Origin of the sequence: Pseudonocardia sp. UM4_GMWB1, assembly GCF_017312155.1 — a bacterium.
GTDB lineage: Bacteria > Actinomycetota > Actinomycetes > Mycobacteriales > Pseudonocardiaceae > Pseudonocardia > Pseudonocardia alni.
Genome location: NZ_QJPN01000003.1, coordinates 112,994 through 163,683, shown reverse-complemented (window position 1 = coordinate 163,683; position 50,690 = coordinate 112,994). Strand labels below are relative to the sequence as shown.

Annotated in this window: 49 protein-coding genes and 1 pseudogene; 26 read left to right on the top strand and 24 right to left on the bottom strand. The window is 71.0% G+C overall.

Features of this window, described 5'->3' with window-relative positions; genetic code table 11:
- On the bottom strand, nt 1-553 hold a 553-nt coding region (locus tag DMP15_RS30000; RefSeq protein ID WP_337826996.1), incomplete at its 3' end, for a hypothetical protein.
- Between the two features lie 193 nt (nt 554-746).
- Nucleotides 747-1,229 (bottom strand): N-6 DNA methylase, encoded by a 483-nt coding sequence (locus DMP15_RS29995; RefSeq protein WP_337826995.1) that lies wholly within the window; start codon nt 1,227-1,229, stop codon nt 747-749.
- A 133-nt stretch (nt 1,230-1,362) separates the two neighbouring features.
- On the opposite strand from DMP15_RS29995, the gene DMP15_RS29990 reads away from it, so the two are divergent.
- The 17 genes from DMP15_RS29990 to DMP15_RS29910 all read left to right on the top strand — a co-directional run bounded on the left by DMP15_RS29990 (nt 1,363) and on the right by DMP15_RS29910 (nt 13,958).
- On the top strand, nt 1,363-2,184 hold the full coding sequence (locus DMP15_RS29990; protein WP_337826994.1) for a hypothetical protein: 822 nt from the start codon (nt 1,363-1,365) through the stop codon (nt 2,182-2,184).
- 100 nt (nt 2,185-2,284) lie between these two features.
- Nucleotides 2,285-3,466, top strand: coding sequence for a DNA sulfur modification protein DndB (locus DMP15_RS29985; protein ID WP_179763204.1), 1,182 nt, complete (start codon nt 2,285-2,287; stop codon nt 3,464-3,466).
- Nucleotides 3,467-3,530: 64 nt separating this feature from the next.
- Nucleotides 3,531-3,926 carry a hypothetical protein gene (locus tag DMP15_RS29980; RefSeq protein WP_337826867.1) on the top strand — a complete coding sequence of 132 codons (396 nt, stop codon included), beginning with the start codon at nt 3,531-3,533 and terminating at the stop codon, nt 3,924-3,926.
- A 210-nt stretch (nt 3,927-4,136) separates the two neighbouring features.
- Nucleotides 4,137-4,814, top strand: a complete 678-nt coding sequence (locus DMP15_RS29975) for a hypothetical protein (RefSeq protein WP_337826993.1) — start codon at nt 4,137-4,139, stop codon at nt 4,812-4,814.
- Between the two features lie 247 nt (nt 4,815-5,061).
- Nucleotides 5,062-5,568: a hypothetical protein gene (locus DMP15_RS29970; protein ID WP_337826992.1), complete on the top strand. Its 507-nt coding sequence runs from the start codon at nt 5,062-5,064 to the stop codon at nt 5,566-5,568.
- A gap of 138 nt (nt 5,569-5,706) precedes the next feature.
- Entirely contained in the window at nt 5,707-6,177 is a 471-nt protein-coding gene (locus tag DMP15_RS29965; RefSeq protein ID WP_337826991.1) for a DNA cytosine methyltransferase, read from the top strand.
- Nucleotides 6,153-7,526 carry a DNA cytosine methyltransferase gene (locus DMP15_RS29960; RefSeq protein ID WP_337826990.1) on the top strand — a complete coding sequence of 458 codons (1,374 nt, stop codon included), beginning with the start codon at nt 6,153-6,155 and terminating at the stop codon, nt 7,524-7,526. The genes DMP15_RS29965 and DMP15_RS29960 overlap by 25 nt, the downstream gene beginning before the upstream one ends.
- A gap of 267 nt (nt 7,527-7,793) precedes the next feature.
- Nucleotides 7,794-8,021 (top strand): hypothetical protein, encoded by a 228-nt coding sequence (locus tag DMP15_RS29955; RefSeq protein ID WP_337826861.1) that lies wholly within the window; start codon nt 7,794-7,796, stop codon nt 8,019-8,021.
- Between the two features lie 143 nt (nt 8,022-8,164).
- Nucleotides 8,165-8,656 carry a hypothetical protein gene (locus tag DMP15_RS29950; protein ID WP_337826989.1) on the top strand — a complete coding sequence of 164 codons (492 nt, stop codon included), beginning with the start codon at nt 8,165-8,167 and terminating at the stop codon, nt 8,654-8,656.
- A 752-nt stretch (nt 8,657-9,408) separates the two neighbouring features.
- The gene (locus DMP15_RS29945; RefSeq protein ID WP_337826988.1) at nt 9,409-9,723 is read left to right on the top strand and encodes a hypothetical protein; all 315 of its coding nucleotides are present in this window, start codon (nt 9,409-9,411) and stop codon (nt 9,721-9,723) included.
- Nucleotides 9,720-10,088, top strand: coding sequence for a hypothetical protein (locus tag DMP15_RS29940; protein WP_337826987.1), 369 nt, complete (start codon nt 9,720-9,722; stop codon nt 10,086-10,088). The genes DMP15_RS29945 and DMP15_RS29940 overlap by 4 nt, the downstream gene beginning before the upstream one ends.
- A gap of 23 nt (nt 10,089-10,111) precedes the next feature.
- Nucleotides 10,112-10,594 carry a hypothetical protein gene (locus DMP15_RS29935; protein ID WP_337826986.1) on the top strand — a complete coding sequence of 161 codons (483 nt, stop codon included), beginning with the start codon at nt 10,112-10,114 and terminating at the stop codon, nt 10,592-10,594.
- The gene (locus DMP15_RS29930; protein WP_337826985.1) at nt 10,591-10,911 is read left to right on the top strand and encodes a hypothetical protein; all 321 of its coding nucleotides are present in this window, start codon (nt 10,591-10,593) and stop codon (nt 10,909-10,911) included. Before DMP15_RS29935 ends, DMP15_RS29930 begins: the two co-directional genes overlap by 4 nt.
- Before the next feature lie 76 nt (nt 10,912-10,987).
- Nucleotides 10,988-11,554: a hypothetical protein gene (locus DMP15_RS29925; protein ID WP_337826984.1), complete on the top strand. Its 567-nt coding sequence runs from the start codon at nt 10,988-10,990 to the stop codon at nt 11,552-11,554.
- A 97-nt stretch (nt 11,555-11,651) separates the two neighbouring features.
- On the top strand, nt 11,652-11,975 hold the full coding sequence (locus DMP15_RS29920; protein WP_337826983.1) for a hypothetical protein: 324 nt from the start codon (nt 11,652-11,654) through the stop codon (nt 11,973-11,975).
- A 68-nt stretch (nt 11,976-12,043) separates the two neighbouring features.
- On the top strand, nt 12,044-13,054 hold the full coding sequence (locus DMP15_RS29915; protein ID WP_337826982.1) for a bifunctional DNA primase/polymerase: 1,011 nt from the start codon (nt 12,044-12,046) through the stop codon (nt 13,052-13,054).
- Between the two features lie 184 nt (nt 13,055-13,238).
- Nucleotides 13,239-13,958, top strand: coding sequence for a hypothetical protein (locus DMP15_RS29910; protein ID WP_337826981.1), 720 nt, complete (start codon nt 13,239-13,241; stop codon nt 13,956-13,958).
- 306 nt (nt 13,959-14,264) lie between these two features.
- Here DMP15_RS29910 and DMP15_RS29905 read toward each other — a convergent pair whose 3' ends face one another.
- Nucleotides 14,265-14,684 carry a hypothetical protein gene (locus tag DMP15_RS29905; RefSeq protein ID WP_337826980.1) on the bottom strand — a complete coding sequence of 140 codons (420 nt, stop codon included), beginning with the start codon at nt 14,682-14,684 and terminating at the stop codon, nt 14,265-14,267.
- A gap of 324 nt (nt 14,685-15,008) precedes the next feature.
- Between DMP15_RS29905 and DMP15_RS29900 the strand changes: the two genes are divergently transcribed.
- The 4 genes from DMP15_RS29900 to DMP15_RS29885 all read left to right on the top strand — a co-directional run bounded on the left by DMP15_RS29900 (nt 15,009) and on the right by DMP15_RS29885 (nt 20,139).
- On the top strand, nt 15,009-15,470 hold the full coding sequence (locus tag DMP15_RS29900) for a hypothetical protein (protein ID WP_337826979.1): 462 nt from the start codon (nt 15,009-15,011) through the stop codon (nt 15,468-15,470).
- Nucleotides 15,467-17,035: a relaxase/mobilization nuclease domain-containing protein gene (locus tag DMP15_RS29895; RefSeq protein WP_337826978.1), complete on the top strand. Its 1,569-nt coding sequence runs from the start codon at nt 15,467-15,469 to the stop codon at nt 17,033-17,035. The genes DMP15_RS29900 and DMP15_RS29895 overlap by 4 nt, the downstream gene beginning before the upstream one ends.
- Nucleotides 17,032-19,092, top strand: a complete 2,061-nt coding sequence (locus DMP15_RS29890; protein WP_337826977.1) for a hypothetical protein — start codon at nt 17,032-17,034, stop codon at nt 19,090-19,092. Before DMP15_RS29895 ends, DMP15_RS29890 begins: the two co-directional genes overlap by 4 nt.
- A 69-nt stretch (nt 19,093-19,161) precedes the next feature.
- Nucleotides 19,162-20,139, top strand: coding sequence for a hypothetical protein (locus DMP15_RS29885; protein WP_337826976.1), 978 nt, complete (start codon nt 19,162-19,164; stop codon nt 20,137-20,139).
- A 27-nt stretch (nt 20,140-20,166) separates the two neighbouring features.
- On the opposite strand, the gene DMP15_RS29880 is transcribed toward DMP15_RS29885, so the two are convergent.
- From DMP15_RS29880 to DMP15_RS29820, 13 genes are all read right to left on the bottom strand, one after another.
- Nucleotides 20,167-20,688, bottom strand: coding sequence for a hypothetical protein (locus tag DMP15_RS29880; RefSeq protein ID WP_337826975.1), 522 nt, complete (start codon nt 20,686-20,688; stop codon nt 20,167-20,169).
- Between the two features lie 81 nt (nt 20,689-20,769).
- The gene (locus DMP15_RS29875; RefSeq protein ID WP_337826974.1) at nt 20,770-21,810 is read right to left on the bottom strand and encodes a C40 family peptidase; all 1,041 of its coding nucleotides are present in this window, start codon (nt 21,808-21,810) and stop codon (nt 20,770-20,772) included.
- A 96-nt stretch (nt 21,811-21,906) separates the two neighbouring features.
- The gene (locus DMP15_RS29870) at nt 21,907-22,152 is read right to left on the bottom strand and encodes a hypothetical protein (protein ID WP_337826973.1); all 246 of its coding nucleotides are present in this window, start codon (nt 22,150-22,152) and stop codon (nt 21,907-21,909) included.
- 76 nt (nt 22,153-22,228) lie between these two features.
- On the bottom strand, nt 22,229-22,579 hold the full coding sequence (locus tag DMP15_RS29865; protein WP_337826972.1) for a histone-like nucleoid-structuring protein Lsr2: 351 nt from the start codon (nt 22,577-22,579) through the stop codon (nt 22,229-22,231).
- A 156-nt stretch (nt 22,580-22,735) separates the two neighbouring features.
- Nucleotides 22,736-30,082: an SNF2-related protein gene (locus DMP15_RS29860; protein ID WP_337826971.1), complete on the bottom strand. Its 7,347-nt coding sequence runs from the start codon at nt 30,080-30,082 to the stop codon at nt 22,736-22,738.
- Between the two features lie 56 nt (nt 30,083-30,138).
- A complete protein-coding gene (locus DMP15_RS29855; protein WP_337826970.1) occupies nt 30,139-30,432 on the bottom strand; it encodes a hypothetical protein in 294 nt (97 codons plus the stop codon).
- A gap of 202 nt (nt 30,433-30,634) precedes the next feature.
- Nucleotides 30,635-31,270 carry a DUF4913 domain-containing protein gene (locus tag DMP15_RS29850; RefSeq protein WP_337826969.1) on the bottom strand — a complete coding sequence of 212 codons (636 nt, stop codon included), beginning with the start codon at nt 31,268-31,270 and terminating at the stop codon, nt 30,635-30,637.
- Complete coding sequence (locus DMP15_RS29845; protein WP_337826968.1) at nt 31,267-33,147, bottom strand: type IV secretory system conjugative DNA transfer family protein; 1,881 nt, start codon at nt 33,145-33,147, stop codon at nt 31,267-31,269. Before DMP15_RS29845 ends, DMP15_RS29850 begins: the two co-directional genes overlap by 4 nt.
- Entirely contained in the window at nt 33,147-34,628 is a 1,482-nt protein-coding gene (locus DMP15_RS29840) for a hypothetical protein (RefSeq protein ID WP_337826967.1), read from the bottom strand. Before DMP15_RS29840 ends, DMP15_RS29845 begins: the two co-directional genes overlap by 1 nt.
- Nucleotides 34,629-34,670: 42 nt before the next feature.
- The gene (locus DMP15_RS29835) at nt 34,671-36,137 is read right to left on the bottom strand and encodes an SCO6880 family protein (RefSeq protein WP_337826966.1); all 1,467 of its coding nucleotides are present in this window, start codon (nt 36,135-36,137) and stop codon (nt 34,671-34,673) included.
- Nucleotides 36,134-37,471, bottom strand: a complete 1,338-nt coding sequence (locus tag DMP15_RS29830; RefSeq protein WP_337826965.1) for a hypothetical protein — start codon at nt 37,469-37,471, stop codon at nt 36,134-36,136. Before DMP15_RS29830 ends, DMP15_RS29835 begins: the two co-directional genes overlap by 4 nt.
- A 36-nt stretch (nt 37,472-37,507) precedes the next feature.
- Entirely contained in the window at nt 37,508-37,816 is a 309-nt protein-coding gene (locus tag DMP15_RS29825; protein WP_337826964.1) for a hypothetical protein, read from the bottom strand.
- A gap of 34 nt (nt 37,817-37,850) precedes the next feature.
- Complete coding sequence (locus DMP15_RS29820; protein WP_337826963.1) at nt 37,851-38,333, bottom strand: hypothetical protein; 483 nt, start codon at nt 38,331-38,333, stop codon at nt 37,851-37,853.
- 93 nt (nt 38,334-38,426) lie between these two features.
- On the opposite strand from DMP15_RS29820, the gene DMP15_RS29815 reads away from it, so the two are divergent.
- Entirely contained in the window at nt 38,427-39,032 is a 606-nt protein-coding gene (locus DMP15_RS29815) for a hypothetical protein (RefSeq protein ID WP_337826962.1), read from the top strand.
- Between the two features lie 31 nt (nt 39,033-39,063).
- On the opposite strand, the gene DMP15_RS29810 is transcribed toward DMP15_RS29815, so the two are convergent.
- The 5 genes and pseudogenes from DMP15_RS29810 to DMP15_RS29790 all read right to left on the bottom strand — a co-directional run bounded on the left by DMP15_RS29810 (nt 39,064) and on the right by DMP15_RS29790 (nt 45,897).
- Nucleotides 39,064-39,942, bottom strand: a complete 879-nt coding sequence (locus tag DMP15_RS29810) for a trypsin-like serine peptidase (RefSeq protein WP_337826961.1) — start codon at nt 39,940-39,942, stop codon at nt 39,064-39,066.
- A gap of 38 nt (nt 39,943-39,980) precedes the next feature.
- Nucleotides 39,981-40,250 (bottom strand): annotated as a pseudogene (locus DMP15_RS29805) (transglycosylase family protein); the annotation flags it as partial.
- A 2,110-nt stretch (nt 40,251-42,360) separates the two neighbouring features.
- Nucleotides 42,361-43,470 carry a glycoside hydrolase family 16 protein gene (locus DMP15_RS29800; protein WP_337826960.1) on the bottom strand — a complete coding sequence of 370 codons (1,110 nt, stop codon included), beginning with the start codon at nt 43,468-43,470 and terminating at the stop codon, nt 42,361-42,363.
- Nucleotides 43,467-44,864 carry a MinD/ParA family ATP-binding protein gene (locus tag DMP15_RS29795; protein ID WP_337826959.1) on the bottom strand — a complete coding sequence of 466 codons (1,398 nt, stop codon included), beginning with the start codon at nt 44,862-44,864 and terminating at the stop codon, nt 43,467-43,469. Before DMP15_RS29795 ends, DMP15_RS29800 begins: the two co-directional genes overlap by 4 nt.
- A 58-nt stretch (nt 44,865-44,922) precedes the next feature.
- The gene (locus DMP15_RS29790) at nt 44,923-45,897 is read right to left on the bottom strand and encodes a hypothetical protein (RefSeq protein ID WP_337826958.1); all 975 of its coding nucleotides are present in this window, start codon (nt 45,895-45,897) and stop codon (nt 44,923-44,925) included.
- 413 nt (nt 45,898-46,310) lie between these two features.
- Here DMP15_RS29790 and DMP15_RS29785 point away from each other — a divergent pair, with 413 nt between their 5' ends.
- The gene (locus DMP15_RS29785) at nt 46,311-47,174 is read left to right on the top strand and encodes a hypothetical protein (protein WP_337826957.1); all 864 of its coding nucleotides are present in this window, start codon (nt 46,311-46,313) and stop codon (nt 47,172-47,174) included.
- Nucleotides 47,175-47,258: 84 nt separating this feature from the next.
- On the opposite strand, the gene DMP15_RS29780 is transcribed toward DMP15_RS29785, so the two are convergent.
- Nucleotides 47,259-47,459 carry a hypothetical protein gene (locus DMP15_RS29780; RefSeq protein WP_337826956.1) on the bottom strand — a complete coding sequence of 67 codons (201 nt, stop codon included), beginning with the start codon at nt 47,457-47,459 and terminating at the stop codon, nt 47,259-47,261.
- Entirely contained in the window at nt 47,449-47,868 is a 420-nt protein-coding gene (locus DMP15_RS29775; RefSeq protein WP_337826955.1) for a hypothetical protein, read from the bottom strand. The genes DMP15_RS29780 and DMP15_RS29775 overlap by 11 nt, the downstream gene beginning before the upstream one ends.
- Nucleotides 47,869-48,066: 198 nt before the next feature.
- Here DMP15_RS29775 and DMP15_RS29770 point away from each other — a divergent pair, with 198 nt between their 5' ends.
- The 3 genes from DMP15_RS29770 to DMP15_RS29760 all read left to right on the top strand — a co-directional run bounded on the left by DMP15_RS29770 (nt 48,067) and on the right by DMP15_RS29760 (nt 50,295).
- Nucleotides 48,067-48,813: a GntR family transcriptional regulator gene (locus tag DMP15_RS29770; RefSeq protein ID WP_337826954.1), complete on the top strand. Its 747-nt coding sequence runs from the start codon at nt 48,067-48,069 to the stop codon at nt 48,811-48,813.
- Between the two features lie 121 nt (nt 48,814-48,934).
- Nucleotides 48,935-49,216 (top strand): hypothetical protein, encoded by a 282-nt coding sequence (locus tag DMP15_RS29765; protein ID WP_337826953.1) that lies wholly within the window; start codon nt 48,935-48,937, stop codon nt 49,214-49,216.
- Complete coding sequence (locus DMP15_RS29760; protein WP_337826952.1) at nt 49,213-50,295, top strand: zeta toxin family protein; 1,083 nt, start codon at nt 49,213-49,215, stop codon at nt 50,293-50,295. Before DMP15_RS29765 ends, DMP15_RS29760 begins: the two co-directional genes overlap by 4 nt.
- A gap of 69 nt (nt 50,296-50,364) precedes the next feature.
- On the opposite strand, the gene DMP15_RS29755 is transcribed toward DMP15_RS29760, so the two are convergent.
- Nucleotides 50,365-50,658, bottom strand: a complete 294-nt coding sequence (locus DMP15_RS29755; protein ID WP_337826951.1) for a hypothetical protein — start codon at nt 50,656-50,658, stop codon at nt 50,365-50,367.
- Nucleotides 50,659-50,690: the final 32 nt, after the last annotated feature.

Here is a 50,690-nt window from a genome sequence, read left to right as displayed (position 1 = left end):
CGGGGGCGGTGCTGCCGTGTTCGGTGGTGCGGTGTCCGCGGATGACCGAGGCGGGGACGGGGAAGAAGGCGGGCTTGACCGCGTGTAGGTCCCAGGCGGTGTCGAGGGCGGCGTTGACGTTCGCTGCGCCCCCACCGGTCCCGCCGGGGCTCCAGCGGCCGCTGCGGAATCCCGCGTACTGGTTGCGGGTCAGCACCGCGAGGGGCATGACGAAGGCGAACCGGCCCTGCGTTGCGCAGGTAGAGCTCGGTGGCGCGGGCGACGAACAGCGCCGACAGGTCCTGGTTGGTGGCGACCCGCTGCCCCGGCCCAGAAGCCCGCGTGCGGTGCTCATCTCGCGGAACTCGGACTTCATCTGTGGGGGCATGTAGCGGTAGGCCAGCCAGGGCGGGTTACCGACCATGACGTCGACGCGGTTTGCGCTGTCGGCCAGTGAAAGCGGGCGGGCGAGGTTGCGGATGTAGTAGCCCCAGATGTGGTCGCGCCCGGTGTCGTGGAGCTCGCACATCTTGGCGAAGGTCGCGGTGAGCATGGGCTGGTCGTCGTCGTGCACGGCGAACAGCCGGGAACGTCGCCTTCAACGACGGGACGGGGCTCCCAGGAGCGCGGGCGGCGGCCCGATCAGCGAGCTCGGCGACGAGGCGGTCGAAAACGACCGGCGTCGTGCAGGACCGATGGGGGGAACAGCAGGTCGTCGTCGAACAGCTGCCCGCCGTCGGTGGGCACCGATAGAGCGTCGGTGTTCATCAGGGTGTTCTGCTGCCCCCACTGCATCGAGTTCGCCCAGGTAGACCGGCACGGAGAACGCCGGCCGGGTCGTCGTGGGCGAGGCGCTCGGGCCCGATCGCGAGCAGGTAGGTGATCCGGGCCAGGGTGACCGCGACCGGGTGCACGTCCATGCCGAGCACCTTGCTCGTCACCCCGGTCAGCATCTCCCCGATGCCCATTCCTGCGGCTTCGCCCGCGGCGATGTAGCGGCGTACGGCATGGAACAGGAAGGTGCCGGATCCACAGCTGGGGTCCAGGACGCGCTCGGTGAGCGCGTCGGTGACGGTCTCCTCGACGACGATCTCGGCCAACCAGTCCGGGGTGTAGTACTCGCCGAGGCTGTGGCGCTGCTCGGCATCGATCACCGACTCGTAGAGCACCTTCATCACGTCGGTCTCGACGTGTGCCCAGGCAAACCGGGCCAGGCGCCGGGCCAGGCCCCGCACGAAACGGCTCCCCACCGGCCACCTCGGCCGGCCAGTCGAAGAAGTCCGACTCGATGACCCCGCCGATCTCGTGCGAGGCGAACAAGCGCCCCGACAGCAGGGTGACCGGGGTGATGGACTGGTCGGTGGGATCCAGGCCGACCACGGCGTGCCCGATGATCTCGGCCATCGCGACGAGGAGGGTGTGTTCGACGAACAGGTCGTCCTCGCCGCGGAAGTTGGTGCCCAGCGCGGTGGTGAGCAGCTTGGTCCACAGCTTGCGCTTGAGGACGAGGCCGGGATCGTCGCGGTGGCGCTCGTACAGAGCGCGCAGCTCGGCGAACTCGAGGGCGTGCGCGGCGGAGCCGGCGCCGAGGCGCTGTTCGATCTCCCGTGCGGTCGGAGTGATCTTCTCCCCGGTCGCAAGCACTCCTTCCAGCCAGACGAACAGGGTGTCGGGCTCGAAGTTGCGCACGTCGGTGTGCAGGCTCGACACCAGCTCCAAGGACTCGCCGACGAGGTGGTAGAGGTGCCACTCCGCGCCGTCAGCGAGGACTCCGACGTAGCGCTGCCCGGTCTGCTCGCGCCGAGAGGACACGTAACCGGCCAGCTGGACGACCGCGTCTTCGCGGACGTTGCCGGTGCGCAGGTCCCGCTTGACCTCGAAGACGCAGAACCCGACCTCGACATCGATCCGGCGCCGCTGACCCGCCGGGGACTCGAGCACGATCTCCTGCAGGTCCTGATCATCGAGCTGCAGAGGTGCCTGCGTGAGAAGCATGTGCAGGTCGGACTGCACGTTCGCCTCGGTCCTGCCCGGCCTCCGATCAGCCAGACGCCGAACCAGAGACGGGAGATCGATAGCCAGCGGAGACGACACCCGCCACACCCTAGAAGACGACCCCGCCCGGCCACGGCACCGGAACCTGGCTCACCCACCCGCGACGCCTGGAGGAACTGCACGTCCACCTACTCAACTACACGTTACTGATGATAAGCGCACGAATCTTGTGGCAACTGCACGTATACCGACGTAGTCTCCTGGTTCAGGCGCACCCTGCGCCTCGATCCCAACCACCGAGAGGTGCGTCATGACCGTGCAGCAGTCCACCGCCGCCGACCAGACCATCCAGGCTTCGACCGGGCAGAGCGCTGAGCTGGAACACGACACCGAGATGACTCACCCGCTGACCATCATCAACGTCGCGGAAGTCGACGACGCCGGCAGCGCGCAGATCGAGACGCAGATGACCGCAGGATTCCTGGTCGACCTGTACCGGAGCGGGCTGCTCACACTGACCGGGAACATTCGCCCCGCCCACCAGCAGGACCGGCTCACCGGCAAGACCCGCAGCAAGGTCAACAAGTGGACCAGCGAGTTGCTGGACAACAACGCGATCATCGGCAACATCTCGATCCGGCTCAACCCCGACAGCTCCCACTTCGAGCTGTGGCACGACGACGAGACCGGCCACATCAACATGACGATCGAGGAGGGGGTGCTCGACTGCGCGGTCGACTCCCTCTCACGGATCAAGGCGATCCTCGCCGCCGCCAGCAACCAACTGGGCAGCTTCGATCTCGACACCCGCTTCCAGGTCCGGATCTGGCTGCTCAACGATGAGCAGGCCGCGAAGGTCGCGACGATCTACAACACCCGCGGGGACAAGGTCAACGACTCCACTGCCAAGTACGCATACAGCGAGACCCGCGAGCAGGAACTCGCACGCAAGTTGGTCAACGGCAGCCGACACCTCGGACAAGACAACATCGAGGTCCTGTCGAACTCGGTATCGGCGAGCTCGAACAAGCTCACCGCCTTCAACACCGTCAGCAAGGCCCTGGAAGCATCGTGGAAGGGCGGCCCTGTCAGCGAGGCCGACGTTGAGGGGCAGGCCAGCTGGCTGATCGCCGCCTGGGAGTCACTGGTCGCCGCGCGGCCGGAGTACGGACGGCTGTCCACCCCGAAGCGACGCGAACAGCGCGCCACCAACATCGCCTCGACCGCGGTCGTGATCTATGGGCTGATCGGTGCCATGTCGACGATGTACATCAACCGCGTCGACCCCGAGACCGCCTTCGCCCACCTCGCCGACACCGACGACGAGCTGGACCTGTTCAGCTGGGACAACCCCCGCTGGACCGACGCCGGCGTCGTGACCCCAACCGGTACCGGCGACCGGCGCACCACCCGCAACAGCTTCCCCACTCGCCAGGCCGCCAGCCGCATCCTGCACGAGGTCATGAATCTCGACCGCAGCGCCACGACCTGACCCGCGCCCACACCCAAGGTCCGTCCGCCGGGTTGCCCGCCACCACCGCCACACGGCGACGCACTTGTCTTCGAGCGACACTCCCACCCGCACGCCAGCTGAGGGCGACGACCGTGGCAAGAACAACGACGGCGGCAACGAGGACACCGCCGCAGCCAGGGTGCGCTACGCCTTGAGCGAGGGCCGGACGCCGCGCCGGGCGGATGTTCGCGGGCTGCTCGCCGAGCACGACCAGCTCCATGACGACATGGCCCTCGTCGAGGCGACCTCCACACAGCGGGCCGGCCAGCTCACCGAACGCACCGCCGACCGGGACCGCCTCGCCGAACGGCTGGCGCAGCTGACCAGGAACCTCCCGCCCTGCCCAGCTACGACACCGGTCTACGGCTCCGACTGCACCGTCGGGCTCGCCGGGCACACCGGACTCCACCGCACTATCGGCGGTTGGGCCTGGGCCTGACGGCTGACGGTCTCGCCGTCCCGACCACCGGTAACGTCCCATGACGCGATACGACGAAGGCTCGTCCCCGGATATCGGGGACGAGCCTCGTCAATACAAAGCCCCGGTCGCGTGACCGCCGAGGGGTCAGAGGCTTCCGGGGCTCTTCACAGACCATGCTACACGACTCGGCACAACCCGACACCAGGATTGCAGCAGCGAGAGGCGATGATGAGCGACCCTGACCGCTGGATCGAGGACTGGCTGTCAAGGCCCCGGTTCGCCGTCTACCTCGCCGACGCCGACGGCGACCCCACGCTCGCCCTCGCCCGCTACGGATGGAACGCCCGGGCAGCTGCTGCGTTCCACCACGACCTCGGCCACCTGGAGGTCGCGCTCCGCAATGCCTACGACCGCGCGCTCAGCTCCCGCGATCGAGCGGGTGACCCGCATTGGGTGCACGCCCCAGAACGACACTTCCCGAGGCAGATGAGGAAGGGGCGCCGCGGCCCCTACGATGCGAACCACACGACCCGCAAGAAGATCACCGAGGCCGTCTCCGCGGCCGCCGAGCACTCCGGCACCGATCAGCCGGCCCCGGGCAAGGTCATCGCCGAGCTGAACCTCGGCTTCTGGCGGTACCTCACCGTCAACCGCCACGACCAGCTGTGGCGCACGCACCTACACCGTACGTTCCCCCAGGGAACGAAACGGATCGACGTCCGCGACCGCGTCGACCAACTCCACTCGCTCCGCAACCGGGTCGCCCACCACGAGCCGCTGCTGCAGTTGCCCCTTGCGGTTCGACACCGCGACCTCCTCGCGGTCGCCGGCCTCCTGTCGCCGAGACTGCGCGACCACATCGCCGACCACTCCCCGGTCCCCGCCGTGCTCGCCGACCGGCCCTAGCTCGCTCCTCGTGGAGCAGGAGGAACGGTGCGTGAGCCCGCACCTCGAGCTCCGCTACCGTGAGACCGAGCCGACACGGCCGAACACGGGCGCTCCAGGTGACCCGGGCTGCCGGCCGGTCGGCGGGGTCGGTGGCTGTTTGCCGACGTCCTCGGCACGTCCGGGGGTGGACCCTGCGGGGTTCGGCCACCGACCCCACCCTCGCCGCGCCGCAGCCCACATCCGACCGTCGCTTCCGGAGACGCCCGTGCCGACCACCAACCGCATCGACGTCGACGGCCGCCCGCACATCAACCGTGCCGAGATCGCCGACCGCACCGGCATCAGCGCCAAGACCCAGCGCAACCTCTACGTCGAGCGCGCTACGAACGGCCACCCCGAGGCACACCTGCAGGGCCGCGAGGCCTTCTTCGACGAGCACCGCGTCATCGAGTGGTACACCGCCTGGGCCGAGCACAAGCAGGCCAACCGACGGCTGGCCCAGGACGACGCGGGCGACGCGGACGAGCTGCTCGACGTCCCCGCCGCCACCCGGTTCCTCGGCTACGCCAGCCAGTCCACGATCCGGGGCTACCTCGCCCGCAACGACGGCTACTTCCCCGAAGCCGACGACTGCGAGGATCTGCCTTCCGGGCGCGTCCGGCGCCGCTGGAAGCGCAGCACGCTGCGCGCGTTCGCAGCACGTGCGGCCCGCCCTGGGGACGCGGTAACCGGTCGGTCCCGGCGCTCACGCCACCGCGCACACCCGTCGTAGCGCACCCCTTCTCACCAGGGAAAATGCGCAAATCTGTATTGCCAACCATCCATAAACGCTGTAAAGTAGGACATGTTGGGAGGGACGGCAAAACCCGCCCGACACCGCAGCCGAAACACCTGGAAATGGGGGACACCCATGCGCTTGATCAACCGTGTCCGCGCGTCGGACATGTTCAGCTGGACCGACCTGTTCTGCGGCGCCGGAGGGTCGTCGTCAGGCATCGAGAGCGTGCCGGGCAACACCGTGATTACAGCTTGTAATCACTGGGCCTTAGCGATCGAGACGCACAACCACAACATGCCGCACGTCGACCACGACGTCGCCGACATCGCCGAGATCGACCCCGCCCGGTACCCGTCCACCGACGGGCTGTGGGCCTCGCCGTCATGCACGTTCTGGTCACAGGCGCGCGGCGAGCGCCAGGACTTCGCCGAGACGACCGAGCCGACCCTGTTCGACCTCGCGACCACCGAGGACATCGAGGACGAGCCCCCGCTGGCCGACGAGGCACGCGAGCGGTCCCGCGCACTGATGCACGACGTGCCCCGCTTCGCCGAGCACCACCGCTACAAGCGAGCGTCGTGGAGAACGTGCTGCCGCTGCTGAAGTGGGCGCACTTCCCGAAGTGGATCGCCCGGATGAGGGCGCAGGGCTACCGCCACGAGGTCCTCACCCTCAACAGCGCGTTCGCCCACCAGCTCGGCGCACCCGCCCCGCAGCTGCGCGACCGGGTCTATGTGGTCTTCTGGCAGGAGCGCTACCGGCGCCCGGACTTCGAGCGCTGGACCCGGCCCCGCGCCTGGTGCCCGACCTGCGGCGAGGTCGTGACCGCGATGCGGGCCCCGAAGAACCCGAGCAAGCCGCACGGCGCCTACGGCCAGCAGTACGTGTTCCGCTGCCCGCACGTGTCCTGCCGTAACGACATCGTCCAGCCCTACGTGCTCCCGGCCGCCGCCGCGATCGACCTGGCCAACCCCGGCCAGCGCATCGGCGACCGCGCACGCCCGCTCAAGCCGAAGACCTACGCGCGCATCGAGGCAGGCCTGCGCCGCCACGCCGGAGCCATCGTGCTGGAGGCCGCCGGAAACACCTTCGAGCGCCGCCCCGGCGTGCGGACCTGGCCGGTCGAGGACCCGCTGCGCACCATGCACACCACCCCGTCCAAGGCGATCGCACACGCCCCCCTGATGCGCGCCCACGGCACCGCTGGACTGCAGCGAATCGCCGAGCGTCAGGCCGCGACCGCGCTCGACGGTCTGGTCATCCCGGTCGAAGGACGCGAGGGCAAGGTCGCGCAGCCGACCAGCCGGCCGATGCGCGTGCAGACCGCGCGCAACGAGAACGGGCTGCTCGTGCCCTGCGGCGGCACCTGGAACACCGAGGCCCGCCCGACCGACGAGCCGATGCGGACCCGCACCACCCGCGACACCGAGGCCGTGGTGGTCGTCCCGCTGCGCAACAACAACCGCGCCAAGACCGTGCACGACCCGCTCGACACCTTCGCCGCGAACGGCAACCACCACGGCCTGGCCATGCTGATGCGCAACAACACCGGCGGCGCCGAGATGTGCACCCCGATCGACGAGCCCGCGCGCACGCTGACCACCGCCGGACACCAGTCGCTGGTCTCCTGGGACCCCGACGTCCTCTACGCCTACGACACCGGATCCCTGCGCGGCGTGAACCGGCCGATGCCCACCCAGACCGCCGTCGAAGGCGACGCGGTGATGCAGACCGACATCCGAGTCGAGGACTGCCGATTCCGGATGCTGATGGCCGACGAGGTCAAGCTCGGCATGGCCTTCGCGCCCGGATACGTCCTGCTGGGGACCAGCTCGCGCGACAACGTGAAGATGTGCGGCAACGCGGTCACCCCGCCGGTCTCCCGCGACATCATCGCCTGCGTCGTCGAGGCCGTGACCGGCACGAGCATCAACGAACCAGCGCCCCGATAGGCAGGGGCTACGCGCCTGAGCCTCGACGTCGCCCGTCGGACCGACGGGCGACGCCGAGGAGGTCAGCCAACGGCCACGAGTTCAGGTGATGGCCGGTGGCTCGCCCCGAAGGGCGACGCCCGAAGGCGCCCGGCATGAGGCCACCGGCCATCCGCGTCACGGCCCGCGAACCGAGGGCCCGAAGGCGCCCGAAGCGCCGCGACGCCCACCGAGCCTAGACCGAACCCCGACCGGGCCACGTTCCATCACCAACACACGGAGGACACGATGACCGGCACCCGACAGACCTACGTTGACCGCCTCGCCACTGGCGACTTCCTCTTTGAACTCTCGATTCGTCGCATGACGGGCGAGTGGGATGCGCCTGTCGCGACGCAGCCGATCGTCGCCGTGGAGCTGTGCGACGACGTTGACCCGTACTACCGGCTCACCCTCGCCGACGGGACCGTCGCCGATGACGTGCGCGGCGACATGCGGGTCGACGTCCTCGCCTGAGCCGGCCCGTCATCCGTCCGGCTGGTCACGCACCAGCCGTGGCGGTAAGCGGCTCGGCCCATCGGGGTCGACAACGCTCTTCGGTCGCCGCCGACCAGACCAGGCCCTCGCGCATCGACACCGTCTCCCCAGGAGGACCCGTCATGACCGCCACCACCCGTGAGCTGATCTCCGCCACCGCAGGCGAGTGGACACTGACCGGGATCGTCAAGGCCGACACCGCATGTCAGTGCTGCACCCGCCGGGTTCGGGCCCGCGCGTTCCAGGTCATCCACCCCGAGTACGGCGAGCTGGAGTTGGGGCGTCGCTGCGCGGTCCGGGCGACCGGGTGGAAACAGCCCGAGCGCGGAGCCCGGATTGCGGCGCGGGTCGCCGAGGTGAAGCGCCGTCAGGAGGTCGTCGGGGCGGCGTTCCCGGCCCTGGCCGAGGCGTACCAGGCCGAGGAGGAGCGGGGGCGCCAGGAACAGGCGGCCGGGTTCGAGCCGCGCTACCCGGGCCACGACGTCCGGGGCCGCCGGTTCTACCTGTTCCAGCTCGCGACGACCGAGGACTTCCTCTGGCACGACGAGGCCGCCGAACAATGGCGAGCGTTCGTGGTCGAGCGGCAGCCCGCGTTCGAGAGCACGGCCCACTGAGCCGCCCTCGCCCCGCCATTGTCGGAACGAGTGCACAGGCCGCAACGTCGTTCGTGAACTGCACGGTCCGCTGCGCTCCCCGGCTGCCGCGCGATCACTGCGCTAGCGCTCCGTGATCACTTGCCACTGACCCCTGCTGGGCGCGCTGAGAGCCGTACCCGGCCCCTCGCGGGGATGGTGCTGGCCGCGTCCCGACGGCATCGGCGACGGCTTCCCACGGGCGGGGCGAGCGGGAGGCTTTGGCCGGCGCCGGACAGAGCCGATATGCGCGACGACGTGGGAATGCACCCGAGTCCGCAGCGCCTCGCGGCTTGGCATCGTGGTGGGCGTCGTGCCGGTCGGCCCCGGGTGAGGATCTCTCCTTGCGTCGGCAGCAGGACGGTGCACGAGAACCTGCTCCGCTCAACAGCCCCTCCGCTGGCGCTCCGGCCGCTCCGCAAGCTCCGCGATCGCTATCGCGAGGCTGACCGCTCCACAGAACCTCGTGCAGGACGCCGTCCTGCCGACGCAAGGAGAGACCCCCACCCTCAGCGGGACCGCCCTGCCCGACGCCCGAGCTGATCTTCGGCCCTGCCGGGCCGCCCCCTCCCGGGGGGCCAGGGCGCTGCCCTGGACCCGGCCTCGCTGCGGAGAGTCCCCAACCTAAACCCGCAGGTCAAACCCCAAATCAACCCCGAAAACCCTTGCCACCACTCCATGAGCGATGTAAACTCTAAAATAACAGAGAGCGGAAGAGGGTAGAGGAGATCACCATGACGGACGCGATGACCAAGGCCCAGATCAGGCAGGCCGAGCGGGACTTCAGCGCAGCGTGGATGCGCGCCGAGGAGAACGCGGACGAGCGGGCCGCCACCTACCTGCGGTCCGAGATGCGCCGCGCCGCGCGGCGACTGGTCACGCTGGCCGGAGAGGGAGATGTCGACGGGCTCGACCCGGAGCAGGTGCGCGACGAGTTCCGCGCCTACGACGACGGGCTCGGCCGCCAGACCCCGTCAGGGGTCGATGTGGCAGTCCTGGCCGCCGAGGGGCACCGCATCACCCTGCAGCTTGCCCGGCTGGAGGCGTGACCCCGCACAACCTCACCATCAAGGAGTTCGCCATGGACACCCTCGCCCGCATCGAGTCGACCCCCACCACCTCTGTCCTGCTCGCCGTACTGCTGCGCCTCATGCGCGGCATCGGCGGACGTGACGGACACGGGGTCGTCGCCGGGATGCCCATGAGTGCCGACGAGCTGCGCGGAGCGTTCCGCGCGATCCGCCCGCACCTGGCGGCCGGTGACCGCCACCGCGCCGAGCTCGCCGCCACGGAAGCCCTGACCCCCGGCTACCGCACCTTCCACAACGCCGGAGCGCGGGACACCGCACGAGACGAGGGCAACCGACTCGTCGCGGCCGTCCTGGACGCGGTCACCGACCTCAGTAACCGCTGAACATCGACACGAGAGGAACCGCCATGAACCAGCAGACCGCCCCCAACGATGCCCTCGCGCATCTGGCGTGGGTCTTCGGCAACGGCTGGACAGCCAGCGACGTCGGTCCGGCGATGTCCTGCATGGAAGCCGACGCGATCACGGCCGCGCTCGCCCGGGCCCGCTACATCGACGAAGCCGAGGTCTGGCTGCGCGGGCACGCCGCAGCCGACAACGAGGAGCAGGACACCCACTGGGGCATGCCCCAGGAGGCACTGCGCGACTACGTGCTGATGCTGGCCGGGGAAGCCACGATCGTGGACGTCCTGCGCCAGGCACTGGTGAGCATGCCGTCAGCCCAGGAGCGCGAACTGCGCGAGACCTTCCCCAAGATCACCAGCAAGCTCGACGGGGTCACGGCCGGGCAGATCGAACCGGGCGCCCTGGTAGGCGCACTGCACCGGGTGTACCCACCGGCCCGATCCTGGAGCGCGGCCGAGGACGTAATGGAGCAGGTGCTGACGTGAGTACCGACCTGGACCACCTGAAGCAGCTGGTCGCGCAGTACGCGCAGGCCCGCGCCGAGCTGATCGAGCACCCCAGCTACGAAGCCGGATGTGCACCGGACCGCCTTCTGCACCGCCGTGACGATGTCGCGATCGAGGTGGCCGATGCCGTCGTGGCGCAGCAGCTCCCACAGATTGCCGGGGAACTCGACGTCGACACGGCAGTGGCTGCGGCCGTGGCGTGGTTCCGGGAGTCCCAGAGCGAATGCGGGATCTGGACGATGTCGACAACCGCAGCGCCGCGATCACGATCCTGCGCCAAGTGCTGTAAAAACTAAACCAGTAGGGGCGGCGCGGCGTAGAGCCGCACCGCACCTCCCCGGCCAGCGGCCGGACAGAGAGCAGGAGCGATAGATGAACAACGTGCACTGGGTCTTGGCCACCGGTCGGGTCCGCACCTTGGGGTGCGACGAAGCGACCGAGGCGCTGCGCCCGGCCGAGGAACTCGGACTCGACGAGGCAGTCCTGGTCATTGGGGACGACGACGATATCGCCGTGCACGGCACGAAGGACGAGCTGCAGGCAATGCTCACGCGACTGCAGGACCAGGTCGAGCAAATCACCCTCGCGGCCGCCCCGCGCGGAGAGCAGGTCGAGTACGTCGAAGAGGCGTGGGACGAGGTGCACGGTTCGCGCTTCGACCCGGTCTGCCCCTGCGGCAACGAACCAGCCGGGAGCGGGTTCTACTTCGCTGACCGCGACGGCACCGCTCATAGCTTCGACGACCCGCCCGAGGGCTGGCGGGACCATCAGACGATGGGCTGCCCGGAGTGCGGCAGGTTCTTCCGGCAGGTCGAGCACGACGAGCGCGGCTACCCGGTCGCCGGCTTCCGTCCGGTGGACCGAAGCGTCGACATCGCCTACGCGGCCAGCTACGCGCCCGGCCAGGAAAAATCGCAGGTCAATGGTGGTAGAGGGTAGCGAACCATCAGGAAGCGCTGTAAAATCTAAAGTGTTGGAATCGTACGGCATGCGAGTCCAACAACCACCGCGAACCGAACGACCGAAGGAGTCCGAGATGACCACGACGCCCCGCCACCCCCAGTCGGGCGGCATGTCCGCCATCAGCGCCGCGATCCGCGGAGCTCTGCATGGGCCCGTGCGCGAGCGGGTCGGGACCGACCCGGTCACCGCGGTGCTGAACGAGCACCGGGACCAGCCGTGCCGGGGAGTCGACCAGCCGTGCGGCGCCCCCGCCGGGCAGTCGTGCGAGCCGTCGTGCTCGTCCTGGGAGATCGTGCGCCGCGCCGTGCCGTGCGAGGGCGCCGACGACCTGTGTGGCGCTCCCGCCGGGCAGCTCTGCCAGCCGTGGTGCCCGTCCTGGGCCACCGACCCCGCGTGACCGACCGCATCCCGGGGCCCGCCGCGCGGCGGGTCCCGGGGTCGGGTCCGACAGCAGAAGGAGCGGAGATGACGAACGAGACGCAGCCCGCACCGACGACCGGCCACGGGAGCACGCTCGGGGAGCGGGGACAGCGGGCGTTGGAGGCCGCAGCGGCAGGGCTGTACGTGTTCCCGCTGTACCCGGGCACGAAGAACATGCCCGCGGTGAAGGACTGGGAGAACGAGGCCACCCGTGACCCGGAGAAGATCATGCAGTGGTGGGCGAAGCGGCCCTATAACTTGGCCATAGCGACGCTCCCCTCCCGGCTTGTGGTCGTCGACCTCGACCCGGCGAAGCCCGGGGCGCCGGAGCTGGCCGAGCCGTATGAGGGGTGCAAGCACGGCCTGCAGGTGTTTCAGCGGATGGCCGACGCAGCCGGGGAGAAGTTCCCGCTGGACACCTACCGGGTTCAGAGCCCGCGGAAGGGCGTTCATCTCTATTTCCGCGCGCCGGATGACGTCGAGCTGCGCAACTCGGAGAGCCGCCTCGCGCCGCTGCTGGACGTCCGAGCGGGGGGCGGTTACATCGTTGCCGCGACCTCCCGGCGTAGTGACGGGGTCTACCGGGCGCAGAACAGCCGACCGATCGCGCCGCTGCCGCGCTGGCTGCTCGACGCCATGTGCGCCGCGCGCCCTGCACCGCAGCCGGAGCCGATCCCGGTGCCGCGCGCAGCCCATGCGGGCACGTCGGCAACGCGAGGCAAGCGCGTTCAGGCCTACGTCGACCGGATCGTCGAGGCCGAGTTGGACAAGCTGAAGACGGTGCCGAAGGGCGTGGGCAGGCGGCACAAGGCGCGACGCGACGCCGCGTTGAAGGTGGGCAACCTCGTGGGTGGGGAGCACCTCACGCGGGCCGACGCTCTCGCCCGACTGCTCGAGGTGGCGCTCACCCACGTCGGCACGACCACGGACTCCGCCGGTCGGGTCCGCAGCATCACGACCGCCCAGGAAGTCACGACCACCATCGAGAACGGGCTCGACTACGGCATGAAGCGCCCTCGCGTCATCACCGAGGCCGAGCTGCAGGACCGACGATGAACGCCCCCGCCGACCCGGTGCCCGCCCGGTCACACACCGGCGGGCACCGGACGGCCGGCTGGAGCATCCGGCCCCGGACGCAGTGGGAGCCGGTCCCGTCCGGGCCGCGCGGGTCGGGCCCGGTGTCGTGCGGGGCGGTCTGTACCGGCGAGGAGGAGTGATGACGCGGCCTAGGATCGTGCTGGTGTCACCCGCACGACAGGCCAGTCCCCGCACGCCCGACCGCTTCGAGCGCGACGGGCGCGTGCTCGTCACGCGCGCCGCGCTCTGCGCGGAGTTCGGGATCGGCGAGTCGACCGCGCGGACCTGGTGGCGGGACCGGGACACGAACGACCATCCCGAGCTGGTGTATCGGGAAGGCCGCCGCCAGTGGTGGGACCTGGAGGCGATGCGCGCGTTCGTCGACACGGTCCGGAACGCAGCCGCGCGGCGCGAGCAGCCACCGGCGACGATCGAGCACGAGGGGCGCACCCTGATCAACCGGCCCGGGATGGCCGAGCGCTACCGCCTGGACGCGCAATGGCTCGCCGTGCTGTACCACCAGCGAGCCGACAACGAGCATCCCGAGCCGGTGCGGCGCTTCGAGCGGTTCCTCTACTTCGACCTCGAGGAGACCGACGCGTGGAACGACGAGCGCGAGGCAGCCAAGCGTCGCTCGCTGACACCGGTGGACTACACCGGCGAGCCCGACGAGCTCGTCGACATCACCGAGGCGACCCGCGTGCTCGGCTACCGCAACGAGTCGACGATCCGCAGCTTCCTCTCGCGCAACCGTGACTACTTCCCGGCGCCCGAGCAGACCGATGCCGACGGGCGGGCCCTCTGGCACCGCCGCGCGTTGTGGGAGTTCGGCGACCGGCGGAGCCGCCCCGGCCGGGCCGGACACGCCAAGACCGGTGAGTGAGCTGGCCACCAGGCCGCCGCGTCGTTCGTGAACTGCACGGGTCGCTGCGCTCCCCGGCTGCCGCGCGATCACTGCGCTAGCGCTCCGTGATCACTTGCCACTGACCCCTGCTGGGCGCGCTGGCAGCTGTACCCGGCCCCTCGCGGGGATGGTGCTGGCCGCGTCCCGGCGGCATCGGCGACTGCCCAGGTCGAGAGCCTGAACGAGCTACACACACCGAAGGCGCCGTACGCATCCGCGTACGGCGCCTTCGTGCTGCGCGCGTGTGCCGGCCGCCTGGTTACCGACGATGCGGCGGAGGACGGTTCAGGACGGTTGAGTGTGTGCGGCGTCGAGGTCCGTCGGCTCCGGGGTGGGAGTGGCGGAGTCGTGGGCGCTGTAGTCATCGTCGCGGTCGGTGGGCGTGGCGCTGCTCGTGCTGCCGTCGTGGTCCGTGCGACGGGGCGTCGTGCGCAGGGCAGCGCCGGCGGGTTGCGTGCCGCACCCGATCTCCTCCAGCTCGGCCGGGCTCCACCCGGCGTCGCGCGCATCGCGGTAGCCGTCGGCGTAGGCCTCCTGCTTGGTCCTCAGGCGCTCCCGCGCGGCGTCGGACTCCGCGCGTGCGTTGTCCACCTCGACCCCCAGCTCGGCGAGCTTGGTGATGGGCCGCATCCGTGCCTGCAGAAGGTCCTGGGCCGCCTTACGAGCCTGCGTCTTGGCCTGCGCTGTCGCCCCGCGCGTGTTCATAGGGCGGACTGTACCGCGATGTGTATCAATCCCGCGATGCACTCTGATACACGCTGGTACTCGCGACCGCGAGCGAAGCGCGCCGCCATGAGGCCGCACCGCGCGACGCGCGCGACCGCACGCCCGACGGGGCGCCGGGGTCCCGCCGATTTCGAGCCGCCGCACGCGTCGCCCCACAAATCGGCGGAGCAAGTTAGGTGTTTTCCTAAGGAAAACACCGATGTGAGGCTGGCGTGTGAGATCGTCGGCGTCGGGTCCGGGTGATCTCGGCCCGCCACGTCCGGTCCTGCCGGCGCCACGCCAACCCGAGGGGAGGGATCTTCGATGACCCGGACTCGACGCCCTCGTGCCGAGGGCGGACGGCCGCACACCACGACCGTGTCGTTCTCCGAGTCGGAGTGGGCGGCGATCGAAGCGGCGGCGGCCCGGGCGGCGATGGCCCCGGGTGCGTGGGTGGGGGACTCGGCGGCCCGGGCTGCGGAGCTGCCCGAACCGGTGGTGCCCGGTGCTCGGGTCTCGGCAGGTGCGGCCGGCTCGCGGATGCAGAGGCTGATGGGGCTGCGCTCGGAGCTGATGGAGGACCGCCGGGTGCTGCGCAACATCGGCGGGAACCTCAACGACATCGCGAGGGTCGCGAACACCGATGGGGCGCTCGAGTCGACAGTCGGTCAGGTCGCGCAGATGGTGGCACGGGCGGTCGAGCGGATCGACCGCACGGTCACTGAGGTCGATCAGCAGGTGACCGAGGCGATGCCGCAGGCGCGGCGGAGCAGGAGCCGGCGGTGATCGCAAAGATCAGCCGCGGGTGGCGCGCTGAGGGGCTGATCCGCTACCTGATGGGCCCGGGGCGGTTCAACGAGCACACCGGGCAGCGGGTCGTGGCTACCTGGGACGGGGCACCCGAGACGCATCAGCCCGCGCAGGCTGCGGACGGCTCGTTCGATGTGCGCGCCCTGGTCGACGATCTCAGCGCGCCGGCGGTCGGGGCCGGGGTGGGTCTGCGTGAGCCGGTGGTGGAGCAGGGCAAGCGGATGCGGCAGGGCCCGGTCTGGCACTGCTCACTGCGCAACTCACCGGAGGATCCGGTGCTGAGCGACGAGCAGTGGGCGCGGGTGGTCGAGGATCTGCTGGACCGGACGGGGATCGCACAGCGCGGGGATCCGGACGGTTGTCGATGGGTCGCGATCCGGCATGACGACGACCACGTGCACGTCGCGGCGGTGCTGGTGCGTCAGGAGTCGGGGAAGCGGGTGTACCCGTACCGGGACTTCGTCCGGGCTCGGGAGACGTGCCAAGCCGCGGAGGCGGAGTTGGGGCTGGCGGCAACGGCGGGCGCCGACCGGAGCTCGGTGACCGGGCCGTCGCAGGCCGAGCAGGAGAAGGCGGCCCGACGGGAGCTGGACGAGTCCTCGCGGGAGTGGCTGCGGCGGACGGCACGGGTCGCGGCGGTGCAGGCACGCGACCCGGAAGCGTTCGTGGCGGCGCTGGGAGAGCTGGGTGTGCTGGTCCGGCCGCGCTACGGGCCGCCGGAACAGGACCCGGAGTCGGGGGAGCAGCACGCCCCGATGGTCGGGTACTCCGTGGCGGCGCCGGGTGATGTCACACGGGCTGGTCAGCCGGTGTGGTTCTCCGGGCGCACGCTGGCCCGGGACCTCTCGCTGCCGAACCTGGTGCTGCGGTGGGAGTCGGCGCCCGCACCGGTGCCGGTGTCCGGCGCAGCGGAGGAGACGCACCGGGCGACGGTGAGCCCGCGGGAGCGCGCGGCCGCGATCGACGATGCGGTCTCGACGATGGAGCACGCCACGGCCACCCTCGCCGCCGGCGAGACCGGGGCGAGCGCGGACGGGGTCGCACACGCGGCCGGCGACATGCTCGCCGCGGTGGGCGCGGTGACCGGCCGTCAGGACCAGGGCGAGCGAGTGCGCCGGGACGCGGGCAACGACCTGGACCGGGCGACCCGGGTACCGGGCCAGGTCCTGCCGTCGCGGTGGTCGCCGGTGGCGAAGGCGCTGCGACAGTCGGCGTGGCGGCTGGCCGCGACGCGGACCGTGAGCCGCCACGGCGCGGGCGACGGGGCCCGGCTGGTGCTGGCGTTGGCAGCGCTGGTCGCCGAGATCGCCGCCCTGCGGGAGACACAGGCGCGCCTTGCCCAGGCGCAGGCCGCGCAGCGCAGCTGCACCGCGCTGCGCAGTTCGGCTCAGGCCACCTCGGCGCGGACGACGTCGAACGGCCCGGGCCGGGGCCAGACGAAGACCACGCGCCGTCAGCGGCCGCAGCAGCCCCCGCCGGGGCCGGCCCGGGCTCCGCAGGCTCGGCGGCAGGAGAACCAGACGCGAGGGAGAGGCCGATGACGGGTCAGATCGACCAGGACGTTCCTCTGCTGAGCCCTGGGCGGGAGCAGGTCCAGGCCTGGACGCAGCTGATGCTGGTGACGGCCAACGCGTTGCGGCAGCGCCGGATGGAACTGGGTCAGGCCGCCTGGAGTCAGCAGCGTGCGGCTGCCCGCACGGCGCAGCAGTACGCCAACGACCTCGACCCCCGGGTTCGCGCGATGGCCGCGGCCGACGAGGCAGCCTTCCGCGAGAGCAGCGCGAACGGGGCGGAAGGATTCGAGCACAGGACCAGCAGCGAGCCGCAGTTCGGCTGGACGGTGCACACCACGGCCGGGCCCATGCCGGAGAACTCGCCGTCGGGCACGCGCGGAGGGTGGGGGCTGTGGGCGCACGGCTCGTACCACGAGAAGTCGCTGTCGGTGTTCGTGGTCGTCCCCGACCGGGAGTCCGCGCTGCGGCTGCAGGATGAGGTGACCCGCGGCGAGCAGCGCACGCTCAAGTCGCTCGGCGAGCTCGGTACCTACGGCTTCCTGCGCGCCGAGCACGCTCGCACCGAGGTGCGTGAGGACGAGGTGCAGCTGCGTGAGCGGCTGGCCCATGGCCTGCACACGGCGTGGGCGCACGACCCTGGCCTCGTTGCGGGGGTACTTCGCCCGCGCCGCGATGAGAACGATGTCGACTACTCCTCGATCGACCAGCTGGCTCACGAGCTGAGTCGTCTGGAGGACCGCGGCTACGCGATCGAGGACGTCCTCGGTCGGCTCGGTACCGGTGCGCTCCGTGCCTGGTACGACCAGCAGGACCAGGAGCTGTGCAACCTCGCGGGCTACACGAGCAGTCTGGTGTCGCAGGTGGCCGACCGGCTACAGGTGGTCGATGCCGTACAGGTCGACCCGGTCGTCGCCCGCGAGGTCGACCAGGCGCTCGCGCAGGGACTGCACGAGGCCGGTGTGGAGGCCGACCGGGTGTACCGCAGCCGCAATTTCGGGCAGGTGAAGGCGCAGCTGACCGACCTGCGGTCCGACGGCCATGACCTCACCCCCCTGTTGGCGGGCCTTCCTGGCAAGAAGATCAACGAGGCCGGTGAACCCGCCGCGTACCTGCGTGGGGTGCTGGAGAAGCGGGCGCGCTCGTCGCGGCCGACCGAGGCGACAGCTGAGCCGAGGCGTGCGGCGGCCGAAGCGGAGACCGGGGTGTATCGGACGGGTCCCGACCTGGGACCGGCCGAGCGGATGATGCGCCGCTACCTCGCGCCGGAGACCGCGGACTCGGTGATCGGGTGCCGCGCCTGGCCGGGGCTGGCCAAGCAGCTGCTGGCGTGGAAGGAGCAGGGTGCCCCGGTTGCTGACGAGCTTGCGCGGCTGCCGGAGGACCGAATCCGCAGCGCCGTCACCCCTGCGGGCTATCTGAAGACGTTGCTGCGGCGGGGGGTTGACTTCCGGGAGAACGAGGCCCGCAGGGCGGGCGAGGTGTCGGGGCGGGAACGCGATGCCCAGCACGCGGCGCGGGTCAGGGACCTCACCGAGGTTGAGGAGTCGCGCAGGCCGGGTCCGGTCACTGAGGCCGTCCGGGACGGTGTGCCCCCGCCGCCGTTCGAGGTTCGCGAGCTCGATCCGACCAACGCCGTCGAGCGCACCGCGCTGGAGATGTCGCGAGGCGCCGGCACGGTCGAGGACGACGCGTACATCGCGGAGATCCTTGCCGCGCCGGACCCGGGAGAGGTCTGGAGCAAGTTCAACCGGGCTGCCGAGGCGCGGGGTCGCGCGGCTGATGCTGAGGAGCAGGCCGCCGCGCACGCACGGACGCCGGATGACCTGGATACCCGGCCACGTGAAGACCTCATCGGGCAGGACGAGGCCGGCATCGACCGGCGTCGAGCCGACCGCGAGAGCGCGATCGCCCATGCCGAGGAGTCCGGCGTGCCGACCGCGGCGGCGCTGCGCGCCGAGGTCGCCCATCGCCCCCCGACCATCGAGCCCGGCGCGGCGGTGCGTTCGGAGACCCGGCAGGTCTCGTCGCCTCCGCAGCCGGCGCCGACTCGGCAGGCGACGCGCGCCCCGCGCCCACGTCGCTGAACCCAGCCGACACAGCGAGGTGGGCGCCGTCGACGGCGCCGACCCAGCCATCAGGGGAAGGAGAGCAGGGTGAGTGGGGTCGCCGCGGCTGCCGGTCTGCACAGCGTTGGAGCGTGGCTGTTTCCTGCGATCGCGGCGACCGCAGTGGCCATCGTGGTGTCGGGGTTCGTCGTACTGCGCCCACGAGGGCGGGCGGAAGTCCCTCTGGGGGCCCCGGCTCAGGGGGGTGACACCAGTGCTCTGGGCATCGGCCCGTCGAGCAGGATCGACGACTGTGCGGCCCGGCTCACCGGGGAGGACCTGGTCGCAGCGTTCGCAGCCCTCGAGGAGCTCGGCGCGATCGCCCAGCGGGACGGGGCCAGCTCGGCGGCGGTGATCGCCGTGTGGTGCGAACTCCTGCGGGCAGCGCCAGCCGGGCGAGACGAGCGTGTGGCCCGGGCGGTACAGCAGCGGCTGTGTACTCACCTCAAGCGGGTCGCCCGCGACCGGAACCGGCGCGCCACCCTGCACCTCGATCTCAGCGATGCCCAGCTCCACGACCTGGACCTCGACGGAATCGCACTCGGAGGACTGAGCCTGGCCCGCGCGCGGCTGACGGGCACGACGCGGCTTGCGCTGCGTTCCTGGAACGGACTCGACGCCAGTGAGGCGTACTTCGGCGGCGACCTGCTCGCCATCGACCTCGGGGTGGAGCGCCAGCTGTCGCTACGTGGCGCGCTGATCGAAGGCGTACTCGACCTGCAGGGCGCCGCCGTATTCGGTGAGCTGGACATGTCGGGGAGCGAAGTCGCCCAGCACACCAACCTGCGCGATCTGGTCGGGAGTGGCGGGCTGCGCCTACAGAGCACCGCGGGCGCGGCACTGTTCGCGGGAGCGGTCGACCTGTCCCGGGCGATCGCCGACCCGGTCGTCCTCGACGGTGACGAGTTCACCGGCGGGGTGACGCTCAGGCCGCCCGGTGTCGAGCGCTCCACGGCGCTCCTCGGTGACGAGGACGACCTGGCCGATCAGGTGCGCGAGGCACTCGAGACGCCTCTACGCGAATGACTCCCTGGCCCCACCAGGGCAGCCGTTCTAGTCCACACGCAGGCGGCCCGATCGCGTGAGGCTGTCGATGTAGGCGGGCCAGTCGCGGTCGAGCGCGCCTTGCAGGTTCTTCTTGAGCTCGGCGTACTCGGAGGGGTCGACGGTGCGGCCGGCCGGATTCTCCGGCGAGTGGGTGATCGTCTGAGCGTTCCCGGCAGTGCAGAGCAGCATGTGCGCGTACTGCGTGAGGCTCATGAACAGGGTCGGGGTCGGGACCTCGATCAGTTCGCTCAGCGCCGTGTCGAAGTCAGGGACGCCGATCTCGGCCCAGTTCGCCTGCGCCCGGCGCAGGAACCCGGTCAGCTCGGACAGGAAGATGACGCGCATGCCGTGTTTGCGGTGGAGACCGATGGCGAAGTCGAGGATGGCCTGAACGGGCCGCGACTGCGCCTCACGCGGGATGAACGTCGGCGCGATCGCCTGGGCGCATTCCTCGGTGTCGTTGCGGGACCCGTCCGGCCAGGGCAGGCCCAGGACGAGCCAGAACGGGGGATTGTTGATGTTCGCCACGGACGTACTCACTTTCTCGTAGGGGGTGCACACCGGGAAGCTCCCGCTGCGTACGGACGGGGCGACGAGCGCGGCGTGGGGTCATGCCGCGGTGGGGTTCGTCGCGCGGACGGCTCCGATGAACTCCCCCGCGTAGTAGGAGTTGGACCAGATGTCGGGCTCGACCTTGACCACGTCTCCGCTCTCGGGGGCGTGCAGCATCTGCCCGTTGCCCAGGTAGAGGCCGACGTGGTGGATGCCGCCGGGCTGGCCGTTGGAGGAGAACAGCACCATGTCGCCGGGCTGGATCGCGGCCTGGTCGGTGATCGCGGGCTGGAAGGAGTTCCAGATGGCCTGGGTCTGGTGGGGCACGCCGATGCCGATCTCGGCGAAGGCGTAGACCATGAGCCCGGAGCAGTCGAACCCGCCACTGGTCGGCCCGTTGGCGTCACCGCCGCCCCACACGTAGGGCTGGCCCTGTTGGGACATGGCGCGGTCGACGACGCGCTGGATCTGCGGATCGGCGGCCGGCACAGGGCCGGTCTCGGGGCCGCACTCGACCCCTTCCAGCGCCCCGGCCAGCGTGGCGGCCGACTGCTCCCACTTGGCGTAGGCGTCGGGGAACGCGCTGACCTGGACCAGCTGGGCGGCCCGGGTGACGGGCAGCGATTCCCACCCGGGTACCTGCAGGAGCGCGTCGTAGAACAGGCGGGCGGACTGGCGCGGGTCCATGCGGGTGGCGACGTCGCCCCATCCCGCCTCGCGCTGCTGGAACAGCCCGACCGAGTCGTGGTCGCTGCCGACGCCTTGGTTGGGCAGTTCGAGCGACTCGGGGACGTTGGAGTTGGCCAGGTTCTTCAGGTTCGACTCCTGCATCGCGGTCGCCAAGGCGACGACCCACCCGTGCTGCGGGACGCCCATCTCGACGCCGGTGGCAACGATCAGGCCGGCGTTGCTGACCTGCTCGGGGCCGATCCCCTCGACCAGCTGCGCCGGATCGGCTCCCTGTGGGGCGCACACGACACCGGGGAGGCCAGGGGTGGGTCGGCCGGCGCCGCTACCTGCCACGGCCACGATCAGGAGGAACCCGAGAAACAGGACCAGACCGAGCGCGATGGCCCCGCTGGTCGCAGCTGCACGCACCAGCAAAACGTATCATTTGTGCGCTTCGAGTTGATACGTATCGTGGTCACGTCGTCGCTTGCTGTCGAGTAGCGGCGGGGCATGATCGGGAGCTGTCTACGACGACGCTGGGCGTTGGCGTGACTCGATCAACTCGATGTAGCGCCACAGGGAGCCGATGTACTCGGACACTCGCGCTTCGGGCTCCGGGCCGGTGCCGTCCCAGGGATGCATGAGGTCGGCGCTTTCGCCTGCATAGTGTTGTGCGTGGGCGAGTAGTTCGCGGCCGCCGAGTTCGAGCAGGCGGCTTTCGGCGATATCTTGGAGGAAATCACCGTTGTAGTAGTCCTCCGGCTCGTTCATTGCGCCAGCGTAGCCGAGCCCGATGCTGTGCCCGCCACATTCTGTATGGCGGGCACAGCTGCGCATCCGGTCGCGGTCAGGCGTTCTTGTGGAACGCGTCGAGGACGCTCTGCGGGATGCGTCCACGGTCGGACACGGAGATGCCCTGCTTGCGCGCCCAGGCACGGATCGCCTGGTTCTGCTCACGGTTGACCGTGGCCGTCGGCCGCGCGCCAGCGGTCTCCTCCCGGCGCTGTCCACGGCGGAGCTGGGCCGAGTGCCGTCGGGCGGCGGAGACGTAATCGGCCAGGACCCCGCGGAGTTTGCTCGCGTGAGCGGAGGTGAGGTCGATTTCGTACTGCTTCCCGTCGATGGCGAACTCGACCGTCTCATCGGCGGAGCTGCCGTCGAGATCGTCGACGAGTCGGACGGTCAACACCTGGGCCACGTCATGAACCTCTCTTCATTGTGGGAAACGGAGTCGACTGCACCGGGGCGCTCTCGTCGATTCCTGGTCGGGATTGTGCGTCAGCGTAGCGAGAACTGCACGGATCGACGATGCCGAAACGAGTGACCAAACGCTGTCCGGTGTGTGCGTGTGCGTTCATAGGCGCCGCCGAGCTGCCGAGTGCCGCTCCGGCTGCGGAGCCGGGCCAGGTGCGGGCGGGCCCGTGGGAGAAGGTGTCGAGCCCGAGTTCGGTGCCGCTCGGGGCGACCCGGCCGGGGGGCGGTGCGCGGCGAGAGCGGCAGCCACCGCCGCGGCGGACTGCTCGGCCTCGGCGACGGACTGCGACGAGTCCCCGGACGCGGGCGGCTCGGGCGCGGGGGACTCGGGATCGGCCGCCCCCGTGTCGGCGGGTCCGGCGGCGTCGGAGCTGCTCGGCTCGGGGGCGGCGAGCCCGGCCATCTCCGCGTCGATCTCCCGCACGCGGGCACGTGCCTGTTCCAGCTCCGCGGCGTGGGCGAACGGACGCTCGAGCTGTTCTGTGGCGCGTTGGGTCTCCTCGCCGGTGCGTTGGAGGTCGTCCTGCACGCGGGTGAGCTTCTCGTCGAGGCCGGCGACCCGGTTCTCCATGCGCACGACCAGCGAGCCGGGCTTCTCGCTGGTAGACAGCTCAAGCAGTTGGGACTTGGAGCCTTCCACGACGCCGCCGTGGCTGGTCCCGGAGACCCGTAGCTCGTAGCCCGCGCGCGGCCCGGCGGACCACACGAACGCGTCGAAACTCTGGCCGCCGAGGCGGGCGATGCCGGGGATCTCGGTGGGCCGGGTGCTCTCCGGGCCGGTGGCCGCCGCCGTGAGCTGGCCGATCAGGACGGTGCCCGCTTCGTTGCGATCGGTGAGGCGTCGTCCCCCGGTCTCGATGGCGAACTGCTCGCCTCGGGTGTCGGTGCGGCGCTCGATCGCCGCGCGCAGCGCCTCGATCTCGGCCTCCAGGCCAGGGACCCGGCCCTCGTTGACCTCGATCGTGTAGCGCAGCCGGGAGCGGGTCTGCACGTGCGAGCGTTCGAGGCGTTCCAGCTTGGTCAGCTCGGCGTCGGCCTTGGCCTTGTCCAGCAGCAGCGGGTTCCCGGCGGCGAGTGCCTTGACCTCGTTGTAGTTGAGCGCGGTGTCGCCGATATCGCCCTCGATCTCCCGGACGTCGAGCCGGCCGTTCATCAGCTGCGAGATGAACGCGGCCTTGCGCGCCAGCGCCTGCCACATATAGGCGTCGAAGGTGCCTTCGACGACGTAGCGGTTCAGGGCGATCTCGCTGTACTGGTTGCCCCGGCGCAGCGCCCGGCCGTCACGCTGGGCCAGGTCGGCCGGGCGCCACGGGCAGTCCAGATGGTGCAGCGCCACTGCCCGGTTCTGGACGTTGGTGCCCACCCCCATCTTGGAAGTGCTGCCGATGAGCACCGAGACCTCGCCTGCGCGGCAGGCCTCGAACAGCTCGGCCTTCTTCCGGTCGTTGGCGGCCTCGTGGATGAACCGGACCCGCTCGCGGGGCAGGCCTCGTTCGACGAGCTGGTCGCGCAGCTCGGCGTAGACGTTCCAGCCCGGCCGCTTCGCGCCGTCGCCGGGGGTGCCGAGGTCGCAGAAGACCAGCTGGAAGCCCCCGCGGCGCGGATGAGGCTCGCCGTCGGCGTCGAGGAACTCGTCATCGCTGTGGGCGTGGTGGATCCGCGCGATCTCGTCAGCGGCGATTTCGATCTTGGACTCCCCGAACGGCATGTCCCGGCCCAGGAGTCGTAGATCGAGCGCGCCGGCGCGGCCGTCGCTGGAGATCTTGAGCATGTTGTCGACGTCCGGGAGCACCGCACGGGCCTGGACCTGCTCGGCACGGTCGCCCAGCTCGGAGATGAGCTGCTGCTGCCCTTCGGTGGCCGGGATCAGGAAGGTCCGGGGTGCGCGCTGGCCGTCCTCGGGGCGCGGCAGCAGATCCGGGCGGGGCAGGTTGAGGTCGTCGGCGGTCTTGACGTCACCGGAGACCCACCACATGCGCAGTAGCTCGGGGACGTTGTGGAAGCGGGCGAAGCGGCCCTTCATCCGGAAGCTGCTGCCGTCGGGCGACAGCTCGACGTCCGACACGGTCGCGGCGAACGTCGCCGCCCAGGCGTCGAAGTTCAGCACGCCTGCTTGTTCGAGCAGGTCAGGGCGCAGGTAGCGCTGCATGACGTGCGCCTCGGTGATCGAGTTCGCGATCGGGGTCGCGGTGGCCAGGGTGACCACCCGGTGCCCGTGCTTGTTACGCAGGTAGTGCAGCTTCATGTCGAGGTCCTGGGCCCGGTTGGAGCCGTCGATCGCTGCGCCGGCGATGTTGCTGGCGGTGCGCAGGTTCTTGTAGTCGTGGGCCTCGTCGACGACCACGTAGTCGATGCCGGTGGCCTCGAACGTGACCGCGGGGTCGTAGTCGCGGGCGATCTTCTCCTTGATGCGCTCCTGGGCGTTGTCGAGCCGCTGCTGCATCCGCTTGACGGCGCGGTTGCTGCTGCCTTCGGCGCGGCCTCGTTCCAGTGCTTCGCGCAGCGTCTCGAGCTCGGCGTCGAGGTAGGCCTCCTGCGCCTCGGGGCGCATCGGGATCCGCTCGAACGCCCCGCGGGTGATGATGACCGCGTCCCAGTCACCGGTGGCCACCCGGGCGACGAAGGCGCGGCGGGCGTCCTTGCGCAGGTCGGCCGAGGAGGCGGCGAGGATCCGGGCCCGGGGGTAGAGCTGCTGGAACTCTCGGGACCACTGTTCGATCATGTGGTTCGGGATGACGATGCAGGGCTTGCGGACCATCTGCAGGCGGCGCAGCTCCATGACCCCGATCGCCATCTCGGCGGTCTTACCGGCGCCGACCTCGTGGTAGAGCCCGACGGCGGGCTCGGAGATCATTCGGGCGACCGCGGCGTACTGGTGTGGGTTCGGCTCGAAGGTGCGGGTCAGGCCGGGCAGCGACAGCGTGACGTCGTCGTAGTTGCGCAGCACCGTGGAGTTGAAGCGGTCGTTGTAGACGCGCGCGAGCTCTGTGGCGCGCTTCGGGTCCTCCCAGACCCACTCGGAGAACCGCTGCGCGAGTTCGTCGGCCTTGGCCTGCGCGGCGGTGGTGGCGGCCGGGTTGAGCACATGGCGGGTCGTCGGGGACCCGTCGGCGGTGAGGGTCTCGATCTCGTCGCGCACCACGATCGACTTCTGGGCCAGCAGCGCGGCGGCGAGTTTCGGGGCCGGGTAGCGCTCGGTTCCCCAGGTGCTGGTGGCCGCGACGGAGAACTCGTTGCCCTTGACCTCCCAGTTGGTGCCGTAGGTGTGCTCGACGCTCAGCCGCGGTTCGTCGAGGGTCTCGCGCAGGAAGGTCTGCACGTAGCCGGCCTCGATCCACGGCACCCCGAGGCGGGCCACGATGTCCTCGGGGGCGATGTCGGGTGGGAGGACCTCGCGCAGCGCGGCGGCGTTGGCGGCGTAGGCAGGCTCGTCCTCCGCGGCGGCGAGCGCCTGATCGAGCTTGCGGCGCACGTGGCCGGACAGGTATTCCGCGGCGGGAACGAGCTGGCCGTCGCGCGCGGGGTCGGCGAAGACCAGCTCGCCGAGCGAGGTACGGGCCTCGGTCTCGTCGACGCCGAGCAGCCGCGCGATCTCGGACAGCTCCACCTGCCCGTGGGTGTCCATGCAGATGGCCAGCGCTTCGGCCGGGGTGTCGGCGCCGCGGGCCGGGGTCCGCGGGGCGATGACCCGGTCGCTGAAGACGTCGGCCTTGGTCGCGGTGCCGGTGCTGGCGTCGAACACCTCCAGCGCGAGCACGATCGGTGCTCGCGGGTCGGCCCGGAAGCCGCCGAGCTTGTCGACGATGCGGGCCTGGATGTCGTTGCCGGCCTCGTCGACGCGGCCGGTGCGACGCCACTTGAACCGGTTGATCGGGCCGTAGCGGTCGACGTAGGCGTCGTAGTGGCGGTTCAGGTCCGCGCGCAGCTCCTCGATGCTCTCGGAGTGCTCGAAGGTCGCCGCTTCGGCTTCGAGCAGCGTGACGGTGGTGTCGCGCAGTTCGAGCAGCGCCCGCAGCTCGGCCTGACGGCTCTTGGGGACCTCGAACGGCTCCACGGCACCGTCGGTGACCTGCTGGAACTGCCCGTCCGCGTCGATGAGCAGGTGCCCGTCCTCCAGGTCCAGCTCCGGGCCGGGCAGGGCGGCGCGCTGAGGAACCTCGGGCAGGGTCGGGGAGTGGAGCAGCGCGTCGCGGCGGGCGCGGTCGACGACCTGGGCCAGGCGCTCGGCGAGCAACTCGGCCGCGGGCCGGTCGGAGACCACCCGTGGTTCAGCGGAGCTGTACTGCCCGGACCCGCTGGTCAGGGTCCCGCACAGCATCTCGGGGTGCCCGACGAACCAGGAGTTCATCCGCACCTGTTCGTCGCCGATGTCGACGACCTCGGTCAGCTCCCAGTCGAACGGCTGGGGCGCGCGGTCGGGTTCACGGCGGCGGAACACCAGCAGGTCGGTGATGACGTCGGTGCCGGCGGTGCGCTGGTGGGCGGCCTGGGGCAGTCGGATGGCGCCGACGAGGTCGGCGAGCTCGGCCATCTCGCGGCGGGCGGAGGGGTTGCGGGCGTCGAGGGTGTAGCGGGAGGTGATCGCTGCGACCAGACCGCCCGGGGCGGTCAGGTGCAGGCTCTTGATCAAGAAGTGGTTGTGGATCGAGTGGCGGCCGGTGTTGTGGACCTTGTCGCTGAGCACGGTGCGGGCGAACGGGACGTTGCCCACGACGAGGTCGAAGCTGCCGTTGGGGAAGCGGCTCTCGGCGAAGGACTCGCTGCGGATCTGGGCCTGGGGCTGCAACGCGGACGCGATCGCCGCGGTGGTCGGCTCCACCTCGACCCCGACCACCTGCGCGCCGGCCGGGGCCAGCCCGATGTAGTTGCCGGTCCCGCAGCCGGGTTCGAGGACCCGCCCGCGCTCAAAGCCCAGCTCGCTCACCGCCGTCCAGACCTGTTCGACCAGGTCGGGGTCGGTGTAGTGGGCGTTGAGCATGCTGGAGCGGGCGCGAGCGAGCTCGGTGGCGTCGAGCATCTCGGCGAGCTGGTCGCGGGCCCAGGACATCTCGGGGCGCAGGTCGTCGAAGACCTCGGGGACCGCGCCCCACCCGGACCAGCGCGCCAGCTCTGCCTGTTGGGCTTCGGTGGCCGGCTGGTCGCCGAGGGAGCGCAGGGTGGACAGGGCGGCGAGGTTGGCCTGTACCCGCGCCTTGGCACCGGTGGGTGGGCGCACCGAGCCCGGCCGGAACTGGCCCGCCGCGGCGGGCTGTTGTTCCTGCTCGGTCACGGCAGGCTCCGACGGCGTGGCCGGGACCGTCGGCGCGGGCGGCTCGGCGGCGGTCTCGGCGGTGCCCGGCGATCCCGGGTCGAGCTGCCGGGCGGAGGTCTCGCTGTTGCGGGCGTCGCGTTCGGCCGCTGCCTCGCCGGCCCGGCGGCCGATGTCGGGGTTGAGCTGGCCGATGCGGGCGATCAGCTCGTCGCGCCAGGTGCGCTCGTCGGCGATGATGGCCGGTTCGAGCATCGCGTCGAGTTGGTCGAAGCCGAGCCGGTCCAGCACGGCCTGCCGTGCCGGTGCCGGGAGCGCGGCGATGGTTGCCGACCACTGCGTGGGGGTCTGCATCCCTTCGTCGCGGGCGTAGAGCCGCAACACGGTGGTCGTGGCCAGCTCGGCGGCCCGCGCCTGCGGGCTGCGGGTCAGGGCCGCGAGCTCATCGGACTCTTCCCGGTTCTCGGGAGCGGGGGAGGGAGCCGGTGTGGTGGCCTGGGCGGCAGCCTTGGCCTGCTGCGCTTGCTCGTAGCGTTCGCGGGCGTCGCGTCGGGAGGCCTCCCTGCGCTGCCTGTGCTCGGCTTCTTCGTGGCGGCGGGTCTCGCGCCACTCGGGGGTCTCGATGTCGAACGCGGCCGTTTCCCCGGGGCCGGCGACCCGCCAGGTGTGGGCGTCGCTGGTGCGCACCCACACTCGGCCGTCCGCGGTCCGGCGCATCCGGACATCGCCGGACATACGGGCTACGACACGGTCCTCGACACCGGGCCCGCCGCTCGCCTCGACCTCTGCGAGCGCCGGGCCGGACCCGGTTGCTGCCTGTCGGGCACGGTCGAGCTGCTGCTGACGCGTGTCGAGCTGGTCGATCTCGTCGGTCCAGCCGAACGGCTTCGTGCGCTGCAGCTCGGCCCGCCACCGCTGATCGAGCGCGGCCAGCCGGTTGATCTCGGCGACCGGTAGCGCGGCCAGGTCGTCGGGCAGCGGTCCCGGCTCGACAGGCTTGTCGGCGATCATCTGCCGGGCTCGGGCCTGCAGGCTGCGGGGCAGCACGCGGGGGTCGAGGTCGTGGTCGACCACGCGCTGGAGGTCGGCTCGGTGACCGTCGGGGCGGGTGTCCTGCAGCGTCTCGCCGCCGATGTTGATGACCGGGACGGGGGTGTCGTTGCGTTTGTCGCGCACGGGCGTCCTGCCGGATGCATCGTGATAGGCGACGTCGACGTGCCCGGCGCGACCCGGGTCGACCGACACCACGAATCCGCGGTCGCCCTGATTCCAGGACACGAAGTCGCCGGGTAGTAGCGCCGACGCGGGCACGGTTGGGTAGTCCCCGGCGGGGATGCCGTAGCCGTTGACGAACGCGACTGGGCCGGCCGGGTCGACTCGATCGTCGAGCTCCGAGCCCGTGGCTGCCGGAGCGGGCGGCGTGGCCGGGGACTCGGGGCGGGGCCCGGAAGTCTCGGCGGCCGGGCCGCGGTCGGCCTCGGGCTCGGGTGGGCTCGCCGTCTGTGGCTCGGCAGGGGTGATCGTGGCCTGCACGGTCTGGCTCGGACCGTCGCCGGGCGTCGGGTCCGGCAGCGCCGCGACCCGCCGACGCAGCGCGAACAGGCCCTGTTCCTCGGCGGCGTAGCGGCGTCGGTCGCCCGCATCGGGCACGCGGCCGGGGCCGCGCAGGTTCGTGGCGGTGATGTCGAGTTCGTTGTCGAGGGTGGCGAGCATCGCGCGCTTGTCGTGGACCCGCAGCGTGGCGCCGTCGGCGGTGGGGTACCCGCCGTAGAGGTCGTCCTGCTCGGGGTCGTCGTCGAGCACGTCGGTGATGCGGATCCGCAGCAGGTTCGCCGTCACCTCGGTCAGTGCGACCTCGGCGGCGTCGGGGAAGCGCGCCGGGTCGTCGGACTCCGGCCCGCGTGCGGCCGGGGGACTGCTCGGTTGCGGGGCCGTGACGGGTTCCGGTGCGGCGGGTGCGGGTGTCGACTGCTCGGCCGGTACCGGCGGAGCCGATTGCGGCCGTGGCGCGGTGGTCGCGGCCTGCGCGGCGATGTGGCCGTCGATCAGGGACCGGACCCGGTCCCAGTACTCGTGACGGCCCGGGTCGAGACGTGCTGCCTGGTCCATCAGGGAGCGGGCGGTCACGAGCTCACCGGCGTCGAACCGGGCGCGTGCTTGGACCGAGATGCGCTCGGCCTGCTCAGGGTCCGGACGCACCGGCGACTCGCCAACCAGGCCCGGGCCCGGTGCCGGTGCGGGGGCTGGGGCTGGTTCTACCGGTGCGGCTCGGCCGGAGTCGGGTCGTCCGCCTCCGGGGGCAGCAGAACCCGCTCGGCGAGGACCTGCTCCTCGGTCTGGGCCTGGATCCGGTTGAGCCGGCCCACCTGGTCCAGGTAGGTCCCCGCTGGGCCCTCCTGGTTGGCCCGGTCCGCTGCCAGGGTCTCGATCTCGTCCTGCACCTCGAGGCCCAGCGTCGTGAAGTGCTGCTGCGGGTTCGTGATCTGGGCGTACCGGTTGGGCAGGTACGTCTGCCAGTGCTGCATCGCCTGGCGTCCGTAGCGGTTCATCGGTGTCCTCCTGATCGGTCGACGGCACCTCGGCCGCGGGCACGGGGGGCTCGGTGGGGTCGGGTCCGCCGAACAGGGCCTCCAGCGGAAGCGGCTCCTGGTTCATGGAGCGGCGGCGGCTTGGTCGGGGCATTGATTGTCCTCCCTGCTCACGCTGGCGCATCCGGCGACACGGGGTCTGAGCCGCCCGAAATCGGGCTGGCTATAGCTGGTCGAGCTGCTCGTCGAGGACGAAGAAGTACTCCGGGGGCGGGTCGAGTTGCCCGAGCTTGGTCACGAACCGCTCGGTGCCGTGTTGTCCGCCCTCGCAGGCACTGAACGGGCCGTGTTCATCCATCAGCGTCGCGAGCTGGCGGTCGAGGTGGTCGTAGTAGGTGGCCAGGGCGTTGCCCTCACCAGCGGCGATCGCTTCGGTCCAGGACCGGCGCAGCGCATCGAAACGTGCGATCGCCTCCGGGTGCAGCCACCAGCTACGACACCAGCGCAGCCGGCCCTTGTTCTGCGGCAGCCGGCGTTCGAGCAGCTGCGCGATGTGGTCGCGCACCCACGGGACGAGCTCACGCATGTCCAGACCGGTGTCCGGTTCTTCCGGCTCCGGTGGGGCTGGGGCGGAGGTGTCGTCGGACGCGGCGGCGTCACCGGACCGCAGCAGGTCGACAGCCTCCGGCGTGGCGGCCTCGATCGCATCGAAGGCACCCTCGATACTCTCGGTCCGGAGATCGAGTTCTCCCAGCCGAGCGGTGAGGGTCGCGTGCTCCTCGCGCAGCTGAGTGAGTGCGGCGATCACCGCCGCCCAGTCACCGGGTGCGATGTCGCCGCTGGGCTCCGGGTCGGTCATGTCGCCCCACCGCGGGGATCTCGCTCGCGGGCTGCGAGGCGCTGGGCGAGCGGGTTGCGGGGACCGAGCGCGGACACCGCCGACTGGCGGACCTGGGCGGTGGCTTCGGCGGCGTGAGCGCTGATCGTCTCGGCGTCGCCTTCGCGGTACCAGGGCATCAGCTCCAGCAGCACCGGGCGGCGCCCGGCGGAGAGCAGGATGGCGTGGCGCTTGTCGAGCGAGCCCACGTCGGCGACGGTCATCACCGGCTTCTCCCGCATCGAGGTCGACGTGGAGCCGCCGCCACGGCCGTACTGGTGGGAGTAGGTCGGCACCTCCAGGGGCCCGATGAGGTCGCTGATCCAGCGCGCGAACTCGGGGTCCTGCACTCCGGCGCCGACCAGCTTGATCGTGGCCGCCGACCACATCTTGTCCATCCCGGACTTGCCCCAGACCGCGACGCCCTGCTGGTAGGACTGCAGAAACGACAGGACCTGGATGCTCATCGACCCGAAGTAGGAGTACAGGTCGGGCAGGCCCGCGATCGGGCACACGTTGGCGGCCTCGTCGAGCACCGGGCGCAGCGGGGGATCGAGCCGCCCGCCCTGGGCGGTGGCGGCCTGGGCGGCGATGCGCAGCAGGTGATCGACCAGGGCGGCGACGACCGGGGCACCGCTGCCGGCGCCTTCGCGGGTGAGCAGATAGAGGGTGTCGCGGGGGACCGGGTCGCCGGAGCTGTCGGCCTGGTAGCCGACCAAGAATCGCCACGGGTCGAACTCCTCCACCGGGCCCTGGGGCGGGTCCCGCCACGTCGAGGGTGGGGTGACCAGTCGGGCGACGGCCTCGGACTCCAGGGCCCCGAGGGCTGTCAGTGCGGTCTCGAACAGGCCGCCGCGGGTCTCGGAAGGGGCGTCCTGTAGTCCCCGCAGGCCTTCGGCGACCTCGGTGAAGCCGCCGTCCTCCAGCAGGCCGGCCGGTTCATTGGCTTGGGTGGCCAGCCATGTGCGGACGTCGCGCAGGCTCCGGTCGGGGCTGCACGATGCCGCCAGGACGAGCTGGGTGAGTAGGCGCTCGGCGCCTCTGGTGAAGAAGGGGTTGGCGTCGTTGGAGTTGCCGGCACCGACGGTGCGGGAGAAGTGCGCGACCAGATACCCGGCGTCGGCCAGGTCCTTGATGTCGGCGAGCGGGTTCCACCACCAGCTCTGCTCGACCCCGGCGATGCCTTGCGGGTCGGCGACGAAGCAGCGGCCCAGCTCGGCGCGCAGCCCGATGCTCAAGGTGAAGACGTCGACCTTGTTGCTGGTCGCGATGACCGGGCCGGGCGCGGAGAGGATCGCGGGCACGACCTGGGCGGAGGTCTTGTTCGACCGCGGCCCGGCGATCATGATCATCACGTCTTCCTCGGAGGCATACAGCAGTCGCGACTCGCCGACGCCGCCGAGCCGGCGCCCCAGGCACAGGCCCAGGTCCCGGCTGTCGATGCGGTCCTGCTCGGCCAGGGATGGGCGCAGTTGCACTGCCCTTTTCTGTGCTGCACGACCGCGCATGTCGCGGGTGTCGCGGTGACCGGCCATCGCCGAGCGCGGTTCGCCCCGCCGGCCCGCGCGGGAACCGATCCAGACGCGGACGCCGACGACGAGGCCGAGCAGCAGGGCCAGCACCACGGCCAGCACGGACCAGAACACCGGGCGCGAGCCGTCGGCCCCGATCAGGGGGTCGAGGGTGCCCGTCCCGGCGGCGGAGACCATCGCCCGCAGCGTCGGTCCCCCGAAGCCCGGGACAGACTCGGCCGCGGCGGTGGCGGCCGTCCAGCAGCACGTCATCGCCGCGAACCCCGCACCGAGGACCCCGAACCCGACCAGGGGGACGGCCAGCTGCTGCCACGGGATCGGCGCCATCAGGCGTGTCCGGTGCGGGGCTGCCAGGCGGTGTCGGTGTTGTAGAGGTCGCGTTCGCTGGGCATCAGCGACAGGGCGACGGGCAGCCCCATCCGTTCCCCGGACTTGATCAGGTATCGGCCCCGGCCGGGGTGGGTGCTGCCGGTCATCCAGGTCGGCGGCGCGGCCCAGGCCCGCACCATTGCGGCCTCCGACGCGGTGAGCGGGCTGATCTCGTTGATCGCGGCGAGTTCCTTGTCGGCCATGCCGCCGAGCACCATGACGCCGTTGCGTTGGGCCATGCCGCGGGCCTTGGCCCTGTCGGCCTCGGTGGGCAGCGCTTCGAGGTCGTCGAGGGAGTGGGTGACCTGAGCGGAGATCTCGCCGCGGTGGCGGCCCAGGCGGGTGACCCGGTCGGAGCGTTCGACCAGCCCGGGGGCGACGCGCAGCGCGCGCCAGAGCTCGTCCTGGATGCGGAAGATGTTGCGGTGGCGGCCCGTCGCCGCCGAGCCGTCGATGACCGCGGCCGCCCACGCCCAGGACGAGAGCATCGCTGCGGCCACGACTTCGTCCTCGTCGTCGTCGAGGGCGGAGATGTCCAGTGACAGCGCCGGGGTGTCGAGGTCGGCCGTGATCGAGGACTGGCGGTCGAACAGGCCCCGGATCGCGCCGGCGCAGAGCAGCTCCAAGGTGTTGACCAGGTCCCTGGCGTCGCGGCGGAAGGTCAACGTGGAGTCGCAGGCAGCGATGTCGAGCAGCAGCGCGGGCGGGCTGACCAGGATCCGCACGACGTCGGGGATGATCGGCTCCTCGCCGTCGGTGGTGCCATCCACGCACAGGTCGAGTGCGGCACCGAGCAGGCGCCGTTCGGTCACGCTGATCTCGGCACGGCGCACGATGACCACGAGCGCTTCGAGCAGCGACAGCCGTCGGGCCCGGATGGTTTCCGAGAGCCGGGCGTGTTCGTCGCCGCTGGTCTGGGCGAGCGCGGCCCGCAGGGGGCCGGCGTCGAGCGGGTTGAGCGAGTGCAGGCCCCGCCCGATCCGCCACACGCGCCCGTCGAGGTGCTCGACCAGGCGGGTGTACTCGCCCTTGACGTCACCGGGGACCACGGCGGTGAACCCGAACGCGACCAGCCCGGTCATCAGGCGTTTCACGATCGTCGACTTGCCGATGCCGGGCTGGCCCTGGATCCACATGCCGGTGTTGGACACCAGCCCCTGTCGCAGCCACTCCGCCGGGTCGAGTCCCACGGGCTCGGCGGTGTGCATGTGGTGGCCGATGGGCACCCCGGGCGGTGCGGCGCCCGAGCTGACCGCGAACGGGAACATCCCGCACACCTGAGTGGTCGTGCCCTGCCACATCACCCCGGGCTCGGCGCTGGCCGCACGCCCGGCGCCGGGCAGCGCCCAGCCCAGAGCCCGGGGTACCGGGCGACCGCGATACGGCTCACCGGGGTCGAGCTGCTGGTGCTGCTGCGGGGGCAGGGAGATCGTGGTCACGGAAGGCTCCTGGTCAGGCGGGGGACGAGGTGCATCGGTGGGTCATTTGCGGGGGCGGCGGGCCAGCTCGGCAGGGTTGATCCCGAGCCCGAGGGAGGCGGCGAACCCGGTGATCTGCGCGCCGCGCAGGCGCCGGAGCCGCACCTTGGCCTGCCCGGCGCGCTGTTCGACGTCGGCGGTCGCGGCGGGCATCTGCTCGGCGTCGAAGACGGTGGTGGTCACGTACAGGGTGAACCGGCCGACGCCGGCGCCCTCGGCCTCTTCGCGGGCGCTCTGCACCGCGCGCGAGAGATCGTCGCGGTCACGCTGGGTCTCGTCGCGCTTGGTCTTGTGCGCCCACATCCGACGGACCTGGGTGTTGGTGATCTCGCGCTCGACCTCGTCGGCGGCGGCACCGGCCGAGAGCGGCTCGTAGAGCAGGCTCACCCGTCGTGCGAACGGGCCCGCGGCCAGTAGCGGCACCAGCACGCGGTCCATCACCGACTGGCGAGGTGCCTCGACCATCGCCCACGACACCGACAGCCCCGAGTCGTGCTGCCAGTGGTCCCAGCTCTCCTGGAAGCTGACCGGGCCCGCCTCGGCCCAGCGCAGCAGTTCGTCGGAGTGCTCGTCGTAGTCGGTCAGGACCGAGCGGCTGGCCGGGTCGTAGGCGACCCGCAGCCGCCCGGTCAACCAGGCGGCCGTCGCGCGGCCGCGCACCGCGACGCCCGCCATGGCCAGGTGGGACTCGAGCCCGGGCAGCCAGCGGGTCACCTCGGCGACACCGGCGGCCAGATCCGGCGGTCGGGGTGTGGCCAGGGCCGGGTCGAAGGTCACCGAGACCCGGCAGTCGACCTCGGCGGACGAGGACGGGGCGGTGGCGGCGAGCTCGGCCATGACCGCTTGCGCGGAGGCCGGGGCGCGCGGGTCGATGCGATCGTTGACGTAGTCGCGCAGGGTGGTGCCGCCGGTCGGGGACGTGTCGATGGTGACCGCGACGTGGCGAATCATCGGCTGGTAGCCCAGGTCGGCCAGGAACGCGCCCCAGTTCGCGACCCAGGCGTCGGCCTGGCCCTGGTCGGCCAGGTCGAGCCCGACCGGCGAGACCCGCAGCACCGCGGTCAGCCATCCGGTGCGGCGGTCCCAGAGCAGGCCCTGCTTGCCGCCGCGCCCGTCATCGGTGGACAACGGCACGATCGGCCCCATCGGGCCGGGAAGGTCGTGGCGGCGCAGGTGGTCGGTGACCATCCCGCCGGTGCGTTCGGTCCAGCCGGCCGCCTTGCTGCGGGTGAAACGCAGACGTCGCATAACCACATCCGAGAGTGAGCTACCACCGATTTTGATGACTACGGCGCCGATCACGAGGGCGCCGAGCGCCAGAGCGACCGCGCCTGCCCGGCCCGAGAAGTTCAGCACCGTGACGGGGATGGCGATCGCGAGGAAGACGGTCATGGTCTGGCCCGTGCCGAGCTGTCCGATGCCGAACCCGCGGGGCGGTCGCCAGTTCCCGTAGGTGCGGGGCGCCGTCACTGATTACCTCCCTGTCCGGCCGGTCCGGCACCGTCCGGGCCCTTACTCGGTGCCGCGCCGCCGAGGTCCTGTGGCGGCGAGGCGAAGTTGTCGGCGGCAGCCCGGCCCTTCTGCGCCGCGCTCCCGGCCGCCGCAGCCGCCGCGCCGGCGGGGCCGGCCGCTGCGGCGGCACCACCGGCTGCCGCGCCCCCAGCTGCACCTGCCCCGGCGGCGCCACCGGCGGCCTTGCCTGCTGCTGTCCCTCCCGCGGGAGCGCCCCCTCGCGCGGCCGCGGCTCCAGAGGACCCGCCGCCCGGTGCACCGCCGCCGTGCTTCGAGGAGCCCGACGAATCTGGGGGAGTCGTGCGGCCAGTCGATCCGCCTCCGCCACCGGGTGAACCGCCACCGCCTTGTCCACTTCCGCCTCCGGAACCACCGGGGGAAACGGCCTTCTGGGTGCCTCCGCCCGTAGGGGAGGCGGCGCCCTGGGCCGAGGCCGGAGCGCTACCGGGGCCGGTCATTTCCTGCCGCCGCGAGGAGCTGAGCGCGCCCATCGACACCGCGCCGGTCGCAGCACCTGCGATCGCGCCTCCTGTCGAGCCGCCGCCGCCGACCCCTACCTGGGCCCAGCTGAAGAACTTCAACGCTGCGGGCAGCGCGATCACTGCGATGAGCAGGACCACGATCCCGGTCAGCACGGCGACGAAGTCATCGCCCTCGGCGACCAGCCCCAGCCCGATCGCATAGATCAGCGCCGCCAGCGGCTTGTAGATCACTAGGCCGATCAACCAGGCCACCATGGTCGGCAGCCAGCGGCGCGTGGCGTTGGTCAGCACTCCCGCCGCCGCCAGCGGCAGCAACGCGACAAGCACCAGGATCGCGGCCTGTCGAAACAACAGGATGAACCACTGGAGCAAACCCAGCCCCACCATGGCCAGCGCCACGACGAGTTTCAGAGTAGGGACGATCGGTGCGTTCGCGAATGTGCTGTTGACCTGCTCGCCGAACGCCGGGAGCGTGTTTTCGAGCAGCGCTCGTGACAGCTCGTCCGCCATGTCGAGCGCAAGATTGAGGGCGAGTAGGGCAGTGGCGTTCACGACGGCGAACTTCAACAGGCCGAGGCCGACCTCAACCAGTGGTTCCCGTCGCCCCGAGATCATCAGGCGGCCGAGCTGGGCCAGCATCGACACCGCCAGAATCAGCATGGCGATGGGGCCGACGAAATCGCTGACCGCGCGCACCTGCGTGATCTGCTGCAGTGGCGACGGCACCAGCAGCCACCAGGTCATCAACATGCCCAGGAGCTCGCCGGCCGCATCCCCGAAGCCGTCGGCCCAGGATTCGATTACGAACATGCGTGTGCGCGATCCTCGTCAATCAAGTGAAGGGGGTTATACGACGAGCGCGAAAATCGACGGAAGTGCCCCCATGACCGCGACCCCGAGAAGTACCATTCCGATTTTTTCGATGCCGCTGACCGCGTAGCCGCTGCGGTTTTTCGAACCGGTCATGATCAGCCCGACACCGATGAGGCCGGCACCTGCGGCGAGTACCAGCAGTACGGCTTTCATCGTGGCGATGATGGTGTTGGCGTTCTCCCCGAGTTTGCCGGGCAGCTGGCCAGGGCCCGGATCCGGGATGAGCGGTGGCGGGCTCTGCGGCAGGGAGTAGACGTCGAGGACGCTGAGGAGTTGAGACACGGCAAGGCGCTCCGGAAGTGAAGGTGGCTGCTGATCAGGCGGTGCGGGATCGGTGGCCGCTGTTCTGTTTGATGACTTCTCCGACCAGCGCCCGAAGGGCCTTGGCGAAGGTGCGGACCCCCTTGGGGAGGTCCTGCTCGGCCTCGGTGAGCACAGTCGCGGCCCTGTCGTGGGGTGACTCGACGTCGCGCCAGTCAGCGACCAGCGGGATCCGGACGACCGAGCTCACGTACGGCTCGGTGATGTGCACCTTGTTCCGCGTGTTTGGTCCCCAGGCCGCGTTCGGCACGTCGTCGACGATCGCCAGGACCGGCGGCGGAGCGGCGGCCGGGGTGTACTGCAGCGCACGCTGAGCGGAGTGCAACGAGTTCGACGTCGAACGGCACACGAGCACGTGCACGGGACGCTGGGCGCGGTAGATCCCGGCGTCGTAACCATGGAGCGCTTCAGCAAGCAGAGTCGTGCCGACTCCACCCAGAACACCCGCCACGATCGGAGGTTCGCGCACGTCTGTCACCGTCCTCAGACTGACGATTTTCAGGCCGCGGATAGACTACACTTCGTATCTTCTTAGATGGCAAGATGATACGAATCTTGTGGGGGGTCCGACGTGTCTCTGATTGAGTCCGGCCCGGAGGGCGCACCGCCGGGGCGGCTGCGCAACCTCGCACGCTGGGCAGGCGTAGGCATCGCCGTCGGTCTGCTCGTCGGCGGCATGTACGCGGCATGTGTGCCCGGCCAGCACACCGACCCCACAGCGCCCGATGAGGCGGCGCCCGGCGCCGCACAGACCGCCGGGCCCCACGCCGCCCCCGACCACGACCCGCTGACGACCGCGCGCCGCTGGCTGAAAGCCTCCCGGACGGTGAGCTTCACCGACCCACGCCCGGTCACCTGGACCGAGCGGGTCGCCCCGGTACTGACCGGGGCCGCCGCGGCGGACAACACCGCCACCGCGCAGAACCCCGCGACCGGGGCGGGCTGGGAGCAGCTGGTCGCCGACCGGTGCAGCACCACGGTCAGCGAGATCGGCGCGGTGATCCCTCCCGAGGCCCCGCGCACCGACCGCCAGGTCTATGTCCAGGTGACCGGGACCGTGCGGACCGGGTGCGAGGTCGCCGACGGGCTGACGGCGCCCCCGGAGCAGACGGCAGCCACCGTCGCGCTCACCCTCGAGCCCGATGGCCTGTGGCGCGTGAGCGAACGGCTCTACTGAGCCGCACCGCACCAGCAGCGACCGGGCGAGCTCACTGTGTGCCGGCGCCACCGGTCAGGGAAGCCGAGTCCGCGGCGTCGTAGATGGTGCGGGCGGCCTCGTCGAACAGCGGGGAGACCAGCGACGTGTCGTCGCCACCAGAGACCACCCCGACCAGCTGACCGCGCCCATCGGGCGCGTCCGGGCCGGCCAGCCACGGCCCGCCGGAGGCACCCTCGGTCATGTCGCAGTCCATCGCGAGCACCCGCCCAGCGGGCTGGCCGGGTTCGCGGGCGAACTCCTCGACCGCGGCCGAGCCGATGCAGCCGCGCAGCGACTGGCCGTCGTAGCTGCCCAGGGCCGGATAGCCGAGCGCGGCGACCTCGACCTGCTCGCCGACCGTCCAGCGGACCCCCTGGGCGCCGAGGACCTGCTCGGGTAGGCGGCCCTCGCGCGGCAGCAGGGACACGAACGCGAAATCGGTGTCGGCGGCGACGTCCTCGATCGGGGAGTTGGCCTGTTGCCACGCCGGCGGCAGGAAGGCGGTGTCGACCGCCCACCGCCCGTAGGGCTCCTCCCCGCCGGCCCAACCGGGAATGAAGTGCGCGCCGTCGAGCCGCCAGGCCCCGTCGAGCCACACACAGTGCGCCGCGGTGGCCAGCAGCCGCCGTGACTGCGATGCGACCACCGCGGCCGAACACTGGTGGCGGCCGCCGTCGACGACCAGGACCCCGACCGAGGACGCCGAGAGCCCGCCGACGATCGGGCCCGCCTGCCCCCGCACCGGCAGCCCCCCACCCGGACCGTCACCGGCCGGGCCCGGGGCGGTCACCTGCAGGCCCGCGATCCGCGGGCCAGTCGGGGAGTCGGAGGCCGGGAGCACGCACGCCAGCACCACGGCCACCACCGCGGCCACCGGCAGCGCGCTCATCCTGCGGATCGTCATCAGGGTGCGTCGGCCTAGTTCAGGCCCAGCTGGGCAGAGCAGGACGGCCAGGCATTCCAGCCCTGTTCAGCCTGGACCTTCTCGGCGACGGCGATCTGCTCTTCCTTGCTCGCCTCGTGTGCCTGACCTTCGCCACCGAAGGCCTGCCACGTGCTCGGCGAGAACTGCAGGCCGCCGGAGTAGCCGTTACCGGTGTTGGTCGACCAGTCACCGCTGGCCTCACACTCGGCGAGACTATCCCAGGTCGAGGTGTCGGTCCCGCCGGTCTCGCCGCCCGTGGCGGCCGGGGTCGCCTGCGCCCCCTCAGGATCGCGGGGCTGCTCACCCCCGCCGTCGTCGGCCGGCTCCTCCGGTGCCGAATCGTCCTCGGCCGGGGCGCCCGACTCCTGCCCGCCCCCGCCAGCGGCCTCCTCGTCGTCGCTGGAGCGGTCGGTCGACTCGTCCGAGGACGAGCCCGGTTCGGACCCAGCGCTGTCGGCGGCGGAGTCCGAGTCCGGCTCGTCGTCGAGGTCGATCCCTTCGAGCTTCTCCAGCACGCTCTCGGCGGTCGGGTCGATGTCGGCCGCTGCCTCGGCCTTCTCGGTCAGCTCCTCGACGGCGGGCTTCAACCCCGGACCGTCCGAGGAACCACCCGGTGACGAGCCCGAGCCGGAACCCGAGTCGCGGCTGATGGAGGTACTGGTGTCGGACCGGTCGGTCCCCGAGTCCCCCGACGAGGCGGCGGAGTCGCTGCTTCCCGAGCTGTCCGCGTCGTTGCTGGTGGAGTCACGGCTGGTCGAGCCCGAGCCACCGGAACCGGTCGACCCGGACCCGGTGTCGGAACTGCTGGTCTGCGACGAGGTCGAGGAGCTGTCCGACCCGGTGTCGCCGAGGTTGTTGAGCTCGTCGAGCTTGTCCAGATCGGCAGGCTCGGCGCCGAGCTTCTCGAGCTGCTCGCGGTCGACCACCTGCAGCACCGAGTCCCGCACGCTGCCGGCCTCGGTGTCCTTGCTGGCCCCGAGGGTCTGCATGAGCTCGCCGACCAGCTCGATCGCGGCCTGGGCCTTCTCCAGGTCCTCCGGTGAGCCGCTACCGCCCGACGAGTCCGACGAACTCGACGACGTCGAGCTGGAACCGCTGTCCGACCCCGAGCCGCTGCTGTCCGTGTCGCGGTCCGCGGAGCCGGAACCAGCCGAGTCCGACCCGGCGGAGCCGGAGCCGGAGTCGTCCTCGTCGCCTGCGGCGGTGTCGTCGGCCGAGGAGCTGGCATCCGAATCGGAGGAGTCCTCATCCTCGTCGTCCGCGCCGATCGCCTCCGACGCCGACCCGGAGCCGCTGCCGGTGTCGCGGCTCGAATCGTCGGCCGAGTCCGCACCACCAGACCTGCTGGAATCCTCGCTGCCGGAGCTGCTCGAATCCTCGCCGTCGGAGCCGTCGGAGTCCTCGTCCGATTCCGAGTCCTCACCGGAGGGCTCGCCGCCGCCGGAGGACTCGGACTCCCCGCCGTCCTCCGGCGGATCCTCAGCCGGGGCCGCCGGGGCCGCCGGGGCCGCCGGGGCCGCCGGGGCCGCCGGGGCCGCCGGGGCTGCCGGCGCGGCGGGGGCGGGTGCGTTCACCGCGGCCGGCGCGGCGGTGGCTTCGGCCTGGTCGGTGCAGGTGGTCTCCGGCAGCGGCGGTTCGGCCTGACGGTTCGGGTTCGCCGCGGCGGGCCCCTTCCCGGAACCCGAACTGCTCACCGCCGGAGACGGCGCGACCGCCTCCTGTGCGGCCTCGCGGGCGGACTCGACCGCGCCGACCGCGTTGTCGGCAGCACCACCGAGGGACTGGCCGATGCCTTCCAGCGTGCCGCCCTCGTCACCGGGCGGGGGCGGTTGCTTGGGCAGCAGGTCCGCCGGGGTCGGGCCGAGCCCTTCCTTGGCGAGCACTACCGCGATCTTGTGCAGCTGCGGATCGGTGGTGCCGTTGAGCTGGTCGGAGACATCGACGGCCTTCTGCCGCCACCCGGGCGGCTGCGTCGCCGGGGTGAACCCCAGCCCGGCCAGCTCGCGGGCCACGTCCTGCTGGCGCGGGTCGCCGCTCACGGCGAGGCGGGTCATCAGCGCCCGGGTCTGAGTACGGGTGTCGCGGGCGGCCGCGAGCTGGCGCACCGTCTTCCCGGTGTTGCAGCCATCAGCGGTCAGGCCGACCTCGGCCGAGAGCGGACCCGCCACGAACGCCATGCCCAGCAGCGCGGTCGCGGTGAGGATGGCGATCGGGGTGCGCCGCGGCCGCGGCGCGGTCTGGGCGGGATCGGTCTGGAGTGGGATCACTCCGTAGCGGTTGCGAGAAATACGCATCTCACGGACTCCGTGATGTGATCGGGGGTGCTCACCGGAAATCGGGCTCGGATACGCGCCGAGCGCGTCAACGAGGTGCGGCCATCGATCAGCCCTTGCTGTTCTGTTCTTCGGTCAGCGATGTGCTCGAATCGGAATCGGTGGATCCCTCACTGCCTTCGGAGTCGGTCGAGGAACCCTCCCCCTCGTCCAGAGACCACTGCTTGACCCAGTCCACATGCATCTCCCCGGGGTCGCTGTCGCCCTTGGGGAACCAGTCGAGCTGGATGCACAGGTGCATCGGGCCGGGCGGCAGGATCGAGGTGTCGGTGGTCTTCCACCACTCCTCACCGTCGAGGAACGTGGTGACACCGTCCGGGGTCCACTCGACCGCCCAGTTGTGCCACTCCGTGGCGTCGACCTCGACCTTGCCCTGGACCTGGGAGTTGTCGGCGCCGTAGTGCAGGAAGATGTTCACCTCGTCGCGGTCATGACTCATGATCTCCATGAAGTCGATCTCGCCGCCGACCGGGAAGTCCTCCGCGGTGGGCCACAACAGCAGCAGCGCGTTGTAGGACGGGGACCCCTTCGGGGCCTTCACCCGGCCCTCCCAACGGCCGTACTTCTGCGAGTTGCCCGACCAGGCCATGCCCCCGGTGGTGCCGTCCCCGGTGCCCTCGATGGTGAGGATCCCGTCGGAGACCGACGCCGCGTCCGGGCTCCGGATCCCGTTGCCGGCGTGGCCGGGGCCGTCGTAGAAGTTCCAGCCGCCGTCGAGGTCCTCGAAGTCGTCGACCACGTCGGGCTCACCCCAGTCGAACGCCTCCGCCGCCGTCGCGCCCTGCGCCCCGGACCCCGCGCTCGAGCCGCTGCCCGAACCCCCACCGGACCCCGAGCCGCCACCAGACCCACTGCCCGAGCCGCTACCGGAACCCGAGCCGGATCCGGAGCCGTCCTCGTCCTGGTCGTCGTCCCCGCTGCCCCCGGAACCGGTCTCGGTGCAGGACTCCGGGACGAAGTCCGCCTTGTCGGCGCCCTCGCTGACCAGCGCCTGGCGGATGCGCTTGGCACGCTTGGAATTGTCGACCTCCAGCTCGGCGAGCACGTGCGAGGCGGTGATCCGCCACTCGCAGTCCACCCCGTCGTCCGGGGCGGCCAGGACGCTGCCGGTCAACGAGGTGGTCAGCGCGAGCGCCACACCGGCCAGCTTCTGCCTCACTCCCGACTCGTCTCGGGACGGAACCCGTGCGTGGCCAACCCCCCGTGGCGGGGGTGGTTGAAGTTGTCGGCGACGGTGGCGGCCAGTTCGAGAACGGCATCGCGGGTCCCGGGGGCAAGCGCATCGAAGTCGATCTGGCTACCGGCCTGCAGGTGCGGGTCCGGCGGCAGCTCGACCACGGCACGGCACCGGGCGTCGAAGTAGCCACGGATGACCGACTCGTCGATCTGGGCCGACTGCCGGTCACGCGAGAGCACCACGATCACGTGCTCGAGCAGCGCCTCGTGGCCGTGTGTGGCCAGCCAGTGCATCGTCTTGCGTGCCCGCGAGGCGCCGTCATGAGTCGGGGCGCCGACAATGACTAGCGAATCCGCGTGCGTTAGTGTGGCCTGCAGAGCTGAATGCATCAGGCCAGTACCAGAATCAGTGATGATCACCTCGAAATACTTCGACAAAAGCTTTAGCACCGATTCGTAGTCTTCGGCCGAAAAGGCCTCCGACAATTCGGGGTCCTGCTCACTGGTCAGGACCTGAAGTCGGCGGGTGAGGTGGGTGAAGCGGGCCAGATCGGTCGAGGACCGGATGTTGGAGATGTTGTCGAGCAGGTCACGGACGGTGCTCTGCGCGGCGAGCTTCTCCCCGACCAGGCGGTCGCCGAGGGTGCCCGCGTCGGGGTTGGCGTCCATGGCGATGACGCGGTCCCCGCGGTACTCGGCCAGCCCCAGGCCTAGCGTCGCGCTCACCGTCGTCTTCCCGACCCCGCCCTTGAGGCTGATCACCGCGGTGCTGTGCGCGCCGTGCAGTCGAGTCTGAATGCGCTCCAGCTGCTTGCGCAGCCGCACCTCGGCCTGGGACAGGCCGGGGTTGATGCGTCCGTTGGTGATGCTGTAGCAGAACCCGCGCCAGCCCTCGGTGGGGCGGGCCTTGCGCTGCCGCACTGCCTCGCCCAGCAGGTCATCGTCGGCCTCCCACTGCGGCCGGTAGACCGCGGGCCGCTCCGGGGCAGGGCTGTCGACCTCGTTGGGTGAGGTCGGCGCGGCGCCGCGGGCAAGCCCGGCCGGTGGCAGAGGCGTCTCGCGACCGCCCGACGCCGGAGCGGCGCCGGAACCGGCAGAGGCCCGACGGTCCGGGGCAGGCGAGGTAGACGCTGCATCGCGCTCGGCCGTCGGTCGCGCAGCGGCGTCGTCGGGGCTGTCCGTGCGCTCCTCGCCCTGGGCCCAGGGCAGGGGAGCGGGCCGCAGTCGCGCACGGCGGCCGTCGATCGGGGTCGGAGCGCTGGCAGCGGTCTCGGTGGCGTTCGCGGTCGTGTCGCTGAAGACCGGGGCCTCCCAGGTGCGCTGCAGCGACGGCGTCGGGGTGGTCGAGGAGGGCTCGGGGGCCGATGCGTTGGTCATGAGGAGTTCCCAGTCGTGAACGAGGGGCCGGGCAGGAGGGGATGGCGGGGCACGGCGGTCAGCCGCTGTCGGCGGGAGGCAAGGCGAACAGCTCGACGACCAGATGACCGAGGTCATGGCGGCGCACCGGGATCCCCAGGCGCTGCCAGATGCTCATCACCTGTCTCCACCCCGGGGCGCTCGCCGCGGGAACGGCCGACCAGCGCGCGCCCAAGGGCAGCTCCGGTCGGGGTGGCGAGGGCCCGGCCGAGGACTCGTCGCCGACACCGTCGGAGTCGTGCTCGGCGTCGTGGTCCTCGGCGTCGGCGTCGGCGGCCGGTTCCGGCTCGGGGATCCGCTCGAACACCTCGACCAGCACCTTCACATCGACGGTGATGCCGTGGCTGTAGGGCAGGACCTCCCCGGCGCGGGCCTGCACGGCTCGCCACCGGCCCTTACCCGGCTTGTCGCCGGGCCAGCCCAGCAACGCGTCCGAGCGTCGCGCAAGGTAGGGCTCGAGGGCCATCCGGCGTCGATCCGGGTCGTCCTCGTCGCAGGACAGGTAGTCCAGTGCGAAGCACTCCGCGAGCTGGCGAGCCTCGTCGACCCCGACCGGGCGCAGCGCCTCGACCGGGCGGTCGACCGTGGTGCGCGCGGCGCGGGCGTCGTCGCTGGCCCGCCCGGAGGGCAGATAGAGGTCCTGGTCCGTGCTGTCCTGGGTGACCCAACGCCCGGACGGCAGCGGGCTCTGCGGAATCTCCGACGCCGCGTCCCTGCCCTGCTGCGGCGCCGGGAACGTCACCGTCAGCTCGGAGTAGTCCTGCGGGGTCATCGTCGGCTGCGTCGGACCCTCCCGGTAGAGGGCCGTGGCGCCGTTGACCGGCCGCTGCTCGTCGGGGAAGTAGTCCTCGTCGCCGTCACCGTCCCCGTAGCCCGGATCGTGGAACTCGGGCTCGTAGTCGACGTAGGGCTCGGCCTGCTCGGAGCTGTCTACGTAGGCGACCTCGTCGCCCCGCTCAGCTGTGTCCGGCGCAGCAGCCTCGGCACCGGCCACGGCAGGGGGCGGGCCTGATGAGGCCGGGGGTCGCTGTCGGGGGCGAGGGGGTGCCTCGTCCGCGCCCCACCACGGGGGTAGCGCCGGGGGTGCCGCACGCGTACGCCGGCCGATCACCACCACGTCTCACCTCCGCACGTCAGCCGCCGTGCTGCGAGCTCACCTCCCCGAGCACGGAGGCGAGCGTTGAGACGGCCGTCAGCGCGCGAACTGTACTACATAGTGATTGCAGAAATATACGCTCAGTATCAACTGTCACGGCGCAGATGTTGGGCGTCTGGAGAGGGTGATCCAGGCGTACGGCTGGTAGCAGTGCGCAGGGTGACTGACGAGTAGGCTTCGTCACGCTCGCCCCGGGCGTAGTCCGGGCGCTTGCCGCTGAACGGGAGCAGCCGAACGAAGGAACGCCGCCCATGGCCGAGGAACACAGCACGCAGGCGGCGAACGGTGCGCGCAGTGAATCGGCAAAAAGAGTGGCTTCCAGCCGCCCGTCAGCACAGAGCAAGGCGCATTCCGACAGCGGATCCGCTGTGGCCGACGCCGAGTTCACCGCCCGGATGAACAGCCTGTTCGCCACGGTGCTCAACGACGACGGCCAGGAATACTCGGTCTCCGACGTCGTCCGCTGGATCAATGCCACCGGCGGATGGAGCTCCCGCGAGCGCCTCAACGCGCTGCGGAAGGGGAAGGCGGTCACCGACCTGCGGCCCGATTCGCCCGAGGCAGTCAAGGTCGCCGAGTTCTTCCGCGTCCCCGCGTCCTACTTCACCGACCCGCAGCCGCCTCAGATCGACGGCGCCGAGCAGCATCGACTCATCCAGCAGCGGCTGAGCAGCTACCGGCGCGGCACCATCCCACAACGCGTGTACTACCTGTTCACCGTGGTCGTGCAGGCCGACGGCCGCCCCTACCCGGCCACGTATGTGGCGCGCTGGATCAACGCCAACGGCGGCAAGATCACCAACGTCTACATCCAGAAACTGACCTCCGGAGAACGCGGCGAGCGACCCCAGTCGTCGTACCTGCAATGGATCGGCAAGTTCTTCGGCATGGGGCTGAGCTTCTTCTACGACGAAGACCCGCCCGAGGTCGACGGCCAGTACCAGAACGCGATCATCATGCTGCGCGATCCCGCCAGCGCCGAGCTCCAGCAGCTCTACGGCCGGCTCAGCCCGCTGCAGCAGCAGGGTGTGCGGCAACTGATGATCACGCTGGCCCGCGACAACGACCCCACGTTCGTCGAGCCAGGCCGCCACGACGACGACCGCGACGACTGAAACTCCCTGCGTCCGTGAGTGCGTGACCGAGAGCGGTGAGCAGGCCGCCGAGCGGAGAGCGTTGACGGCCCGGCTCAGCCGGGCCTACTCGTAGACGATGTCGAGGTCGAAGGAGTCCGCGTCGACGTCGTCCTCGATCGCGAGGACGTCGCGGCCCATCAGCTCGACCTCGCCCTCGAAGCGGGCCTGTGTGTAGAGGTCGCGCTCCGGGATGTGGATCAGCCAGAACTCGCCGTCGCGGCGCACGGTCGCCGTGTAGCGCGGCCTGCCGGAGTCAGGCCGCACCGTCCTGCCCCTCGTCGCGGAGCATCTGGCGCAACGCCTCGCGGTTGTTCTCCACGAAGGCCGACCAGCCGACCGGAACCCGCGCCCGGAACTCCACAGGGACATCATCGACACGCATGTGCACGACGTTCTCGCCGGACTGCGCCAGCCGGTCCGGATCGAGAGTCAGGTCGTCTGCCCGTAGCGCCACGCTGCCGCTGTCGACGAGATCGCTCATCAGCGCTGCGCGCGCCTCCCTGGCGTTCGGGCCCTCGGACCACTCCAAGACGACGCCCCCCGACATGGCGGGCCAGTAGTCCAGCTGACAGTTGCTCAGCTCGCTGCCACGAATCGCGAACAGCAGTCGACCGAGCACCTCGGATTGCGGGTGATGGGAACAGGCCGCGTCTGCAGGCGGGTCGAAACTCATTGCGTCAGGATGGCAGAGTTGCTTTTCACTCCTGCTCTGATCCCGTGGCCGCGATGCGTGATCTGCTCCGGCCGAGCCGTTTCGGGTAAAGGCCTCGCAGGCCGATACGGGGCCCCCGTGACCGGATCGACTGAAGTCGACACGCGGGCCTCGGGATGTCCACCACGCGCAAGTTGGCTATACGGGTACGGTTGGGGTATGGCGAAACGGCCGAACCGGACACGGGAGATTGCTGCCGAGCTGCGCGCGTCGATTCTGGCCGGTGACTATCCCCCGGGGGTGCCCCTGCCCAGCCGGGCAGAGCTGACCGAGCGCTTCCACGTGTCGCCGATGACCGCGCGCAACGCGGTCGAGATCCTGCGCGCCGAGGGCCTGGTCGAGCTCAAACGCGGCTCCGGGGTCTACGCCCGCGCACAGCGGCCGATGCTGCGCTCCGCCCGCAACCGACTCAGCCGCGCCGAACGTGCCGCCGGCCGCGGCGCGTTCACCACCGACGCCCACACCGGCGGCTGGACCCCGCGTTGCGAGGTCACCGTCCGCACCGAACCGGCCACCGACACACTCGCCGACCAGCTCGACATCGACCCCGGCGAGGAGCTGCTCGTCCGCGACCGCACCATGTCCGCCGGATTCGAAGTCGTGCAACTGGCCACCAGCTACCTGCCCTCCGCGCTCGCCACCCCCGAGATGCACGAGGAAGACTCCGGCCCCGGCGGGATCTACGCCCGCCTCGAGGAAGCCGGACACGAACTCGACCGCTTCGAAGAGACCGTCCGCATCGGGCAAGCCGACGTCGAGGAAGCCGAGACCTTCGGCGTCGCCGCCGGCACCGCGGTGTTCCGGCTGACCCGCCGGGCGTTCACCACCGAACGCGTCGTCGAGGTCAACAACATCACCATGCTCGGCGACCGATTCACCCTCGCCTACGACCTACCCGCCCAATGACCAGCTCGTTGCTTCGACCCGAGCACCAGCGTTTCCTCGCTACACTGAGCCGCCGCATGCACCGGCGGGATGGGAGTTCGCATTGACGAGACCGACCCGGCCGACCACTGCCGAGGAAGTGGTGAAGAAGCTTCCCCCGCACACCTGGGACAGCAACGTCGCCGTCGCCTACGAAGCGACCCAGGAACTCATCAACGACGTGATCGGCTGCTACGTCGCCCTGCTCAACCATGAACGCGCGAGCAGCCGGCCCGACCCGGAACGGATCCGCCAGCTGCGCGCACAGATCGCCGACTGCGACCAGCGCCAGCGCACCCTGGACCCGGGCGAGGAGTCCGAGATCGCGGCCGTACGCAGCTCCTACCGCCACGTGCTGGACGGACTGCGGGCCGAACTCCGGTGAACCCCGAGCACGACGACCTGGCCCACTACCGGCTCTCGGCCGAGGAGAACGAGCGAGTCTTCCGCGAGGAGATCGTTCCACTGCGTCTGGCCCGGTTCGAACCGCAGGACCAGCCCCTGCTCATCGTGCTCATGGCCCAACCCGGTGCCGGGAAGTCGGCGCACGCGGCCCGTATCCGGGCAGAGCTGGCCTCCGAGGGCGGCGTGGTCGAGATCGACAGCGACCTCTACAAGCCGTTCCATCCCGACTACCACGAGCTGATGGCCACCGACGACCAGCTGATGGCGGCAGCCACGCGGGCAGACGGCCGTGCCTGGATGGCCCGAGTCCAGCAGTACGTGCGCGAGCATCGACTCAACGCGGTCTTCCACGAGACCGCGCAGGACCCGCAGGAATCCCTCGACACGCTGGCCGCCTACCGCGCCGCCGACTACCGCATCGCCGTTCTGGCCCTCGGAGTCCACGAGAGCCAGAGCCTGCAGGGCGTGCTGCACCGCTACCAAGAACAGGTCAACGAGCGCGGAGCCGGGCGACTGACCGTCGCCGAGAACGCGGAACGCTCCTACCGCGGCATCGTCGACACCGCACGCCTGATCGACGAGCGCCAGGCCGCAGACGTGGTCGCGGTGTATCGGCGCACCGTCGACGAACAGGGGCCCGCCTATGTGAACGAGCTGGATGAACGCGGCGCATGGCGCCGGCCGCCCGGGTTCGCCCACGCGATCGAGATCGAGCGGCACCGGCCCCTCGACGCCGAGGAGATCCGCAACTACGAAGTCGTCCAGGACCAGCTGCGCACGACCCTCGCCGAGGACCTGCGACCACGCCTGCACCACGTCGAGCAACTCGCCGCCGACCTCCTCACCCCCTCCGCCGAACGTCTCGCCGCCTACCAGGCACCCGAGCTGCTCCGGCAGAACAACCGCGACCTGACACACCCCGCAGTGGCCGTACGCAGGCTCCACCGACCTCCCACCACCGGACGTCCACCACGGCGCCCAAGCACCGGACCCGACACCGCGACCGCACCCTCGCCGACTGCCGCACAGCGGCGCCGCGGCCCAGGCCCAACCCGCTGATCACCCGCGTGCGCGGTCAGGGGGTGGGCGCGGTCAGTGCTCCTGCGGAGCGTCGATGCGCAGATCCATTCAGAACCCCTCGCCGGCCGAGAGCGGTGCCACCGCCCCGGGCTTGGTCGGGGCATCGTCGAGCAGCTCCGCGACGCTGGCCAGAGCCGCGCGCGCGGTCAACTGCGGCAGGCGGTCGAGTTCGAACCCCGCCGCCTCGAGCAGCGCAGCCAGCGCGTACCCCTCCGTCGTGCCACGCATCCCGGCGTACAGGCCCTGATTGACCCGGTGCCGCAGCACCCCGGCCGCCTCGTGACAGCGCCGCTTGTTCTCCCGCAGTCGGGACGCCCGCCGCTGGGCCGGAGACTCATTCACCACCACCCCAGAATCGCACAAGCGTTCGACTC

Coding starts and splice junctions, on each gene's coding strand:
- DMP15_RS29985 (WP_179763204.1), top strand. CDS start 2,285: ATGACCGTGCAGCAGTCCACCGCCGCCGACCAGACCATCCAGGCTTCG.
- DMP15_RS29975 (WP_337826993.1), top strand. CDS start 4,137: ATGAGCGACCCTGACCGCTGGATCGAGGACTGGCTGTCAAGGCCCCGG.
- DMP15_RS29965 (WP_337826991.1), top strand. CDS start 5,707: ATGCGCTTGATCAACCGTGTCCGCGCGTCGGACATGTTCAGCTGGACC.
- DMP15_RS29955 (WP_337826861.1), top strand. CDS start 7,794: ATGACCGGCACCCGACAGACCTACGTTGACCGCCTCGCCACTGGCGAC.
- DMP15_RS29950 (WP_337826989.1), top strand. CDS start 8,165: ATGACCGCCACCACCCGTGAGCTGATCTCCGCCACCGCAGGCGAGTGG.
- DMP15_RS29945 (WP_337826988.1), top strand. CDS start 9,409: ATGACGGACGCGATGACCAAGGCCCAGATCAGGCAGGCCGAGCGGGAC.
- DMP15_RS29935 (WP_337826986.1), top strand. CDS start 10,112: ATGAACCAGCAGACCGCCCCCAACGATGCCCTCGCGCATCTGGCGTGG.
- DMP15_RS29925 (WP_337826984.1), top strand. CDS start 10,988: ATGAACAACGTGCACTGGGTCTTGGCCACCGGTCGGGTCCGCACCTTG.
- DMP15_RS29920 (WP_337826983.1), top strand. CDS start 11,652: ATGACCACGACGCCCCGCCACCCCCAGTCGGGCGGCATGTCCGCCATC.
- DMP15_RS29915 (WP_337826982.1), top strand. CDS start 12,044: ATGACGAACGAGACGCAGCCCGCACCGACGACCGGCCACGGGAGCACG.
- DMP15_RS29905 (WP_337826980.1), bottom strand. CDS start 14,684: ATGAACACGCGCGGGGCGACAGCGCAGGCCAAGACGCAGGCTCGTAAG.
- DMP15_RS29900 (WP_337826979.1), top strand. CDS start 15,009: ATGACCCGGACTCGACGCCCTCGTGCCGAGGGCGGACGGCCGCACACC.
- DMP15_RS29890 (WP_337826977.1), top strand. CDS start 17,032: ATGACGGGTCAGATCGACCAGGACGTTCCTCTGCTGAGCCCTGGGCGG.
- DMP15_RS29870 (WP_337826973.1), bottom strand. CDS start 22,152: ATGAACGAGCCGGAGGACTACTACAACGGTGATTTCCTCCAAGATATC.
- DMP15_RS29855 (WP_337826970.1), bottom strand. CDS start 30,432: ATGAACCGCTACGGACGCCAGGCGATGCAGCACTGGCAGACGTACCTG.
- DMP15_RS29850 (WP_337826969.1), bottom strand. CDS start 31,270: ATGACCGACCCGGAGCCCAGCGGCGACATCGCACCCGGTGACTGGGCG.
- DMP15_RS29845 (WP_337826968.1), bottom strand. CDS start 33,147: ATGGCGCCGATCCCGTGGCAGCAGCTGGCCGTCCCCCTGGTCGGGTTC.
- DMP15_RS29830 (WP_337826965.1), bottom strand. CDS start 37,471: ATGTTCGTAATCGAATCCTGGGCCGACGGCTTCGGGGATGCGGCCGGC.
- DMP15_RS29810 (WP_337826961.1), bottom strand. CDS start 39,942: ATGAGCGCGCTGCCGGTGGCCGCGGTGGTGGCCGTGGTGCTGGCGTGC.
- DMP15_RS29795 (WP_337826959.1), bottom strand. CDS start 44,864: ATGACCAACGCATCGGCCCCCGAGCCCTCCTCGACCACCCCGACGCCG.
- DMP15_RS29785 (WP_337826957.1), top strand. CDS start 46,311: ATGGCCGAGGAACACAGCACGCAGGCGGCGAACGGTGCGCGCAGTGAA.
- DMP15_RS29775 (WP_337826955.1), bottom strand. CDS start 47,868: ATGAGTTTCGACCCGCCTGCAGACGCGGCCTGTTCCCATCACCCGCAA.
- DMP15_RS29770 (WP_337826954.1), top strand. CDS start 48,067: ATGGCGAAACGGCCGAACCGGACACGGGAGATTGCTGCCGAGCTGCGC.